General features: G+C 72.6%; 35 protein-coding genes. 10 read left to right on the top strand and 25 right to left on the bottom strand.

All coding sequences use genetic code 11. The annotated features are described in order from the left end of the window. The first annotated feature begins 71 nt into the window (after positions 1–71). Positions 72–1,115: an endonuclease/exonuclease/phosphatase family protein gene (locus BCD48_RS21480; RefSeq protein WP_198543333.1), complete on the top strand. Its 1,044-nt coding sequence runs from the start codon at positions 72–74 to the stop codon at positions 1,113–1,115. 87 nt (positions 1,116–1,202) lie between these two features. Here BCD48_RS21480 and BCD48_RS21475 read toward each other — a convergent pair whose 3' ends face one another. Then, on the bottom strand, positions 1,203–2,174 hold the full coding sequence (locus BCD48_RS21475) for a pirin family protein (RefSeq protein WP_241841903.1): 972 nt from the start codon (positions 2,172–2,174) through the stop codon (positions 1,203–1,205). Positions 2,175–2,511: 337 nt separating this feature from the next. After that, a complete protein-coding gene (locus BCD48_RS21470; RefSeq protein WP_071050192.1) occupies positions 2,512–3,288 on the bottom strand; it encodes an enoyl-CoA hydratase/isomerase family protein in 777 nt (258 codons plus the stop codon). 266 nt (positions 3,289–3,554) lie between these two features. Here BCD48_RS21470 and glgX point away from each other — a divergent pair, with 266 nt between their 5' ends. Continuing rightward, on the top strand, positions 3,555–6,062 hold the full coding sequence (gene glgX / locus BCD48_RS21465) for a glycogen debranching protein GlgX (RefSeq protein WP_116271608.1): 2,508 nt from the start codon (positions 3,555–3,557) through the stop codon (positions 6,060–6,062). A 131-nt stretch (positions 6,063–6,193) separates the two neighbouring features. On the opposite strand, the gene glgP is transcribed toward glgX, so the two are convergent. From glgP to BCD48_RS21400, 13 genes are all read right to left on the bottom strand, one after another. Continuing rightward, the gene (gene glgP, locus BCD48_RS21460) at positions 6,194–8,749 is read right to left on the bottom strand and encodes an alpha-glucan family phosphorylase (RefSeq protein WP_071050190.1); all 2,556 of its coding nucleotides are present in this window, start codon (positions 8,747–8,749) and stop codon (positions 6,194–6,196) included. A gap of 290 nt (positions 8,750–9,039) precedes the next feature. Next, a complete protein-coding gene (gene acs, locus BCD48_RS21455) occupies positions 9,040–11,061 on the bottom strand; it encodes an acetate--CoA ligase (RefSeq protein ID WP_071050189.1) in 2,022 nt (673 codons plus the stop codon). A 551-nt stretch (positions 11,062–11,612) separates the two neighbouring features. Then, entirely contained in the window at positions 11,613–12,458 is an 846-nt protein-coding gene (locus BCD48_RS21450; protein ID WP_071050188.1) for an HAD family hydrolase, read from the bottom strand. Then, positions 12,455–13,600: a cysteine protease StiP family protein gene (locus BCD48_RS21445; protein WP_071050204.1), complete on the bottom strand. Its 1,146-nt coding sequence runs from the start codon at positions 13,598–13,600 to the stop codon at positions 12,455–12,457. The genes BCD48_RS21450 and BCD48_RS21445 overlap by 4 nt, the downstream gene beginning before the upstream one ends. Before the next feature lie 80 nt (positions 13,601–13,680). Further along, on the bottom strand, positions 13,681–15,198 hold the full coding sequence (locus BCD48_RS21440) for a phosphoribosyltransferase family protein (protein ID WP_083418996.1): 1,518 nt from the start codon (positions 15,196–15,198) through the stop codon (positions 13,681–13,683). Positions 15,199–15,329: 131 nt separating this feature from the next. Beyond that, positions 15,330–16,523 carry an HpcH/HpaI aldolase/citrate lyase family protein gene (locus tag BCD48_RS21435; RefSeq protein ID WP_071050187.1) on the bottom strand — a complete coding sequence of 398 codons (1,194 nt, stop codon included), beginning with the start codon at positions 16,521–16,523 and terminating at the stop codon, positions 15,330–15,332. Positions 16,524–16,885: 362 nt separating this feature from the next. Continuing rightward, on the bottom strand, positions 16,886–18,325 hold the full coding sequence (locus BCD48_RS21430) for a glycoside hydrolase family 26 protein (protein ID WP_241841902.1): 1,440 nt from the start codon (positions 18,323–18,325) through the stop codon (positions 16,886–16,888). Positions 18,326–18,875: 550 nt separating this feature from the next. Continuing rightward, a complete protein-coding gene (locus BCD48_RS21425; RefSeq protein WP_071050185.1) occupies positions 18,876–23,387 on the bottom strand; it encodes a zinc ribbon domain-containing protein in 4,512 nt (1,503 codons plus the stop codon). A 906-nt stretch (positions 23,388–24,293) separates the two neighbouring features. Continuing rightward, positions 24,294–25,985 carry an Hsp70 family protein gene (locus tag BCD48_RS21420; RefSeq protein WP_071050184.1) on the bottom strand — a complete coding sequence of 564 codons (1,692 nt, stop codon included), beginning with the start codon at positions 25,983–25,985 and terminating at the stop codon, positions 24,294–24,296. 283 nt (positions 25,986–26,268) lie between these two features. Then, on the bottom strand, positions 26,269–27,018 hold the full coding sequence (locus BCD48_RS21415; RefSeq protein ID WP_241841901.1) for a hypothetical protein: 750 nt from the start codon (positions 27,016–27,018) through the stop codon (positions 26,269–26,271). A 167-nt stretch (positions 27,019–27,185) separates the two neighbouring features. Then, complete coding sequence (locus BCD48_RS21410; protein ID WP_071050182.1) at positions 27,186–27,857, bottom strand: TerD family protein; 672 nt, start codon at positions 27,855–27,857, stop codon at positions 27,186–27,188. A gap of 285 nt (positions 27,858–28,142) precedes the next feature. Further along, positions 28,143–29,282, bottom strand: a complete 1,140-nt coding sequence (locus tag BCD48_RS21405) for a DUF475 domain-containing protein (RefSeq protein WP_071050203.1) — start codon at positions 29,280–29,282, stop codon at positions 28,143–28,145. A gap of 441 nt (positions 29,283–29,723) precedes the next feature. Further along, a complete protein-coding gene (locus BCD48_RS21400) occupies positions 29,724–30,299 on the bottom strand; it encodes a TerD family protein (protein ID WP_071050181.1) in 576 nt (191 codons plus the stop codon). Positions 30,300–31,825: 1,526 nt separating this feature from the next. Here BCD48_RS21400 and BCD48_RS21395 point away from each other — a divergent pair. The 4 genes from BCD48_RS21395 to glgB all read left to right on the top strand — a co-directional run bounded on the left by BCD48_RS21395 (position 31,826) and on the right by glgB (position 40,284). Beyond that, positions 31,826–33,811: an alpha-1,4-glucan--maltose-1-phosphate maltosyltransferase gene (locus tag BCD48_RS21395; RefSeq protein ID WP_198543332.1), complete on the top strand. Its 1,986-nt coding sequence runs from the start codon at positions 31,826–31,828 to the stop codon at positions 33,809–33,811. After that, positions 33,808–35,511 carry a maltose alpha-D-glucosyltransferase gene (gene treS / locus BCD48_RS21390; protein WP_071050180.1) on the top strand — a complete coding sequence of 568 codons (1,704 nt, stop codon included), beginning with the start codon at positions 33,808–33,810 and terminating at the stop codon, positions 35,509–35,511. Before BCD48_RS21395 ends, treS begins: the two co-directional genes overlap by 4 nt. Before the next feature lie 716 nt (positions 35,512–36,227). Beyond that, positions 36,228–37,703, top strand: a complete 1,476-nt coding sequence (locus BCD48_RS21385; RefSeq protein WP_198543331.1) for a maltokinase N-terminal cap-like domain-containing protein — start codon at positions 36,228–36,230, stop codon at positions 37,701–37,703. Between the two features lie 148 nt (positions 37,704–37,851). Then, positions 37,852–40,284, top strand: a complete 2,433-nt coding sequence (glgB, locus tag BCD48_RS21380; protein ID WP_083418990.1) for a 1,4-alpha-glucan branching protein GlgB — start codon at positions 37,852–37,854, stop codon at positions 40,282–40,284. 698 nt (positions 40,285–40,982) lie between these two features. Here glgB and BCD48_RS21375 read toward each other — a convergent pair. Together BCD48_RS21375 and BCD48_RS21370 are read right to left on the bottom strand one after the other, a co-directional pair. Beyond that, positions 40,983–42,017: a tetratricopeptide repeat protein gene (locus BCD48_RS21375; RefSeq protein WP_083418995.1), complete on the bottom strand. Its 1,035-nt coding sequence runs from the start codon at positions 42,015–42,017 to the stop codon at positions 40,983–40,985. Between the two features lie 182 nt (positions 42,018–42,199). Further along, complete coding sequence (locus BCD48_RS21370; protein ID WP_071050177.1) at positions 42,200–42,493, bottom strand: MTH1187 family thiamine-binding protein; 294 nt, start codon at positions 42,491–42,493, stop codon at positions 42,200–42,202. Positions 42,494–43,096: 603 nt separating this feature from the next. Between BCD48_RS21370 and BCD48_RS21365 the strand changes: the two genes are divergently transcribed. Then, complete coding sequence (locus BCD48_RS21365; protein WP_083418989.1) at positions 43,097–44,638, top strand: ATP-binding response regulator; 1,542 nt, start codon at positions 43,097–43,099, stop codon at positions 44,636–44,638. 287 nt (positions 44,639–44,925) lie between these two features. Here the strand turns inward: BCD48_RS21365 and BCD48_RS21360 are convergent, their stop codons facing one another. From BCD48_RS21360 to BCD48_RS21340, 5 genes are all read right to left on the bottom strand, one after another. Beyond that, entirely contained in the window at positions 44,926–45,375 is a 450-nt protein-coding gene (locus BCD48_RS21360; protein WP_071050176.1) for a cupin domain-containing protein, read from the bottom strand. Beyond that, entirely contained in the window at positions 45,372–46,436 is a 1,065-nt protein-coding gene (meaB, locus tag BCD48_RS21355; RefSeq protein WP_083418988.1) for a methylmalonyl Co-A mutase-associated GTPase MeaB, read from the bottom strand. Before meaB ends, BCD48_RS21360 begins: the two co-directional genes overlap by 4 nt. 17 nt (positions 46,437–46,453) lie before the next feature. Beyond that, positions 46,454–47,644, bottom strand: a complete 1,191-nt coding sequence (locus BCD48_RS21350; RefSeq protein ID WP_071050174.1) for an acetyl-CoA C-acetyltransferase — start codon at positions 47,642–47,644, stop codon at positions 46,454–46,456. A gap of 396 nt (positions 47,645–48,040) precedes the next feature. Beyond that, entirely contained in the window at positions 48,041–49,033 is a 993-nt protein-coding gene (locus tag BCD48_RS21345; protein ID WP_071050173.1) for an FG-GAP repeat domain-containing protein, read from the bottom strand. Next, complete coding sequence (locus BCD48_RS21340; RefSeq protein WP_071050172.1) at positions 49,030–49,587, bottom strand: SigE family RNA polymerase sigma factor; 558 nt, start codon at positions 49,585–49,587, stop codon at positions 49,030–49,032. Before BCD48_RS21340 ends, BCD48_RS21345 begins: the two co-directional genes overlap by 4 nt. A gap of 402 nt (positions 49,588–49,989) precedes the next feature. Here BCD48_RS21340 and ccrA point away from each other — a divergent pair, with 402 nt between their 5' ends. Further along, entirely contained in the window at positions 49,990–51,339 is a 1,350-nt protein-coding gene (ccrA, locus tag BCD48_RS21335) for a crotonyl-CoA carboxylase/reductase (RefSeq protein ID WP_071050171.1), read from the top strand. A gap of 740 nt (positions 51,340–52,079) precedes the next feature. Then, entirely contained in the window at positions 52,080–52,769 is a 690-nt protein-coding gene (locus BCD48_RS21330; RefSeq protein WP_071050170.1) for an ATP synthase subunit B family protein, read from the top strand. 152 nt (positions 52,770–52,921) lie between these two features. Here the strand turns inward: BCD48_RS21330 and BCD48_RS21325 are convergent, their stop codons facing one another. Together BCD48_RS21325 and BCD48_RS21320 are read right to left on the bottom strand one after the other, a co-directional pair. Further along, entirely contained in the window at positions 52,922–53,242 is a 321-nt protein-coding gene (locus BCD48_RS21325; protein ID WP_071050169.1) for an Rv1322 family protein, read from the bottom strand. A gap of 45 nt (positions 53,243–53,287) precedes the next feature. Next, complete coding sequence (locus BCD48_RS21320) at positions 53,288–53,833, bottom strand: YkvA family protein (RefSeq protein WP_071050168.1); 546 nt, start codon at positions 53,831–53,833, stop codon at positions 53,288–53,290. Between the two features lie 508 nt (positions 53,834–54,341). Here BCD48_RS21320 and BCD48_RS21315 point away from each other — a divergent pair. Then, on the top strand, positions 54,342–56,114 hold the full coding sequence (locus BCD48_RS21315; protein WP_071050167.1) for a 3-hydroxyacyl-CoA dehydrogenase family protein: 1,773 nt from the start codon (positions 54,342–54,344) through the stop codon (positions 56,112–56,114). 640 nt (positions 56,115–56,754) lie between these two features. Here BCD48_RS21315 and nucS read toward each other — a convergent pair. Next, positions 56,755–57,417, bottom strand: a complete 663-nt coding sequence (nucS, locus tag BCD48_RS21310; protein ID WP_071050166.1) for an endonuclease NucS — start codon at positions 57,415–57,417, stop codon at positions 56,755–56,757. Between the last annotated feature and the right edge of the window lie 254 nt (positions 57,418–57,671).

Raw genomic sequence — 57,671 nt, 5'->3', positions numbered from 1 at the left:
TGAGCAGGTCGGGGGAAGGTGCCGTAGCCGGCCCGCCAAGCGCCGATGACGGCCTCGGCGCGAAACGGGCCATGACCGGGGCGGGCATCGAGACCGAGAAACCGCGGTGGTACCCGACCGACGTCGGGCGCACGCTGCTCGCGGCCGCGGCCTGGCTGGTCGTCGGCGCGCTGAGCGTGGTGGCGCTGGGTCGGCTGGTCTATCTGGACGACGTGCTGAGCTGGCCGTACGCCGCGCTGAACGCGCTCACACCGCTGCTGTACCTGCCGGTCTACGCCTCGCTGGTCGTCGGCTTCGGGCTGAGGCGCAACGCGCTGATGCTGGCGACGGTGCCCTTGATCGGGCTGCACCTGTTCTGGACGGTGCCGGAGATCTGGCCCGGCGGAGCGGAGAAGGCACCGGACGGCGCCCAGCCAGTCCGGGTGCTCTCGGCGAACCTGCTTTACCACAACGCGTCCGCCGGGCGGCTGGGCAGCCAGATCGAGGCAGCGCACCCCGACATCGTCGTGCTCGTGGAGGCCTCGCCGCTCACTCTCGGCGCGGTGCAGAAATCGGGGGCGCTCGCGCACTACCCCTACCGGGTGGACAAGCCGGCCGCGGGGGCGTTCGGCTACGCCGTCTACTCGCGTTACCCGCTGTCCGACCTGTCCGCGCCCGTGGTCGGCGGGCAGCCGCTGGCCCGGATGACCGTCGCCCTCGACGGCGGCCGGCGCTTCGTGCTCTACCCGGTTCACACGATCGCTCCGACGAGCGCCGAGAACACCCGGGAGTGGCGCGCCCAGCTCAGCCAGCTGGCCACCGAGGTGCACGGCTCCCGGCTGCCGGTCGTGCTGGCCGGCGACTTCAACGCGACCCACGACCACCGCCCGTTCCGGCGGCTGCTGAGCTCAGGTGTCCGGGACACGCACGACGCCACCGGCACAAGCTGGAGCCCGACCTGGCCGGCGAACGGCCTCCTGCCGCCCGTGCTGCGCATCGACCATGTGCTCGCCTCGCCGGCGTTCGCGGTGACCGGCTACCAGCGGGGCGGCCACTACGGCAGCGACCACCTCCCGGTCATCGCCGACCTGGCGCTGCGGAGCCCCGATTCCGCCGATCAGCCAGACGAGGGCTAGGCGCCGGCCGGAGCCGGACTGCACGGAAGGCCGCGCGGAGGGCGGAGTGCCCCCGGTCAGAGTGCCCCGGGGTCAGAGTGCCCCGGGTCAGCGCCAGGGCGGGGGTGGTGCCGGGATGCGACGGAGGTGGGAGGCCACCGGGCCGAAGCGGCCAGCGCCGTCACGGTCCTCCCACTGCTCGAACGCGGCGGTCAGCTCGGCGCGGGAGCGCCCGACGAAGTTCCACCACATGACGATCGGCTCCTCGAACGGCGCGCCGCCGAGCAGAAGCACCCTGGCCGGCTCGGTGGCGTCCAGCGCCAGCTCGTCGCGGCCCGCGCCGAGGTAGGCGAGCTGGCCGGTCCGCGCCACCGCCTGGATGCCGGCCGCGGGTGCCGAGCCGTTCCCCACCCGCACCGCGCCCTCGGTGACGACCAGCGCGTACTCGAAGCCGGGGCGCAGCGGCAGCACCGCCCGGCCGGGCCGCAGCGCCAGGTCCGCGCCCACCATCTCGGTGTCGCGGCGGGCTGGCGAGGCCGCACCGGCGAGCTCGCCGACCAGCACCGTCGCGACGGCGTCGCCGATCTCGACGCGCGGCAGCTCGGCGTGGTGCTCGAAAGCGGCGGGGCCGTGGCGGGTCGCCTCCGGCTGCGCCACCCACAGCTGGACGCCGTGCAGCGCGCCGCGGTAGTCGGTTCCCTCCTCCGCGTGGACGACGCCGTGGCCCGCGGTCATCAGGTTCAGCTGCCCGGGCCGCACCACCTGCTCGGAGCCGAGGCTGTCGAGATGGCGTACCTCGCCCGCGAGCAGCCAGGTGACGGTGTGCAGGCTGGTATGCGGATGCGGGCCGATGTCGATGCCGCGCGTGCCGGCGGCCCCCGTGGCCGGCGCGACCGCCAACGGCCCCATGTGGTCGACGAAGCACCAGGCGCCCACGGTCCGCCGGGCACGGATCGGCAGCGCTCGGCGCACCGGGACCGCCCCGACCGTCTGCGGCCTGCTCTCGGTGATCTCCACGGCCCACCCATCGGCCCGAGCTCCCGGGATCCCCTCTACGGGGACGACATCCTCACTGGTCACCGGTCCGCTCATCGCCGACAGCCCCCTCCATGATCCACACGACCAAGGTAGTTTCCCACGCAACAATATGGCGGGGGCTGTTAGTTCCTGGCTGACCTGCTTCTGGGCTGTCAGGGCTGTCGTCGTCTCGCAAGGTTCAAACGTGTCGCCACCGAGCTGGGCGCGGAGGCGCACCTCCGCGGAGGCCCGGCCCACGAGCGAAGCGATGTGGGTTGGGCCGCAGCGGAGGTCGCCGTAGCGCCCGTGAGCGCAGGAGGACACGGCGCGGAGGTCCCTTCCCGAAGCGAAGCGAGGGAAGGGACCGGAGCGCCGTGCCCGCACGGAGCGAACCAGAGACTCAGCGGCCCGTGAACTTGGCCTTGCCGGGGCCGTTCTGCTGGAACGACTCCATGCCGTTCTTCTGGTCCTCGGTGCCGAACAGGCCGACGAACAGGCCGGTCTCCAGCCGCAACGCCTCCGACAGCCCTGTCTCCAGACCGTCGTCGATGGCGCGCTTGGCCGCCGCCAGCGCGAGCGCCGGGCCGTCGACGTACTGCTTGGCCCGCCGTACCGCCTCGGCGTAGACCTCGGCCGCCGGGACGACGGCATCGGCGAGCCCGATCGCCAGCGCCTCCTCGGCGCCGACCTGGCGGCCGGAGAAGACCAGCTCCTTGGCCCTGGCCGGGCCGACCAGCCGAGGCAGCCGCTGGGTGCCGCCGGCACCCGGGATCACGCCGAGCAGGATCTCCGGCTGACCGACCTTGGCGTTGTCCGCGAGGATCCGGAAGTCGGCGCACAGCGCCAGCTCAAGACCGCCGCCGAGCGCGTAGCCGGTCACGGCGGCGAACACCGGCTTGGGAATGCGGGCGACAAGCTCGAACGTGCTGGTCAGCTCGGTGGCCCAGCTCGAGATACCCGCCAGGTCCTTCGCCGCCATCTCCTTGATGTCGGCACCGGCCGCGAACACCCGCTCGCCGCCGTAGATCACGACGGCGCGGATGTCGGCGCGCCGGGATGCCTCCAGCGCCACCTCCCGCAACTCGGCCGTGAGCTCGGCATTGAGGGCGTTCACCTTCGGCCGGTCCAGCCGGATGGTCCCCACCCCGTCCGCAACCTCTAGTCGTACGACCGCCACTGGCCGACCTCCTCGTCCGCTGTCCCTGAGCCGGGCGCCCACCCCGCACGCCGGCCGTCGCCCCAGCCTCGCGGGGCCAGGCCGCGCACTTCCCGTGCCGACGACCATCGCACCGCGCGGCGGCCCGCGCCTACCCGGTGGCGGTGACGCATCTCACGCGACGTCCCGAGACGGGTACCGGCGCGCGCCGGCTGGGAGAACGTCCGCGGGATCGGCCGACAGGGCGCCGTTGGTCCACAGGCGCCCCGTTCACCCGGACGTGATCAGTGCGTTCCGTTAGCGTCACCGATGTGTCGTACACGTTCGAACCAGGTCTCACGCGCCAGGACCCCGCGCGCCTGCGCGCGCTCCCCGGCGCGCCGTACCCGCTCGGCGTGCTGCCCGACGCCGGCGGGGTCAACATCGCCGTGCTCGCGCCGGGCGCGGATGCCGTCGAGTTCTGCCTGCTCGACTCCGACTCGTCGTCGGGCGGGAGCGGGCCTGGGCGCGGCGAGACCCGGTACCGGCTGCCCGAGCGGTGCGGCGGCGTCTGGCACGGCTATATCCCCGGTGTGCGCCCTGGGCAGCGCTACGGCCTGCGCGCGCACGGGCCGTACGACCCGGCCCGCGGCCTGCGCTACAACCCGGCGAAGCTGCTGCTCGACCCGTATGCCCGGCGGGTGGAGGGCACGCTGACGCCAGGACCGGCGATCTTCGGCTACGCCGACGGGGACCCCTACAGCTACACGGCCGACGGCCAGGACTCGGCGCCCTTCGTCCCGGTCGGGGTCGTCACCGCGCTCCCGAGCGCCGCCGCCGGGCGTGCCCCCGTGCCCGGCCGGCGCGGCGGCGGACCCGCGGCGGCGGACCCGGCCGGCAACCGGCCCGGCACGCCGTGGCGGGACACCGTGATCTACGAGCTGCACGTCCGGGGCTTCACCAGGCTGCACCCGGCGCTGCCCCCCGCGCTGCGTGGCACCTACGCCGGCCTTGCCCACCCCGCCGTCCTCGATCACCTGACCGGCCTCGGGATCACCGCCGTCGAGCTGCTCCCGGTACACGCCCACGTCTCGGAACCGATACTGGCCGAACGCGGGCTGACCAACTTCTGGGGCTACAACACCATCGGCTTCTTCGCCCCGCACCCGGGCTACGCGGCCACCGACGACCCGGTGACCGAGTTCCGCGCGATGGTGGCCGCACTGCATGAGGCTGGCATCGAGGTGCTGCTGGACGTCGTCTACAACCACACCGCGGAGCAGGACGAGCGCGGCCCGACGCTGTCGATGCGCGGCCTCGACAACACCGTGTACTACCGGCTGGAGCCGACCGACCCGCGTCGCTACCGCGACGTCACCGGCTGCGGCAACACGCTGAACGTCACCTCGCCGCATGTGGTCCGGCTGGTCTGCGACTCCCTGCGTTACTGGCTGACCGAGATGGGCGTCGACGGCTTCCGCTTCGACCTCGCGGCGGCGCTGGCCCGCAATCCCGACGGCTTCGACCCGGACGCGCCGCTGCTGACCGCGATCGGGCAGGACCCCGTGCTCGCCCAGGCGAAGCTGATCGCCGAGCCGTGGGACGTGGGCTGGGGCGGCTACCAGGTCGGCGCGTTCCCGGCGCCCTGGGCGGAGTGGAACGACCGGTTCCGCGCGACCGTACGCGAGACGTGGAGCGGGCGGGCGACGAGCGCCGCCGACCTCGGCTACCGCATCACCGCGTCGTCCGATCTGTTCGAGCATGGTGGGCGCCCGCCGTGCTCCTCGGTCAACTTCGTCACCGCCCACGACGGCTTCACCCTGGCCGACCTGGTCTCCTACGAGCACAAGCACAACGAGGCGAACCTGGAGGACAACCGGGACGGCGACAACAACAACCGGTCCCGCAACCATGGGGCGGAGGGGCCGACCGACGACCCGGTCGTGCTGGAGCGCCGCCGAAGGGTGCGCCGGGGGATGCTCGCGACGCTGCTGCTGTCCGCCGGGGTGCCGATGCTGGTCGCGGGCGACGAGTTCGGCCGCTCGCAGGGCGGCAACAACAACGCCTACTGCCAGGACAACCCGGTCTCCTGGCTCGCCTGGCCGACGACGCGGGCCGACGGGCGCTCCGTTCGCTCCGGCGGCGGCTGGTGGCCGCGCCGCTCGGAACGCGTCACCGGCACGGACGTCACCGGCACGGACGACGGGAACGGCGAGGCGGACGGGGCGGACAGCCGGAGGGACCACAGGAGTGACGGTGCCGCCCCGAGAAGCGACGGAACCGGCCCCCTGCCGCCCAAGACGCCGGAAGTGCCGGCGCCCGACCCGGCCGGCGAGGACCAGGGCCTGTCCGAGCTGGCCTCCTGCCTGCTGACGCTGCGCCGGGCGTCACCCGCGCTGTGCCGAGGGCAGTTCTTCCACGGCGGCCAGTCCAGCGAGACGCACCGCGCCGACATGACCTGGTTCCTCGCCGACGGCACCCAGATGTCCGACGCCGACTGGAACGCGCCCAATCCAGCCACCGTCGTCGCGTTCATCGCCGGCGACAGCCTCACCTGGCTCGGCCCGGACGGCACACCGGCAACCGGCGACAGCCTGCTGCTCGTCCTGCATCCCGGCGAGGAGGACGTCGACGTCCACCTTCCCGGCGCCCCCTGGGCGTCCCGCTACGACCTCGTCCTCGACACCGCCGCCACCGACCTCTCCGGCCTGCGCGCCGCCGTCGAAGACCCCCGCAAGCCCCTCGCCACCTATCCCGCCGGCGAAACCCTGCGCGCCAGCTGGTCCTCCGTCGTCGTCCTGCGTGCCCACCGCTGACGGCCCACGGCGCCGGGCACTCCTCGGAGTACCCGGCACCGAGGCGCGGTGGTCAACTCGTGGTCGGGAACGCGCCGGGCCCGGGCCGACGTGGTGGTCGGCCCGGGCCCGGCGCGTGGCGCATGACGCGGCTACGGGGTGGTGATCAGGCCGACCTCGGCGGAGCTGGCGAGGAGGACATGGGCGGGCAGGACGTTGACGGTGTAGCCGAACGGGCCGGTGCGCGAGAGTGGGATGGTGCCCTCGAAGCGGTGGCCGCCGCCCTCGGCGTCGCCGGCGGGGTGCAGGTCGAGCGTCGCCGGGGCGAGCAGCCGGTCGGTCTCGTCGACCCGGCCATAGGAAGCCCGCACGACGACGTCGGACGTGGCCAGGTCACCGAGCTCGACCGTCGCGCGGACGACGAGCTCCTGACCGACCTGCGGGGTGTCACCAAGGCCGGTCGAGTCCACGTTGACGACCCGCACGCCCGACCAGGACGAGCGCACCTTCGCCTTCCAGCCCGAGAGGTCCCTGGCGCCGCCGAAGCCGTCAGCCGCCGCCGCCCGCGCGGAGACCCCGGCGGGGACGTAGTACTTCTCGACGTATTCCTGGACCATCCGGGTCGCGAGCACCTTCGGCCCAAGGGTGGACAGGGTGTGGCGCACCATCGCGGTCCAGCGGCGCGGCATGCCGTCCGCACGGTCGTAGAACCGGGCGGCGACGGCGTTCTCCAGCAGGTCGTACAGCGCGGCCGACTCGATGCTGTCGCGCCGGTCCGGGTCCTCGACGCCGTCGGCGGTCGGGATCGCCCAGCCGTTCTGGCCGTCGAACATCTCGTCCCACCAGCCGTCCCGGATGGACAGGTTCAGGCCGCCGTTGAGCGCCGACTTCATCCCGGACGTGCCGCAGGCCTCCAGCGGGCGCAGCGGGTTGTTCAGCCACACGTCACAGCCGGAGTAGAGGTAGCGGGCCATGCCGATGTCGTAGTCCGGCAGGAAGGCGATCCGGCGACGCACGGCCGGGTCGTCGGCGAACTGGACGATCTGCTGGACCAGCTGCTTGCCGCCGTCGTCGGCCGGGTGGGCCTTGCCCGCGATGACCATCTGGATCGGCCGCTCGGCGTGCAGCAGCAGCCGGGTGAGCCGGTCGCGGTCGTGCAGCATGAGCGTGAGCCGCTTGTACGACGGCACCCTGCGGGCGAAGCCGATGGTCAGGACGTCCGGGTCGAAGACGCTGTCCACCCAGTCGAGCTCGCCGGCGGCGGCGCCGCGGGCGAGCCACGAGGCGCGCAGCCGGCGGCGCACCTCCGCGACGAGGCCCTCGCGCAGCTCCCGGCGCGTCGCCCACAGCACCTCGTCGGAGATCTTGTCGATCTTCGCGAAGCCCTGGCCGTCGGGAGAGAGCAGCGGCGGCTCCGACTCGCGGTCGGCCAGCTCGATGAGCGTCCGCGAGACCCAGGTCGGCGCGTGCACGCCGTTGGTGACCGAGCCGATCGGCACGGCGGCCGGGTCGAACCCGGGCCACAGGCCGTTGAACATCTCCCGGCTTACGATGCCGTGCAGCGCGCTCACGCCGTTGGAGCGCTGCGCGAGGCGCAGGCCCATGTGCGCCATGTTGAACATGTTCGGGTCGGATTCGGTGCCCAGCGCGAGCACCCGCTCGACGGGCACGCCGTCCCAGGCGTTGTCACCGCCGAAGTGCCGGGCGACCATGTCCTTCGGGAACCGGTCGATGCCGGCGGGGACCGGCGTGTGGGTTGTGAACAGGGTGCCCGCGCGGGTGGCCTCCAGCGCCTCGTCGAAGCTCAGCCCACCGGCGGCCAGCTCGCGGATCCGCTCCAGTCCCAGGAAGCCGGCGTGGCCCTCGTTGGTGTGGTACACGTCGGGCGCCGGGGCGCCGGTGACCTCGGAGTACACCCGCAGCGCCCGGACGCCGCCGATGCCGAGCAGCATCTCCTGCAGCAGCCGGTGGTCGGTGCCCCCGCCGTAGAGCCGGTCGGTGACGCCCCGCTCGGCGGGCTGGTTGTCCTCGACGTCCGAGTCGAGGAGCAGCAGCGGGACGCGGCCGACCTGCGCCTTCCAGATCTGGGCGTGCAGGGTACGGCCCTCGGGCAGCCCGACGGCCACCTTCTGCGGGACGCCGTCGGCGTCGGTGAGCTGGGTGAGCGGCAGGCCATGCGGGTCGATGCCCGGGTAGCGCTCCTGCTGCCAGCCGTCCCGCGACAGCGACTGGACGAAGTAGCCGGCGCGGTAGAGCAGCCCGACGCCGATGATGGGCACGCCGAGGTCGCTCGCGGTCTTGAGATGGTCGCCGGCCAGGATGCCCAGGCCGCCGGAGTACTGCGGCAGCACCTCGGTGATGCCGAACTCCGGCGAGAAGTAGCCGATCGCCGACGGCGCGCCGGACAGATTCCGCTCCTGGTACCACAGACGGGCGTTCAGATACTCCTGAAGCTCGTCGAACGCGTCGGTGAGCCTACGCAGGAAGCGGCGGTCACCGGCGAGCGCGACCAACCGGCCGTGGTCGACCTCGCCGAGCAGGCGGACCGGGTCACCCTTGGTCGCCCGCCACAGCTCGGGATCCACGGACTCGAAGAGGTCAAGCGTCTCCGGGTGCCACGACCAGCGGAGGTTCATGACCAGGTCGGCGAGCGGAGCAAGCTGCTCGGGAAGCTGCGCGCGGACGGTGAACCGTCGGAGTGCTCTCACGAAGACGTCAGCCTAGACAGGCCACGTGAACTGGCCGCACCCGGGTCTCACCCCAGGGTTACCAACAGGAAAACCCTTCGATGTCACAGGCGGAACAGGCGGAATGGGGCGCCGATGCTCCGATAGCACCCCATTCCGGACTGTGTTGACGTCTACACCTTCGGGTCATCTCACGGCCCGTACGGTCACCCACGTCAGCGTCGGCACTCGGCGACGGCATGAGGCGACAACGCCTGGCGGCCAGGAGCCGGGGTCGAGACGCGGGAGCGTCTCGACCCCGGCTCCCGGTCTTACTTGTCCTCTGAGTCGCCCTCGGCGACCTTCGTCGCGAGGGCCGCCATCACGGCGGGGTCACGCAGCGTCGTCACGTCGCCGAGAGCACGCCCCTCCGCGACGTCCCGCAGCAGCCGGCGCATGATCTTGCCGGACCGGGTCTTGGGCAGGTCGTCGGCCCAGATGATCCGCTTCGGCCGGGCCAGCTTGCCGATCCGCGCGGCGACGTGGTCACGCAGCTCGGCGACCATGGCGTCGTCGCCGACCCGGCCGCCGGCGAGCGTCACGAACGCGACGATCGCCTGGCCCGTCTGCTCATCGGCCTGGGCGACGACCGCGGACTCCGCGACCGCCTCGTGCGCGACGATCGCCGACTCGACCTCGGCGGTGGACAGACGGTGCCCGGAGACGTTGATGACGTCGTCGATCCGGCCGATGATCCAGAAGTAGCCGTCGGCATCGAGGCGGGCGGCGTCCCCGACCAGGTAGGTCGCCGGGCCGAACCGGGAGAAGTACGTCTCGACGAACCGGTCGTCGTCCTTGTACAGAGTGCGCAGCATCGACGGCCACGGCTGGGTGATCACAAGGACGCCGACGCCCTCGCTGAGCGGCTGGCCCTGCTCGGTCAGCAGCGCCGGGCTGTAACCGGGGAGCGGCTTCGTCGCCGAGCCGGGCTTCGTCGGCGTGACGCCGGGGACCGGGGAGATCATGATGGCGCCGGTCTCGGTCTGCCACCACGTGTCGACGACCGGGCAGCGCCCACCGCCGATCACCTTGTGGTACCAGAGCCATGCCTTCGGGTTGATCGGCTCGCCGACGCTCCCGAGCAGGCGCAGCGAGCTCAGGTCGTGCCGGTCCGGGTACTCGGCGCCCCACTTCATGCAGGAGCGAATCGCGGTCGGCGCCGTGTAGAAGACGGTGACCTTGTACTCGTCGATCAGCTTCCACCAGGCGTCGAAGTCCGGGTAGTCCGGGGCGCCCTCGTACATCACGCTGGTCGCGCCGTTCGACAGCGGGCCGTAGACGATGTAGGAGTGCCCGGTGATCCAGCCGACGTCGGCGGAGCACCAGTAGATGTCGGACGCCGGGTCGATGTCGAAGACCGTGCGGTAGGTGTAGGTCGCGCCGAGCAGGTAGCCGGCCGTCGTGTGCAGGATGCCCTTCGGCTTCGCCGTGGAGCCCGAGCTGTAGAGGATGAACAGCGGCGCCTCCGCCGACATCGGCTCCGGCGGGCATACCGGGTCCGCCGCGGCGACGAGCTCCTCGTACCAGACGTCCCGGCCGGGCGTCATCGGCGCGCGCTCGCCACCGAGGCCGGCGGCGCCGACCGCCTCCACCACGATGATGTGCTCGAGGCCCTTCAGGTCGCCCATCTCCGTGTCGACGGCGGCCTTCACCGGCGCGGTGCGGCCCTTGCGGCGCGCGCCGTCGACGGTGATGAGCACCTTCGCGTCGGAGACCTCCATCCGCTCCCTCACGGCGGACGGGGCGAACCCCCCGAAGACGACGTTGTGCACGGCGCCGATCCGCGCGCAGGCGAGCATCGCCGCGGCGACCTGCGGGATCATCGGCAGGAAGATGCCGACGACGTCGCCCTTGCCGACGCCGAGCGAGCGCAGCCCGTTCGCGAGCCGCTGCGTCTCGTCGAGCAGGTCGGCGTAGGTGACGGCGCGCCGCTCGCCCTCCTCGCCGGCCCAGTAGAACGCGACCCGGTCACCCCGGCCGGCGGCGACATGCCTGTCCAGGCAGTTCGCGGAGAGGTTGAGCTCCCCGTCCTCGAACCACTTGTAGAACGGCGGGTTCGCATCGTTGAGAACGGTGGTGAACGGCCGGTCCCAGTTCAGCAGCTCGCGGGCCTTGTCGGCCCAGAAGGCGACCGGGTCGGCCGCGGCGGCGGCCACGTCGGCCTCGACCGCGTGGCGGCGGGTGAACCCGGCTGGCGGGCCGAAGCTCTCCACCGCGAGCAGCCGCGCAAGCTCCGCCTCGAGCGTTCCGGCCGGGGCCGCCTGGCTGGTGTCGGTCTCGTCGGTGGTGCTCACGCGTCCTCCTACGTCGTCGAGGGAGTCTGGCCACCCACTCCAGTCCCGGGCCCCGCCCGCCGGCCGGCGCCCTGGTCGTGGGCTCGGCCGCTGGGCCGACTGGCACCGGCCGGGTCAGGACCGGGCGCCTCGACGGCCAGCGCGGGGTCCCGGCGAGGGCCGGGACTGGTCCGTCTCTACCACGAACGCGAACGGAGCGTCGATTGCCGGCACGCCGGGCGGTACGGCCCAAGCGCCCAGTGGCCGGCCCCGGCCAGATGTCAGCGGCCCGGGAAGGGCTCCGTATCGTTCTCGGCCCCCCGGCGCGGGGCCGCCCCAGGCGGGCGCGAGGCGCCGCGCCTCCCTCCGGAATTCGCGAACTCCACCCGCGGCGACGACCTGTCCCAGATCATCTAGAGGGCCAAAGGGTGTGCGAAAATGATCTTCCTTCGCACGCCCGGCGGCCGTTGTCCCCAGGATCACTCAAGGGTGGTCGGCGGCGGTCCGCGCCCACGACCGGTCCGTGCCCACGGCCCTGCTCCGCAAGACCAGATCAACGATCCAGGGCGCGGTCATGCCTGTGAAACGGGCAGCGCGGGGGCGCAGACAAGGCCGTTGAGGTGGGCGAGGAGCTCCTCGCCGGCGAGGAGGCCGGGGGCCGCCGTGACGCGCAGGTTGGGGGCGGCCCAGGCGCGGTCGTGGAGCTCGCCGTGGGCGGGGCGGACGGCGGCGTCGGCCGCGAGCAGCATCGGGGCGTCGAGCAGCGAGTCGCCGGCGGCGGCGACCCGGTCGGCGCCGGCGCGGCGGGCCACCTCCGCGAGCGCGGCCTGCTTGGTGAGCGCGGCCGGGACGAGGTAGACCTTGCGGCCCTGCACGGAGACGGTCCAGCCGGCGGCCTCGACCTCGGCGGTCACCTCGGCGAGGTCCGGGATGCCGTCACGGTCGTAGGCGACCAGGTAGACGAACACGTCGTCGGCGACCCGGGTCAGCCGGCACCAGCCGCCGGTGGCGAGCCGCGCGGCGACGTCGAGCATGGCGGCGAGCGGCGCCCCGGCGCGCAGCCGCTCGGCGACGGTGGCGGCCCAGGCCGGGTCGGGCTCGCCGTCGACGAGCAGATGGCCGCCGTTCGCCGCGACGGCGTAGGCCGGCGCGACCCCGAGGTCGACACGGCGGTACTGGCCGAGCGTGCGGGTCGTCACCGGCACCAGCACGGCGCGGCCGGCGAGCTCGGCGACGCTGGCGAACGCCGTCTCGGTCATGAACGCCGCCGGCTCGCCGTCGAGGTGCTCGACGGTGACCAGCGGCGGCTCGGCGGCGCCCTCGGGCAGCCGGAACGAGCGCCGCGAGAAGATCAGCGTCTGGTCGAGGTCGCACGCGACCAGCCACCGCGCGCCCGGCGCGGCCTCCGGGAGCGTCACTGCCCGGCTTCGGTGACCGGGCGGTACCGGGACTGCGCCGTGTGGAACTCCGGGGCCTCCCCGTCGGCGCGCACCGGGCGGACGAGGCCGACGCACGAGAACGGCAGGCCGGGCATCTCCTCGACCGGCACGCCGCGCGCCTCGGCCAGGGCGAGCACGTGCGCGAGCTCGCCGGCCGCGCCCGGGGCGATCAGCACCCGCCACGGCACCCGGCGCAGCAGCACCCGGGTCGCCTCGCCGACGCCCGGCTTCACCATCGCCACGTCGGGGATGTCGTACCGCTCGGCGATCCGCTCGACGGCGGCCCAGCCCTCCCAGGTCGGGGTCCGGTCGCCGGCCCACAGCCGGGGCCAGGTCTCGGCCACCTCGTCGGCGACGTCGGCGAACCGGGCGACGACCGTCTCGACGAAGTGGCGGGACAGGTCGTGCGGCTCCAGGTCGCGGTAGTACTTCGCGCCGTGGAAGTCGCCCGGGCCGATGTGCTCGGCGTTCAGCACCGTCCGGCTGACGAGCCCGCTGACCGTGGAGTTCAGGCAGGCGCTCGGGATGAGGAAGTCGTCGCGGGTGCCGTACAGCGGCACGCACCGGGCGGGGTCCGCGAGCACCGCCAGGGTGTCGTCGAGACCGAGCGGGACGACCGTCTCGGTGAGCACCCGGGTCATCACGCCCTTGCCCGTCCAGCCGTCGACGAACTGCAGCGCGGCCGGGTCGTGGCGGGCGGTGAGGTGGCGGACCGCGTTGAGGTCGACACCCCTGTCCTTGATCACCGAGATCGCGTAGTGCGGCACGTCGAGGCCGTAGCGGAAGGCGTACCAGCGGCGCATCAGGATGCCGACTGGCGTGCCGGCCCGCGCGATCGACACCAGCACCGGCGCGGGCTTGGCGACGCGCACCAGCTCGGAGACGACGCCCGCGGCCAGCGCCACTCTGGTCGCCGAGCGCTCCAGGGCCTGGTGGTACAGCTCCAGGTAGCCGTCGTCCGGCTGGTACTCGACCGGCAGGTCCTCGGAGTAGTGCCGGCCGCGCTGCATGTCCTCCTCGCGGTCCTCGGTGGACCGCTCGAGGGCGACGGCGGAGAGGTCCTTGAGCAGGAACGTGACGTCCGCCGGGTCGTAGGAGCCGGAGCCGATCGTGCCAGGCAGGCCCGCGCCGGGCGGCGCGTCCGGTGGGACCGGGCCGGACGCGGGCCGGCCGGCGGCCGGTGTCGCCGCGGTGGTCGCGGTCACCGGGCGCCCGCCGGGACGAACGACGGCAACGTGACGACGGTGACCGGCGCGCAGTGGCGCAGCACCTCCACCAGGCCCGCGGGCCATGCCGCCGTCGACGCCCTCCGCGGCTGGCCATGGGCCAGCCTGCCAGCCGCTTCGGGCCACGCCGCCTTCGATGCCCTCCGCGGCCGGCCATGGGCCAGCCTGCCAGCCGCTTCGGGCGGCGGGCCGTCGCCGGCGGCCGGCGCCGTGGCGTCCGTGCCGTCGTCGACGACCACAACGATGTCGTCGTAGCGGCCTGGCGCGACGTTGTAGACCTGGCTGACACGGCCGGGGTCGTCCGGCGCCGGGAACTCCAGCGCGCACCGGATCGCGTAGCCGGGCACGTCGAGCGGGTGCACCGGCGACCGGGTGGTCGACTGGTAGCGCACGTCGCCGCCGGTTGCCCGGCCGAGCGCCGCGGCAAGCCGCATCGGGGTGTACATGAGCTCCTCCGTCCCCAGCACGAGCGTCCGCCCGCCCGGCTCGACCAGCCGGTCCGCGATGGCGGCGGCCACGTTCCCCACCGTCTCGTCGAGCAGCCCGCGGTGGCGCGGCGCCCAGCCGTGCCGCCCCCCATCGGGCAGCTCGGCCGGCCACGGCGGGCGCAGCCACGTCACCGACCTCGGCGGGCCCAGCCCGGTCATCGCCGAGCCGTCGGGTGCGCCACCCACGCCGTCGTTCGCGCGGGCGGCGCCGCCCGCCGCCGCGCCGTGGCGTTCGCGCAGCGCCCGGGCACGGTCGGCCACGTCGGGCGGCACCGCGACGGTCGCGGACACCAGCGAGACGACGTCGACGGGCACGCCCAGCTCGGCCGCCACCTCGTCGAAGCGCGCCCGCGAGGCCGCCGGCCGCGCGTCCAGCAGCGTCGCCACCGTGTAGGCGGGGCGCGGGGCGAGCGCGTGCAGCGCCCGGATCGTGCCGAGCGCCGTGTTGCCGGTGGACAGCTCGTCGTCGACGAGCAGCAGCGGGCGGGGGTCGGTCAGCAGCCGCGGATCGGCGGGCAGCAGCCAGTGGTGCACGGCGTGTGAGTGCGTCTCGGCGAGCTCCAGCTCGGAGCGCATCCCGGCGACCGCGCGGCGGGTGGTGTGCAGGTAGTCGGCGTCGGCGAAGCCGTCGGCCACCGCGTGCCCGAGGGCGGTCGCCGTCTCGCAGTAGCCGAGGACGAACGGCGCGCCGCCGGCGCGGCCGACAGCGGAGACGTCGCGCGCCCTGGCGGCGAGCGCGGCGGCCGCGCCGAGCGCGACCTCGGGCCGGACCGGCAGGTGCTTGCCAAGCACCCGGCTGACCAGCAGGTGGGCACGGCGCGGGTTGCGCCGCAGCGCCAGGCCCACAATGCCGCCCAGCCCGGCGCCGGTGACGTCCTCGGTCACCTCGGCCGCGAGTCCCAGTGCCACCCACAGCCAGCCGTCGTCGTCCCCGCCGTCCCCGGCCGGCGGCCACGGGCTCGCGGGAGACCGGTCCGCCCGGCCGGCGAGCGGGGAGCTGTCCAACACTGGTCCACCATCCGCGAATCGGCCGGCCGTGGAACCGCCTGGGGCCGAGATGCCCACCACAGCGCGGCCGGCACCCGCGGCCGCGGGTGCCGAGCCGCCAGTCGCCGAGCCGCCGGGTGCCGGCGGTTTCAAGCGGCCACCACCTGGCTGGCCGCGAGCACGTCGACGAAGGTGTGGCCCTCGCGGAGCACCCCGAAGGCGGCGGCGCGCCTGGTCACGGTCTGCGCCCAGATCCGGTGCGGGCGCAGCTCGTTCATCTTGTTCGCGTAGCGGCTGGGCTGGACGCCACCCGACTCGCCGGCGAGCACCGTCTGCGCGTCCTCGTACTCCTCGTGGGTCACGACGTAGAGGGCATGGACGGCGGCGACGTGGCTGGGATGGATGACGGTCTTGCCGATCAGGCCGTTCGCCTTGTCCAGCACGACTTCCTTGATCAACCGGTCGAGGTCGGCGGAGACGAGGTCCTGGCGCAGCGCGGGGCCCTGGACGTCCGGGTTCGCGAGATCCGCCGTGGCGAACGGGGTGACCCGCAGCGTGCTGAGGAACAGTCGCTCGGGCTGAGCGAAGTACTCCCAGACCGGCCCGGTGACGACGTGGTCACCGCCGCGGGCGCAGACGTTGACGATGTCGGCGATGCAGTCCCGCACCACGGCGATGTCGTAGATGGTCAGATCGCGGTCGCGGCGCAGCCCGTAGAGCCCGGACAGGTCGGTGGCGCCCAGCCGCACCGCCAGCACATGGTCGGCGTGCTTGTCGACGAGACGGCGCACCCCGCGCAGCGTGTCCAGCCGAGTCTCCCGGTAGATGACCTCCGGGCTTTCCAGCACGGGCATGGCCCACAGGGGGCGGCCGATCGTGTCGCTGGCCCGCAGCACCGCCTCGAGCGCCGGCTCGCCGCTGTCCTCGACGAACTTCGGCAGCACAAAGCCGGTGAGCACGTCCGCCGCCGCGGCCGAGAGCCCGGCGATGAGGGCGGGGATCTGCTCGGCCGCGCGCACCCGCACGAACAGCATGCCGGAGTCGTCGCCGACGCGTGGCGGCTCGTCGCCCAGCTGGTTGAGGGCGCGCACCACGTTCGCCTGCGCCGCCGCCACCTCGTGGTCGGCGACCGCGTCCTCGAGGCACAGCACCATCGACGCGACGCCGGCGGCCGACTGACGGCGCACGTCGTCCGCGAGCCGCGGCCGGGTCCCCGGCGCGTACAGCGTCGCGCCGAGTGCCGTCGCGACCATCCGCCGGTCGTCGTCGCGGGTGATCTCGACCGGCGGCAGGTGGAACAACGCGTCACTGGCCGCCGAGTCGAGGAAGGCGAAGTGTCGCACCGCAGCGGCTCCTTCTAGCTCGACGGGCCTCGCCCCTGGGCGCGCGGCTCGGCGAATTCCCGCCGGGGTGCGCTCACGCGCCGCCGGACCTGCGAGAACGTCCGACGCGTCGGACCGTACCCTCCAGAAGGGGCGGGACGCTGGGAAACGTCCCACTGACGCCTTTCCGACATTTGTCCGTAATGCCGCCGTTCCATACCAAGCCGGTTCAACCGGTTACGGATCCGATCAGCATCCACCCGGTCGCCATCCGCCACAACGCGACGATCATCGGATGGCTACTTTCCGCGACGGCGCGGCCTCGCCATTGCCCTGTGAGCCGGCCCGCCGCGGGCGGGCCGGCTCACAGGGCGGCACGACGGTTAGACCCCGCCGTCCCAGAGCTTCTTGTACTCGGCGGCCGAGTTGGGGTTCACCCCGCCATTCAAGATCGTGGAACAGACGTTGTTCGGCATCGGGTCGTCGTAGTACGACTCGTAGCCCATGACGTCCTTGTTGGCGACGAACGTCTCCCACATCTTCCGGATGTAGAGCGGGTTGTCGCCACCAGGGTCACCGGAGCAGGACGTGACGCCCCACTCACCGACGGAGAGCTTCTTGCCGTGCTCCCGGGCCATCTTGGCGGCGTAGCAGAGGCCGTTCGGGTCGTTGCACTGCCGGTCGAAGGTGGCCTCGTCGGGTGACGGCGGGAACATGTCGTACGGGTCGATCCCGATGTAGTCGACGTACTCGTCACCCGGGTAGGCGGGCCAGGGCGAGCCCCCGTCGGGGACCGGCGAGTTGTGGGCGTTGAAGGTCCAGTCGATCTTTATGTCCGGGTCGGTGGACCGGATCGCGGTCGCGACGTTCTGGAAGCACTTCACCCAGTTGGTGGGGTCGGCGTCGACGTGCCAGTACATGAACCAGCCGTTGAACTCCCAGCCGATCCGCACGATCGTGTCGGCGCGGTTGTGGTTCACCAGGAAGGTGCCGAACCGCTTCCACTGGTCGTTGTACGCGCCGTTCGCGCAGTCGGCGTTGTTGCCGACCCCTTCCGGGTACAGCGGCTGGCTGATTACCAGCTTGCCGGGGAAGCTGGCGAAGTCCTCCACCGGCCAGGTCGGCTCGACGATCGGGTCCCAGCCCTGCTCGCGGACCGTGAACACGTGGGCAAGGTCGACCTGCCGGCCCCGCCACGTGCCGAAGTCCAGGTAGGGCTGCATCTCGTTCGCCGGATGGACGCCGGACATCCACGGAAGCCCGGAGTTCTTGCCGGCGGTGTCCAGCTTGCTCGTCGTCTCAGGCGCGCCCGCGGGCACGGTCGGCGTGATCGTCGGCGCCGGCGCCGGGCCACCCACGGCCAGCTCGCCGGAGGCCTTCCGCTCGCCCTGGGTGGCGGTCACCGACACCTTCCCGGCGAAGCTGGCCGGCAGCTGGAAGCCGAGCAGGAAACGACCCTCGCCGCCTGCCTTCATGGAGGCCGAGCCGCCGAGCTGCTCGGTGGCCGCCTCGATCTTCACGTCCTGGCCGGGGAGGAAGCCGCGGCCGCCGACGAGCACGATGTCGCTGTCGAACAGCACGATCGCCAGGGCCGGCACGGCGGCCACCCCGCTGGTCTGCCCGCTCTGGTCGAGTGGTGGCGTGGTGGCCGGCGGTGTGGTGGCCGGCGGTGTGGTGGCCGCTGAGGCGGCCGTCACGCCGGGCACCGTGAGTGTCAGCAGCGCGACGGCGAAGACGCTCGCCAGCGCGGCGAACTGACGCCGGCGGGAGTGGCGCCGGCGGGAACGGCGCCAGGTGGGTCCGCCCGCCGCTACGGCGGGCATGGAATGGACGGCTCGCTGAACCGGACGGCTCGCCGGAGGGGACAGGCGACCGTTGTCTGCCAAGGCCATGCGAACGCGCTGCCTTTCGGTCGTGGCGGGCGAGGCGGCGACCGCGTGGCGCCGGCTCGTCCTTCCGCCGTGGGTGTGGAGCACCCGGAGGTGTCGGCGCACGTCACGAGCGGCGGCGCGTGGCCCCGTCCCCTCCGGAGCGGCCGTAACGGCCCTCCCAAACGGCGCCCGCCACCGTGGCCCTGGACGACGTGCCGAATACCGGCGCACCCTCGGATACACGGCAATACTTGATCACAAGCATGGTAATCGCCGTGCCGGCACCCGCGGCAGCGCCCATGGGAAAACACTTCCGGACATTTCGGGACGGCTGTCCGCATGTGCGCCGCGATTCCGGCAAAAGGGCGTCAACCGCCCCCGCAAACCAACCAAGAAGCTACGGAAGATCTACGTCAGGTCAACCATCTGGGCCACGTCAGTGCCCCGCCCTCGGCCCCTGGCCGCGCGTCACCCTCGCGACCCCCTCGCGCCCCAGTCCCATCTAGCGAACTACGAGTGCGTCATCCGACGGGTGCTCGACCGTGACCGGCTCGTCCGCGCCGTCGGCCACGGGCAGCACCCTGATCCCCCAGGGCAGCAGGGCGCCGTCGAGACGGACCTCCATGGTCCGGGTGACGCGCTGCGCGGACGGCGCGAGCCGGGCGAGCGCCTGCCCCTCGGCGAGCTCCGCCGGCGGCAGTGTCCCGGGACGGGCGACGAGCACCAGCTCGGGCACGGTGCCCCCGCTGCGGACCCGGACCCGCAGGACGCGCCGCCGCCAGCCGGCGCGCGCCACCGAGTAGGCCACCCAGGGCTCCCCCGAGCCGCCCTCCGGCGGCTCGTCGGCCAGGTCGTCGTCCGCGTCCTCGTCGGACGCCGCGGTCACTCCGGCACCGTCGTCGAACCTGCCGCCGGGACTGCCCGCCGGCGGCGGGACGGTGGCGTGGCCGGTGAACTCGTCCGGTGGCGAGAGGGTCAGCTGGTCCTGGTACCCGACGTGCTCCGGCGTCCCGGCGCCGTCATCGAACTGGCCGCCCGGACCGGCCGGGGCGAACAGGCCGCCCTGCATCGCCGGCAACGTCCAGCCAGGCCGCGGGCCCGCCGCCGGGCCGTTCGCGGGCGCGGGCCAGGCGGGCGCGCCGAGCGCCGGAAGGTGCCCATCCCAGCCAGCCGTGCCACCCGTCGGAGTGGCGGGGATCCACGGCGGCAGCGCGGCCAGTCCCGCTGGGCCCTGAGGCGGGGCCGGCGGGCTCGCCCAACCCGCCGGGCCTGGCCACGCGGCCGCCTCGGACACGGGCGACGGCGGCGCTGGCTGGTGCGACGGCGCGGGCTGGTGCGACGGCGCGGGCTGGTGCGACGGCGCGGGCGGAGTGGACGGCATGGGCGCGGGGGGCGGCTCCTGGCCGGGCTGGGCCGGCGCCCCTGGCCTGGGCATGACAGGCAGTCCAGAGCCCGACGTCGGCGGGTTCACCATCGGCGGCAACGGCCCGGCGGGTGCGGCCTGGCCCCGCGGGCCCGGCGGCACCCCCGGCCCGGCCACCGGGGCGGGGGGCGAGGGGAGAAGCGGCACCGAGGCCTGCCCCTGGCCCAAGGGCGGCATGGGCGGCACCGCTCCGGGCGGTGGGGCTCCTGGCATCCCCGCCGATGGCATCCCGGCAGGCGACGGTACGGGCGGAACGGCCGCCGGGGGCGGCACATGCGGCATCACGGCGGGTGGCGGCACCGGCGGCGCCGCGCCCGGAGAGGACACGGGCGGCCCCGCGGGCGCGGGCGCCCTGCCCAGACCGACCGGCATCCCGGCGGTGCCCGGCCCGGCGGCCGGCGCCGGGCCGGGCAGCGGCACGGCACCAGGTGGCTGCGCGTGACCGCGCGCCGGTGCCATGGGCATCGCCGACGTCGCCGACGGGAGGAGCAGCGCGGCGCTGGCGGGAGACGGCACCGGCATGGCCCCGGTGGGGACAGGCAACGCGCCGGTCGGCGGGCCGGGCGGCAGTGGCGTGAGATAGGACGCCTCCGGCCCGGCCGGAGCTCCCGGCAGGGCCATCGGCCCGGTGCCGCTTCCGGCGGCCGGAAGCGGCACGGCGGGCGCCCGGGCGAGCAGCTCGGCGCCGGCCGACGCGGCGCGCGGCTGGCCGTTCACCCGGAACACCGGGAAGCAGGACACGTAGTACGGCCAGCCATCGCGCGGCGCGGCGAGCCGCCAGCCACCACCGCGCAGGGCGAGACCCGCGATGGTCACCGTCGCGGCCGAGGCCACGGGATCGTCCGGGCCGGTCGGCATCCGGTCACGCCGCCAGAGCACCCTGGCCTCGGTCAGCCCAGCCGCGAGACGGAAGAACAGCACCAGCTCGTCGCCCCGGTCCTCGACGCGCAGCTCCGTGACCCCGCCGGGGGCCACGTGCTGGACCGGCCGGCCGACGACACCCCTGCCGCCGAGAACGCTGACCGGGGTGTAGATCACCGGGCCGACCGCGGCCGAGTCCAGCAGCCGGCCGCGCCGGCTCGCGCCGACGAGGCGGGCCGGCCCCGTGGCGGCGCCCAGCGGCAGGTCGGTGTTCTCTGGTCCGAACGGCCCAGCCGGGGCGGATGGCTGCGTCGGGTACCGGCCCGCTGCCGGCGCCGCCGTGTCCGGCAACACGCCCGACGTGGCGTAGATCCGCACGTCCGAACCGGGAAGCGCCGTCCAGCGCAGCATGGTCTCGCCACCCGCGAACGCGACGGACAGGTCGAGGACCGGCCGCGGCCGCAGCGCCACCGCGACCGAGGTCTCCACGCCCGGCGTGCGGGCGGGCGAGCCGTCGCCCTCGACATACTCCACCGAGAGCCGGTAACGGTAGGTGACACCCGGTTGCACGTCCGGATCGGTCAGCACCCCGCCGCTGACCCGGGTATGCCGGACCGAACGGTCCACGTCCCGAGGCTCCCCGTCGCCCACCGCGAGCCCCCCGGTGGGCGGGCCGGCGCTCCCGTCGTCGAGCGCCTCCATCGGTTCGAGCACCTCGACCGCCTCGACCGCCCGCTCGACGGTCACCAGCTGGACCGGGCCCTCCAGGCGCCAGGTCAGCCGGACACCGTCCGCGGTCTGCTGGGCCCGGAGCCCCTCGACGTCCCGGCTGAGGACCAGCGACTCGGTCCGCGCGACCGGCGAGTGGCGGCTGCCGGAGACCGCCGTCACCTCGTAATACACCGGCGTCCACGCGGGCGCGCCGGCATCGGTCAGCTCCATGGCCGTGGTGGTACCGAGGGCGAAGCGGGCCGGCGGGGCGCCGAGCGTCCCGGCGACCACCCGGTCCACCCGGAACGACAACGGCGTCGCGGTGTCGGCGGCCCGCCAGCGCAGCAGCACCGCCCCGGCGGCACCCGAGGAGGCGCCCCCGGCCGGCATCGCGGCCAGGTCGACCACCGGCGCGAGCGGGAGAGCGGCCAGCGCCGCGAGGGCCTCCGGGCTGTCCGAGGCGCTGGCCAGCACGGCGACGAGCGCGGCCTCCCGCGCCGCCGGCGGCAACGCGAGCGCCGCGTCCACCCGCCGCCGGATCATCGCCTGGGCCATGGTCAGCTCTTCGAGAACCTCGGCGGCGCCTCGGCCGTCCGGGCCGGGCACGTCGGCCGCCTGCGCGACCAGCCAGCGCGCCCGCTCCAGCGCGGCCTCGGCCCGGCCCGCGCCACGGTCGTCCGCGAGCGCCCGCCACCCCGCGTCGGCGGCGGCGAGGGCGGCCGCCACGCGCGCGGCGAGCTCGTCACCGGCGGCGATGGCGGGGGCGCCCACGGCGGCGAGCGCCGGCCGCGCCCGGCCGATCAGCTCGACCGCCTCGGCCGGCCTGCCGTCGTCGAGCGCGCGGCGGATCGCGGTGAGCGCCTCCGTCGCGTCCCTGGACTGGCGGACGCTCTGCCCGCACTGCCGGCAGACGGCGGCCGCCGCCTCGGTCAGCCGCCCGCAGGTGGGGCAGACGATGTAGAGATCGGTGTCGCAGTACCGGCAGACCCGGACCTCGCCGACCGGTTCCGGGCGCCCGCAGCCAGGGCAGACGACGAAGTCGACCGTCGCGCCGGTGCTCACCGGGACGCCCAGGTCGCGGGCCAGGCCCAGCACGACCGATCTGACCTGGGCCGCCGACAGGCCACGGCCGGCGCCCAGCGTCCGGCGCATCAGGCCTTCGAAGGCGACCGCGGTGATCTCGCCGTCCAGGAGGACGTGCTCCTCCACCGCGGCACGCAGCTCGTCGGCCGCGTCGGCGAGCAGGCCGGCGGTGTAGGCGGCCGGGTCGCCCTCCAGCAGGCGGGTGCGGACCAGCGCGAGCAGGTCCGCGGTCACCGTCTTCTCCCGGTCGTGCGGCCGGCGGGCGTTCACCGCCGCGACCGCCTCGTACGCGGCCACGAGCCGGGCCGGCGGCCCGTCGGGCCCCACTCCGAGGAAGGCCCACAGCGAGGCGGTCGAGGCGTGGTCGCCGCGGCGCAGGGCCCGCAGCTCGTCGAGCCGCTCCCGGATCTGGCCGCGCGCGTCGGCCGGCAGCGGCGCGACGCCCACCCCGGCCGCGTCGTCGATGAGCCGTTCCCTGGCTAGCCGTGTGTCGAAGCGCTCGCCGACCACCCCGGCCTGGGCGGCGAGGCGGCGCAGGCCCTCGACCCGGGAGATCGGGATGCCGCCGAACCGCTCGCGCACGGTGGCCAGGTAGCCGTCGACCTTGGCGAGCCGCTCGGTGTCGCCGTCCCGGCGAGCCTCGACGACCCGCTGGCGGGTCCGCTCCCGCGCCTCGGCGTCACGCAGCGGCGCCTCCCACTCCGCCCGGCGGCGGACGAGCTCCGCGGCGAGCGTCGCGTACTTCGCCGAGCTGCGCTCCCGCTGCAGGAACGCGAGCACCCGAGCGAGCCTCGCCTGCACCTCGGCGTCGGTGTCCCCGCCCTCGGGATCCAGATCGGCGACGAAGAACGGGTCGTCGAGCCGCAGCGGAGAGCGCGCGCGCAGCACCGCCAGCACCCGCTGGCGGTATCCGCTGCCATCAAACGCCGCGCTCACGCCTCACCTCATGTAACGCCGTGCCGAGCGAGCGGGCGCCAGCCGCCCCGTACATCCGCCACCGTCAGAGCCGAACGGGCAGCCGCCCGGATACCGAGCCTCGCGATCGCGCCGCCACCGTCAACCGGGCGACGTCACTCGACGGCAACAGACCGGCGCCCCCGGCGGCCGGATCCATACGCCACCCAGGTTACGGACCGCCCTGAGGCGCCGATACAACGGGTTTCCAGGCGTCGGGGCCGAAGTCGGGCCGGGTTGGGCGGGAAGGTTGACATGGTTCGCTCCGTGCGGGCACGGCCCTCCGGCAGCCCGCTCGCCTGGCGGCTCGCGGGCTACCTCCGGGCCGTGTCCTCCTCCGCTCACGGGCGCTCCGGCGACCTCGCGGAGGCCCGGCCCCGTTCGCTTCGCTCCGGGGCCGGGCCTCCGCGAGGTGCGCCTTCGCGCCAGCTCGGTTGCGTGCCGCTGTACGTCGCCAACCCGAAGCCACAGCGCTCGTCTGGGTACGTCGCTTCGCTCGTGCGGTCTTCGCGTCTCCACGAGCGAAGCGACGTGGCCTACGGATGGGCCTGCCGCGGATAGGTGACGTTCAGCGGCGGGTGACCGTGCTGGGCGCGGAGGCGCACCTCCGCGGAGGCCCGGCCCACGAGCGAAGCGACGTGGACCCCGCGCACGCGTCTTGTGGTCTCGTGACGTACAGCGGCAAGCAACCGCGCTGGGCGCGGAGGCGCACCTCGCGGAGGCCCTCCTACGAGCGAAGCGACGTAGGCGGGCCGCAGCGAGGTCGCCGGAGCGCCCGTGAGCGGAGGAGGACGGCGCGCGGAGGTCCCTTGGGAGCGAAGCGAGTAAGGGGCCGGAGCGCGCCGCCCGGACGGAGCGAACCAGAAATACAGCGAACCAGCAATACAGCTACTCGCGGCGCTCGACGAGTTTGCCGACCTTCTCGGCCTCGGCGGTGCGCAGTGCCTCGCTGCCCACGCCGGCGGTGACCCGCAGCACCAGCGGCTCCGGGGTACCCGGATGGGTGGCGCGCACCTCGATCGTCTGGTCGCGGCCCATCACGAAGCTCACCTCGACGGGCGTGCCCCTGGGATGGCCGGACGGGATGCCGCGCAGCGCGTCGGCGACGATGACCTTGTTGTCCTCGATGACGGGCGACGCGACCGCGGTGCCCTGCTCGAAGACACGGATGTCGACCTCGGTCTGGTCGTCGGTGACGGTGTAGAAGGTCCTGGTCACCGAGATCGGCAACGGGTCGTTCTGGTGGGCGAGGAAGGCCGCCACCGGCCGGCCCCGGTCCTCGGCGAAGATCCCGAAGCCGCGCGACGTGACGTTGGTGACGGTGGTGCGCACCAGGCCGGCGACCGCCGCGGCCGGGAGGCCCACCTCCCCCGCCCGCTCGGCCGCCGCCGCGGCGATGTCGGCGTCCGAGGCCGCGGTGAGATCGTCGTCGGCCCCGATCCGCCCCGCCTTGACCAGGTCGTCGTGGACGGCGCGCTCCAGGGCCTTCTTCTGGCCGTAGACCGCGGCGCCCTTGGCAACGGCGAGATCCGGGTCGACCAGCTTGCAGACCAGGCCGAACTCCTCCGCGAGCCGCCGGGCGACCGCCGGCGACTTGCTCATGCCGCCCACGAGCAGGCAGGTGTCGATCTTCTCGACACCCTTCTCCCTGGCCCGGTCCAGCACCGAGCGGGTGAGCTCGATGGTGCGGTCGAGCAGCGGCTTGGTGAGCTCCTCGAAGGCCGTCCTGGTCACCTGCACGCTGGTGCGCCGGCCGCCGTGCACCACGAGGACGTCGACGCTCTCCCGGCCCGACAGCGCGAGCTTCGTGTCCTCCGCGGACGTGAGCAGCTCCTGCTCGTCGTAGACGTCGTCGAGCGGGTCGCCGGCGTCGGGCTGCGCCTCGACGAACCGGCGGGCGAGGTGGCGGACCAGCTCCAGGTCCCAGTCGGCGCCGCCGAGCTCGTGGTCGCCGTCCGTGGCGACGACCGTGATGCCGCCTTCGCGCAGCCGGATCACCGTCGTGTCGAAGGTGCCGCCGCCGAGGTCGTAGACGAGGACGGTCGACTCCGCCTTGCCATCCTGGGCGAACCCGTACGCGAACGCGGCGGCCGTGGGCTCGTTGATGATGTCGACGACGTTGAGCCCGGCGAGCTCGCCCGCGAGCTTGGTCGCCTTGCGCTCCTCGTCGCCGAAGTAGGCGGGCACGGTGATGACGACGTCGGTCACCGGACCGCCGGTGGCCCGCTCGGCGTCCGAGACCAGCGCCTTGAGGACGAGGCTGGAGACGGCGGCCGCCGTGTACTCGACGCCGTGCGCGACGAACCGCCAGTCGGACGTGCCCATGTGCCGCTTGACCAGGCTCGCCACGTCGTCCGGCCGGATGCGCAGCTGCCGTTTGGCCTGGGTGCCGACGACGAACGAGACCTGACTGTCGGCACCCTCGTCGAACAGCACCACCGACGGAGTGGTCGGCTGCGACTCGATGTTGCGGATCACGTCAGGCCGGCCGTACTCGTCCAGCCGCGCGATACACGAGTACGTCGTGCCCAGGTCGATCCCGAAGACCTTGGCGCCCCGGGCGCCGTCGCCCTCCGCCACGCCGCCACCGTCCCTTCCGACGCGCCCTGCCCGTCACGCGCCTGACTACATGTCTCTATGTGTTGTACCTACCGCAACCATCCCCCTCGCCACCGCCCCCATCCAGCCCGCTGCGCCGAGTCCTCCCCCCGTTTTCACATGGACCTTGCATCCACGCCTACCCGGGCGCCGTGCGGTCACCGGTAGCAGTGGCCAGGGGTCCCCGCCGATCTGACACACCGACCCCCGACCAGCGCCGGACCATCGGAAAAGGAGCGACCCGGCAGATCGGTGGGGGAGGCTCTTACCGGTGGCGGTAGACCTCGGCCTCGGCGGGGCGCAGCACGGTCGAGGTGCCACGCACGAAGCCGGGCCGGACGCCGCGGGCGACCGTGCGGTCGCGCGCGGGCTCATCGGTCCCGATGCCGCGCAGCGCGAGGTGGCGCGTCGGATCGAACTGGCTGCCTGGCACGGCGATGTATGGCCGCACGTCGGCGGCGATATCGAGTACCTGCAGAAGCTGCTTGCGCAGGATCCCGGCGACGCTCTGCGGATCGTCCGCGCCGAGGCTGGACATCTGGTCGTGCAGCCTGATCAGGCCGCGCAGCAGAGGCGCCATCGCCTCCGTCAGCTCGCCCTGGCGCAGCCGGGTGTTCTCCTCGTGCAGCCGGTCGACCATCTCGACGTCGTGCCGGCGCAGCCGCGCGAGCTCGTCCACCCGGCGGGCGAGTGTGGCCAGCTGCTCGACCAGGTCACCGGCGGCCCCGCCCGGCGGCGTCGGCGGGCCCACAGCGAGCCCGGCCGGCATTCCGCCGGCCACGCGCTCGCCGCCCGGGGGCGTGAGGGGCCGCTGGGCCGGCGCGCCCCAGTCCGGGCCACCGTTCGTTGGTTCGTCGACCGGGTCGTAGCTGTCGTAAGGGCCACCGTCGAAGGACGGCCGGCCGTCGAGCGCCCCACCGGGCCTGCCCGACATACCTCGCGGGTTCGAGATCGGGGAGATGTCGACGGCGTTCGCGGCCGAGGGCTTGCCGCGCGCCCCGTCGGACACCGACATGATCGGCAGCGTCGTCGGGGCACCGCCGGGGCCCCCCATTCCGGGGAGCCCCGCCGCGTCGCCGTCGTCCGGGCCAGCGCCCTGGCCCTGTCCGGACGGCCCGAGAGGGTCCGGCCCGGGAAACCAGCGGCCGGACCGCTCTCGGCGGCGACGGGAGTGCGGCTCGGTCACTTGCGGCCCGGAGTCCAGTTCAGACCCCAGTTGTACGCCTTGTCGAGATCACGGTGACCGCCGACGTAGCGGACCTCCCGGCTGACCGTGAAGTCGCCGGCGCCGTTGTTCGTGAGCAGTGCGATCGCGCACATCCGGGAGCCGCCGGCCTTCTCGTCGAGGCGAACCTCGATCGGCGCGCCCTGCGCCGGGGTCAGCGTCACGACCGCGTCGGCCTGGTCGAAGGACGCGACGCCCTCGTAGATGAACGCGAAGATCAGGATTCGGCGGATGTGGGCCGCCTGCGCGAGGTTGACGTAGAGATTCTCACCGCCGACCGCCGCCCCCGTCCGGTCGTCGGCATCCAGGTTGACGAACGGCGGGGCGTCGAAGGACCCGAAGCTGTTGCCCAGGGCCTGGACCACGCCGGACTGTCCGTTGGACAGCTCGAACATGGCGGCGAGGTCGAGGTCGATCCCGCCATTCGCGCCGAGCACGCGCTTGAGGAAGCCGCCCTTCTGGGGGGCGGCGCCCGTGTTCCAGTTGAGGTTGACGTGCAGCCGCCCGCCGCCGCCCTGCTTGGAGAGCGACACGGAGGGGGCGGACTTAGTGAGGGTGACCTTGCTCAGGGACACGCCGGGCGCCGCGCCAGGCGTGTCACTCGGACGCTTCGAGTAGTCGATTGCCATGTCCGCTCCTTTGCGGTGTCGTCCGCGGCGGCCCGTCGGATCGGGGAGACCGGGGGCGTCCCCGGGGCAGACCTCCCGGCCGTCACCGGCCCGACGACCCCGCCAACCATTCTGCACGGCGGTAGAAGTGGTGGAGTATCGCCGTCACGGCCCTGCCCCGGGAGGGGCTTCCACCCGGCTGGCCGCCCGGCCCGTGAACAGGCACGGGACGGGCGGCCGATGTGAAGGCCGCGTTTTGCCTGACCGTTGCCCGTCTTCTCCCGCGGCCGCGCGGTCAGCACGCGGTCAGGACTTGGCGCCGACTGGTTCCGGCACCTCCTGCTCGCCAGCCTCGTCGCCCTCGTCACGGTTCGCGTCGCGGTGTCGCATCGACGACAGCAGGGCGAGACCGATGAAGGCGACGCCGATCAGCCCGGTGACGATCTCGGGAACCTCGGTCTCGATCGACACGGCGAGAATGATGGCGAGCGCGCCGATCGCGTAGTGAGCACCGTGCTCCAGGAACACGTACTCCGACAGCGTTCCCCGCCGCACCAGGTAGACCGTGAGCGACCGGATGTACATCGCGCCGATGCCCAGGCCGGCGGCGATGACGAAGATGTCCTGCGAGATGGCGAACGCGCCGACGACGCCGTCGAACGAGAACGACGCGTCGAGGACCTCGAGGTAGAGGAAGAGGAAGAACGCGGCCTTCCCCGTCGCCTGGACCACGCCGCCGCGCTTGGCGACGGCGCCCGGCTCCGCCTCGGCGTCGCCGTCCTCCTCGTCGGCGCCGATCCCCTGTGCCTCGAAGAACTCGCCGAGACCGCGCACGCCCAGATAGGTCGCGAGGCCCGCGAGCCCGGCGACGAGGACCTGCTCGGTGTGGCCGTCGGAGAACGCCTCGCCGACCACGAGCAGCGCGACCAGCCCGAGCACCACGGGAATGACGTCGAGCTGGCCAGCCTTGCGCAGCGGCTCCTCGATCCAGCGCAGCCACTGGACCTCACGCTCGGGGTCGAACATGAAGTCCAGGAAGATCATGAAGAGGAAAATGCCGCCGAAGGCCGCGATCGCCGGGTGGGCGTTGTGCAGATGGCCGGCATAGGTGAACCCGTCGCTCACCTTGTCCGAGTTGACCGCCAGGTCGATGACCTGTACCGGGCCAAGGTGCGCGGTAAGCGCGACAACAACGATCGGGAAGATCAACCGCATCCCGAAGACGGCGATGAGCACACCCACGGTGAGGAACAGCCGCTGCCAGACCGGGCTCATCCGACCCAGGATGGTCGCGTTGATCACCGCGTTGTCGAACGACAGGCTGATCTCCAGGACCGCCAGGATCGTCACGATCGCGGCGGCGTGCCAGCCGCCTAGCACGCCGGCGCCCGCGATGACCACGGCGGTTATCGCGAAGGACCAACCAAAGATCCGCAAGATGTGCACCAGTACCAGCACCTCCGCGGACCGGTCGAGGGATGTGACCGGCGGGCGCCCTGGCACTACGGCTCCGGTCCGCCGGAGTCCGCCGCACCGCCGTCATCGGCGCCGCCGTCTGTCGCGCCGGCCCGAGCACCCGGCCGTCCACCCGCGCCTGGCGGCGCCGTGTGGCTCCGGTGATCTGGGCCACCGGACGAACGACCTTCGACACGCTCGTGGTACTTGCGCGGCTCTCGGCATCGTAGCCAGCACCACCACGGACAAAAGTGACAAGCGGGCGACACGATGCCAACAATCACCGTCCCGACCTGAACGGCCACCCTCCGCCGGCCGCCTCGCACCGGGCGTCACCCGTCGGACCGATGGTTCCGCCGGGTCGGCGAACACGACCCGGCAGAACCCGCTGCCCGGCGGCCGGGCGCTGCGCGCCCGGGCCGCGGGAGCGCCTCAGACGTTGACGCCGTAGTCCTGCGCGATGCCGCGCAGGCCGGTCGCGTAGCCCTGGCCGACCGCGCGGAACTTCCAGTCGCTGCCGTGCCGGTAGACCTCACCGAAGATCATGGCGGTCTCGGTCGACGCGTCCTCGGACAGGTCGTACCGAGCGATCTCGGCGCCACCGAGGTCGTTGACGATCCGGATGAAGGCGTTGCGCACCTGGCCGAAGCTCTGCTGACGCGCCTCGGCATCGTAGATCGACACCGGGAACACGATCTTGTCGATCTCCGACGGCAGGCTGCCGAGGTTTATCTTCACCTGCTCGTCGTCACCCTCACCCTCACCGGTGAGGTTGTCGCCCTGGTGCTCGATCGCGCCGTCCGGGCTGCGCAGGTTGTTGAAGAAGATGAAGTACTGGTCGGAGAGCACCCGGCCGTCGGCGCGGCAGGCGATCGCGCTCGCGTCCAGGTCGAAGTCGCTCCCGGTCGTCGTCCGAGCGTCCCAGCCGAGGCCGACGATCATGCTCGTGAGACCGGGCGCCTCCTTCGACAACGAGACGTTGCCACCCTTGCTGAGGCTGACTCCCACTGTGTTCCTCCCGCTGTCCGTGCGGACGGGGCTTCGGCGCCCCGAGCACCCTCGCCCCGGCTCGCTGCCAATGTGATCGGCAGCCTATGCCCATAGGTGGGCAGACCGGACGCTCGCCCGCCTGGGCGGCATCCGCCGGGACTTCTACGAGCCATACGAATGATGGCGGGCCGGAAGTTCCCAACGCGGGCGGCGCGCCGTGTTTATGGTTCGCTCCGTCCGGGCGGCGCGCTCCGGCCCCGTACTCGCTTCGCTCCCACGGGACCTCCGCGCGCCGTCCTCCTCCGCTCACGGGCGCTACGGCGACCTCCGCTGCGGCCCGACCACGTCGCTTCGCTCGTGGCCGGGCCTCCGCGGAGGCACGCCTCCGCGCCAGCTCAGTGACGACACGCCGTACGTCGCCAACCCGAAGCCACCGTCTCGGGGGGCCACTTCGCTTCGCTCGTGGCCGGGCCTCCGCGGAGGCGCGCCTCCGCGCCAGCTCAGTTGCGTCACGCTGTACGTCGCCAACCCGAAGCCACCGTCTCGGGAGGCCACTTCGCTTCGCTCGTGGCCGGGCCCACCGCGGAGGCACGCCTCCGCGCCCAGCACGGTCGCCTCTCGCTTGAGCGGCACCAATCCAAGACCGGCCCCGATCCACATTCAGACCCTGCGGAGCCACCTCGCTTCGCTCGTGGAACGTCCGGACTGGGACTGGTACTGGTTGCGGATTCCGTGCCGACCAGCCGCGAAGGCCACCCACGAGCGAAGCGAAGTGCCCCCCACGCAGAAGCTGGCCAACGTTGATCCGTTCAAGCGGCACGCAACCGAGCTGGCGCGGAGGCTCCCCCACGAGCAAAGCGAAGCGGCCCGGGCGGGGCGCGGTCTCGGGTTGGTGACGTACGACGAAACACAACCGAGCTGGCGCGGAGGAGGACGGCGCGCGGAGGTCCCGTGGGAGCGAAGCGAGTACGGGACCTCCGCGCGCCGTCCGCACGGAGCGCGGTCTCGGTTTGGTGACGTACGACGAAACACAACCGAGCTGGCGCGGAGGCGCGCCTCCGCGGAGGCCCTCCTACGAGCGAAGCGACGTAGGGGGGGGCCGCAGCGGAGGTCGCCGCAGCGCACGTTCGCGGAGGAGGACGGCGCGCGGAGGTCCCGTGGGAGCGAAGCGAGTACGGGGCCGGAGCGCGCCGCCCGCACGGAGCGAACCAATGTCACAGCCCGAACGTGCCATGGAAACGGGCGATTTCGCGTCCGTCGGTCCACCACGGTCGGTCGGCGGGACACCGCGGTGGACGGCGTCGGCACGGCCGGTGCCCGAGCCGGTGCGCATCTGGCGGCGGATTACGTGGTTTCGTCGGCCCAACCTGGGAACATCGACCACGGGCCGACCGACCCCTTGGCGCGGACGCACCCAGGGTACGCCCTCCCGGCCCACAACTTGGGGCATCCGGTGGTCTCACTGAGTTCACGTTGGGGTGTCGCCATTTGCCATCTGGGAGGCGGATCATTGGGGCGTGGTTCGCCTGGATAAGGTCGATGTGATGATCGGACGTTCAGTAGGCCGGGTCGTCATCTCCGACGTCACCCCGGCCGTCTCGTGTGGCCGTTGGCCCTCGCGCGCGGTGATCGGCGAAACCATCACCGTGGGCGCTACCGTGTTTCGGGAAGGTCACGACCTCATCGGGGTGAACGCGGTGCTGTCAGGCCCAGACGGGCTTGGCGCACCGTTCACCCGGATGCGGCTGGTCGCGGCCGGAACCGATCGTTATGAAGCCGATCTCACAGTAACCGCGCAGGGCCTGTGGGGCTTCCGGATCGAGGCGTGGGCGGATCCCCTCGCGACCTGGGTGCACGGCATCGAGCTGAAGGTGGGCGCGGGACAGACCACCGACGAGCTTGCCGTCGACTTCGAGGACGGCGCGCGCCTGCTGTTGCGCGCGCTGCCCGGGGTGCCCGAGAGCGAGCGGGCGGCGGTGGCGCGCGCCGCCGCCGCGCTGCGCGACGACTCCGTCGACGATCCCTTCGCGCGCATCACCCCCGCGTGCGACCCGGAGCTCACCGACCTGCTGGCCCGCTACCCGATGCGGGAGCTGGTGACCCGCTCACCGCTGCAGCGGGTCTGGGTCGACCGCGAGCGCGCGCTCTACGGGAGCTGGTACGAGCTCTTCCCCCGGTCCGAGGGCGCGTCCCTGGACCCGCCCCGCTCGGGCACCTTCCTCACCGCGGCGGAACGGCTGCCCGCGATCGCCGAGCTGGGCTTCGACGTCGTCTACCTGCCGCCGATCCACCCGATCGGCGAGGTGAACCGCAAGGGCCCGAACAACACCCTCGTCCCCAGCCCCGATGACCCGGGCTCGCCCTGGGCGATTGGCAGCGAGCACGGCGGCCACGACGCCGTGCACCCCGACCTGGGAACACTCGAGGACTTCGACCAGTTCGTCGCGCGGGCCCGCTCGCTGGGCATGGAGGTCGCGCTGGACCTGGCACTCCAGTGCGCTCCCGACCACCCGTGGGCCAAGCGGCACCCAGAATGGTTCACGGTGCGTTCCGACGGTTCGATCGCGTACGCCGAGAACCCGCCGAAGAAGTACCAGGACATATATCCGCTGAACTTCGACACGGACCCCGCGGGCATCTACCGGGAGGTCCTGCGAGTGGTCCGCCACTGGACCGCGCACGGTGTTCGCATATTCCGGGTGGACAACCCGCACACGAAGCCGGTGGAGTTCTGGGAGTGGCTCATCCGCGAGGTGAAGGCGACGGAGCCGGACGTGCTCTTCCTCGCGGAGGCTTTCACCCGGCCGGCCATGATGCACACGCTGGCGAAGGTGGGATTCACCCAGTCGTACACCTATTTCACCTGGCGCAATGCGAAGTGGGAGCTCGAGGAGTATGCTCGCGAGCTCGTCGAGGGCGCGCACTACATGCGGCCCAACTTCTTCGTGAACACCCCGGACATCCTGAGCGAGTACCTGCAGCACGGCGGCCAGGCGGCGTTCCGGATCCGCGCGGCGCTGGCGGCGACGCTCTCCCCGACCTGGGGCGTGTACGCGGGGTACGAGCTCTACGAGCGCGTGCCGGTACGCCCGGGCAGCGAGGAGTACCTCGACTCGGAGAAGTACCAGTACCGCCCGCGCGACTGGGCCGCGGCCGAACGTAGCGGGGCGTCGCTCGCGCCCTACCTGCGCAGGCTCAACGCCGTCCGGCGCGCCCACCCGGCACTGCACTGGCTGAGCAACCTGCACCTCCACCATGCGGATGGCGACGAGATCATCGCGTACTCGAAGCGGTCCGGAACCGGACCGGACGCCGACGTCGTCCTCGTCATCGTCAACCTTGACCCGCATGCGGCCCGGGAGACAACAGTGCGACTTGACATGCCCGCCCTCGGTCTCGAGTGGTGGGACACCTTCGACGTCCGGGACGAGATCACTGGCGCCACCTACACGTGGGGCAAGGAGAACTACGTCCGGCTCGACCCGTTCGTCGAGCCAGCGCATGTGCTGACGTTGGCGCGGCGCTCGTGACTGGCGACGGGGGGCCGGAGACCGGAGCCGAGCCGCTGCTCGGCGACCGGCTTTCCAGCGACCCGCTCTGGTACAAGCGGGCGGTCTTCTACGAGGTGCTGATCCGGGGCTTCGCCGACTCCAACGGCGACGGCACCGGCGACATCCGCGGACTGATCAGCAAGCTGGACTACCTGCAGTGGCTCGGCGTCGACTGCCTGTGGCTGCTGCCCATCTACGAGTCGCCCCTGAAGGACGGCGGCTACGACATCTCCGACTACTTCCAGATCCTGCCCGAGTTCGGGGACCTGGGGGACTTCGTCGAGCTGGTCGACCAGGCACACAGGCGGGGTATCCGGATCATCGCCGACCTGGTGCTGAACCACACGTCCGACCAGCACCCCTGGTTCCAGGCGTCGCGGTCGGACCCGGCGGGCCCGTACGGCGACTTCTATGTCTGGTCGGACACGGACGACCGCTACCCGGACGCCCGGATCATCTTCGTCGACACGGAGAAGTCCAACTGGACGTGGGACCCGGTGCGCGGCCAGTACTACTGGCACCGGTTCTTCTCCCACCAGCCGGACCTGAACTTCGACAACCCCGACGTCCAGGACGCCATGCTGGAGGTCCTGCGCTTCTGGCTGGATCTCGGGATCGACGGGTTCCGCCTCGACGCGGTGCCCTACCTCTACGTCCAGGACGGCAGCAACGGCGAGAACCTGCCGGAGACCCACGAGTACCTGCGGCGGGTCCGCAAGGAGATCGACGCCAAGTACGCCGACCGGGTCATGCTCGCCGAGGCGAACCAGTGGCCGTCGGACGTCGTGCAGTACTTCGGCAACGACGACGAGTGCCACATGGCGTTCCACTTCCCGCTGATGCCGCGCATCTTCATGGCGGTGCGCCGGGAGTCGCGCTACCCGATCTCCGAGATCCTCGCGCAGACGCCGGCTATCCCGCCGAACTGCCAGTGGGGCATCTTCCTGCGCAACCACGACGAGCTCACCCTTGAGATGGTGACCGACGAGGAGCGCGACTACATGTACACCGAGTACGCAAAAGACCCGCGCATGAAGGCGAACATCGGCATTCGCCGCCGGCTCGCCCCGCTGCTGGACAACAGCCGCGACCAGATGGAGCTGTTCACCTCGCTGCTGCTGTCGCTACCCGGCTCCCCGGTGATCTACTACGGCGACGAGATCGGCATGGGCGACAACATCTACCTGGGTGACCGGGACGGTGTGCGCACCCCGATGCAGTGGTCGCCGGACCGCAACGGCGGCTTCTCCACCGCCGACCCGGCACGGCTCTACCTGCCGCCGATCATGGACCCGGTCTACGGCTACCAGGGCCTGAACGTCGAGGCGGGGACGCGGCTGTCGACGTCATTCCTGTCCTGGACGAAGCGGATGATCGAGGTGCGCAAACGGCACCAGGTCTTCGGCCTCGGCGCTTTCGAGGAACTGGCCGCGTCGAACCCGTCCGTGTTCGCCTATGTGCGTACCCTCGGCGACGACCGGGTGCTGTGCGTCGCGAACCTCTCCCGGTTCGCCCAGCCGGTGGAGCTGGACCTGCGGCGATTCGAGGGAATGGTTCCGGTGGAGTTGCTCGGCCGGGTGCATTTCCCCCCGATCGGCGAGCTGCCCTACCTGCTCACCCTGCCCGGCCACGGCCACTACTGGTTCGCCCTCACGACGGCCGGGGAATTCACCCCCTGAACGAGGGGTACGAAGCACCCTGTCCGCCGGGCACCGCGCGTCCGATGGTTCCAGCAGAGGGCTGTCGTCGTGGGAAGCGCCTGGGTCTGGTTGAGTCAGCGCCAGGTTCGCGCGGCGACTGCCTACGGTTGGGCACCGTTTGCCATCCCCGCGAAAATCAGTTGAACAAGTGCTGTCTCCCGGGCGGCATGTCCGTTAGGTTGACAGACAGGCAGTACGCCCGTTCCGGTGCGGCCCACCGCGGCCGCTGGCGAAGGCCGGCTTCATGGTGGGCGCCGCATATGTTCGCCGAAGGCGATCCCGTCCGCCCAGGGCGGCTGCCGGCCACTGACGTCAAGCTCGAACTTCAGCCGGACCGCTGGGGGCAGCCGGAGCGGCCGCCGCAAGGTCGCCGGTCTTGGTCGGCCTCTCGGGGGAACCACTGAACTGAACAGTGCTTACATCCGATGCACGCGGGGAGTACCTCCTCCGTCGATCCGCCCACTCTGACCCCGGTTCGCTCGGGTTCACCCGGTCGGTGGGGGATCACGGACCCGCGGGACCGGCGAAGCCGATCCCGCGGGAACCCGGCCCGCGGCTCCGGGGACGACGGCTCTCCGGCTGTGCGACCAACCTGCCACTGGGTCGCACCGCTCCTGGACCTGTGACATCGCGTAGGCCTCCGGCAGTGCGGCGAAAACATGATCGCATTGCCTCCGGCCAAAGGGAGGTCGACCGTGCGAGACCACTCCGAGCTCGGGTCTCTGCTGACAGACTGGCTACCCAAACAGCGCTGGTTCGCGGGCAAGGGCCGCCCCGGCGCGCGACTGGAGATCCGCCAGGACGTCGGGGTCTCCGACCTGCTACGCCATCTGGTCGTCGAGGTCCGTTATGACGACGGCGGGCCGGCCGACAACTACCAGGTCCCGCTGGTGATCCGGCCCGACGCGCCGCACGGGCACTCCGGCTTCCTGCTGGGTGAGGCATCGAGCGGGCTGGTCTACGACGGGCTGCACGACCCGGACGGCAGTGCCGCCCTGCTCGACTTCCTCGCCGCCCAGCGCAGCCGGGACGGGCTGGCCGCGCATGCCGTGACGCCGCTGGCCGAGCTGCCGGCGCACTCCGTCGGCGCCGAGCAGTCCAACACGTCGATCATCTATGGCGAGGCGTACATCCTGAAGGTGTTCCGCCGGCTCTGGCCTGGTGTGAACCCCGACCTCGAGGTGACCAGGGCGCTGGCCGACGCGGGCAGCCCGCACGTCGCCCGCCCGCTCGCCTGGCTCGACGGGCGCCTCTCCGGACCCGCCTCCGCAACCTCGGCGACCTCGGCGACCGAGGACGACGCGGTCGCCGCCGAGGCGGCGGCCGCGGGCATCGAGACCGCCGGCGGCGACCCGGACGGGCCGACCACGTTCGCGTTCATGCAGGAGTACCTGCGAAGCGGCACCGAGGGCTGGAAGCTCGCGCAGACGAGCGTGCGGGACCTCTACGCCGAGGGCGACCTACACGCCGACGAGGTGGGCGGTGACTTCGCCGGCGAGTCCGAGCGGCTGGGCCATGCCACCGCGGAGGTACACACGCTGCTCGCCCGCTGCTTCCCCACCGTCCCCGTCGACCGCGCGACGCTGCGCGCGACAGCCAGCCAACTGCATTCCCGGCTCGACGTGGCGCTGGCCGGCGTTCCGCGGCTCGCCCCTTACGAGGCCGGCGCCCGCGCCGCCTTCGAGGCGCTGGCCACCGAGACCTCGGCGCCACCGTTCCAGCGGGTCCACGGCGACCTGCACCTGGGCCAGGCGCTGCGCACCGACAGCGGCTGGGTGCTGTTCGACTTCGAGGGTGAGCCCGCCCGGCCGGTGCCGGAACGGCGCCGGCTGGCCTCACCGCTACGCGACATCGCGGGCATGCTCCGCTCGTTCGACTACGCGGCCCAGTCAATGCTGCTGGAGCGCCAGGGCGAGGAGGGGCTCGGCTATCGCGCCCGCGAGTGGGCCGACCGCAACCAGGGAGCCTTCCTCGCCGGCTACCAGGCCGGCAGCGGTCTCGACCTGGCGGCGTTCGAGGTCGCGCTGCGCGCCTTCGAACTCGACAAGGCCGTCTACGAGGTGCTGTACGAGGCGCGGCACCGGCCGGCCTGGATAGAGATCCCACTCGGGGCGGTGCGCCGCCTCACCTCGCTGCGCCCGCCGCTGGCGACGGGATCGGCCGCGGTATGAGGCCCGCGCGGCCTCGCGTGGCGACCCCGTTCCGGGGGCATACCACGTGAAACCGCCAGGGGACGGGGCCGGCAGGCCCGGTCGCGCGGCCCTCGGCCGCCGCGGCGAGAAATTTGGTGACGCAAGCCGGACAAGCTTGGGAGAAGCAGTGATCGACACCGACGACGGTCGCCCCAGGCCATCGGCCGCCGGCCCGGCCCGCGAGATGGTGGGCGCCACGGCCGGGCAGCCCGCGAGCTCAGACGGAGCGGCCGGACGGTCGCCGGCCGCCGAGGGCCGCCCGCCGGCCTCCGCCGCGCCGGCTGTCCTCGCCCCGCTGCCCGATGTTGACCTGCCCCGCGCCGACCTCGACCGGCTGGTCAACGGGCGCCACCATGACCCGCACGGGGTCCTGGGCGCCCACCAGGCCGGTGACTGGACCATCGTGCGGGCCCTGCGCCCGGACGCGGTGGGCGTCGCCGTGGTCGTTGGCGAGGAGCGGTACGAGGCGACCCGGCTGCACAGCGGCGGTGTCTTCGCCGTCGCCGTCCCCTGGGGCCAGGTGCCGAACTACCGGCTGGAGGTCGGCTACCCCGACGGGCGCTACCTCGTCGACGATCCCTACCGGTACCTGCCGACGGTCGGCGAGATCGACCTGCATCTGATCGCCGAAGGCCGCCATGAGCGGCTGTGGACCGTCCTGGGCGCGCACGTGCGCCGCTACGCCGCCGAGGACGGCCGGGTGGTCAGCGGGATCAGCTTCGCTGTCTGGGCGCCCAACGCGCGCGGCGTGCGGGTGGTCGGCGACTTCGACTTCTGGGATGGCCGAGCCTTCCCGATGCGCTCGCTGGGCCACACCGGCATCTGGGAGCTGTTCGTGCCCGGCATCGACACCGGCACCCGCTACAAGTACGAGATCCTCGGTTTCGACGGGGTCTGGCGGCAGAAGGCCGACCCGATGGCCATGCACACCGAGACCCCGCCGGCGACCGCCAGCGTGGTGTACGAATCCGACTACTCCTGGTCGGACGAGGCGTGGATGGCCGAACGCGCCGGCACGCTCTGGCACGCGGCGCCTGTGTCCGTCTACGAGGTGCATCTGGGCTCGTGGCGCCGTGGTCTGTCCTACCGCCAGCTGGCCACCGAGCTGGTCGACTACATCAAGGAAACCGGGTTCACCCACGTCCAGTTCCTGCCGGTCGCCGAGCACCCGTTCGGCGGCTCCTGGGGCTACCAGGTCTCCGCGTACTACGCGCCGACCTCCCGGTTCGGCAGCCCCGACGACTTCCGCTACCTGGTGGACGCGCTACACCAGGCCGGCATCGGGGTGCTCGTCGACTGGGTGCCCGCGCACTTCCCGCGGGACAACTGGGCCCTCGGCCGGTTCGACGGCACGCCGCTGTACGAGCACGGCGACCCGCGCCGCGGCGAGCACCCGGACTGGGGCACCTTCGTCTTCGACTTCGGCCGCTCCGAGGTACGCAACTTCCTGGTCGCGAACGCCCTGTACTGGTTCGAGGAGTTCCACATCGACGGCCTGCGGGTGGATGCCGTCGCCTCGATGCTCTACCTCGACTACTCCCGCCCAGAGGGCCAATGGGTGCCGAACATCCACGGCGGCCGGGAGAACCTGGACGCGGTGGCATTCCTGCAGGAGGTCAACGCGACGGTCTACCGCAAGGCGCCCGGCGCGATGATGATCGCCGAGGAGTCCACGTCCTGGCCCGGCGTGACCCGCCCGACCCACCTCGGCGGCCTCGGCTTCGGGTTCAAATGGAACATGGGCTGGATGCACGACACGCTCGACTACATGACCAAGGCGCCCATCTACCGGATGTACCACCACAACCAGGTCACGTTCTCGATGGTCTACGCCTACTCCGAGAACTACATGCTGCCGTTCAGTCATGACGAGGTCGTGCACGGCAAGGGCTCGCTGCTCGGCAAGATGCCCGGCGACCGCTGGCAGCAGCTGGCGAACCTGCGCGCGCTCTATGCCTACATGTGGGCACATCCCGGCAAGCAGCTGCTGTTCATGGGCAGCGAGTTCGCCCAGGAGCGGGAATGGGACGAGTCGACAACGCTCGACTGGTACCGCCTCGACGACCCGGGCCACCGCGGCGTCTCCCGCCTGGTCACCGACCTCAACCGCGCCTACCGCGCCACGCCGGCGCTGTGGACCCGCGACAACGAGCCGAGCGGCTTCGGCTGGATCGACGCCAACGACGCCGAGAACAACGTCCTGTCGTTCCTTCGCCTCGGCGACCAGCCCGTGACCGGCCACCCGAACTCCCATGGGGCACCCCCGCGCCCCGAGGCCGCCGCGACCGAGCCCGCGGCCGCCGGCCACGGGCCGACGATGCTCGCCTGCGTCACGAACTTCTCCGGTGCACCGCACTACGGCTACCGGCTCGGCCTGCCCCGCGCCGGGCGCTGGCGGGAGGTCCTGAACACCGACGCCAGCGGCTACGGCGGCGCCGGCCAGGGCAACCTCGGCGCGGTGTATGCCTCCGACGAGCCTCACCACGGCCAGCCCGCCTCGGCCCCACTCACCCTCCCGGCTCTGGCGACCATCTGGTTCGCATACGAGGGTGAGGAGTAGGGGTATTTCTGGTCCGCTCCGGAACAAGCCTCGGGCCGGTCGGGAAGGTTGTTGCTGGTTCGCTCCGTCCGGGCACGGCCCTCCGGCAGCCCGCTCGCCTGGCGGCTCGCGGGCTACCTCCGGGCCGTGTCCTCCTGCGCTCACGGGCGCTCCGGCGACCTCGCTGCGGCCCAACCACGTTCGCTTCGCTCCGTGGCCGGGCCTCCGCGAGGCGCGCCTCCGCGCCCAGCACGGTCACCCGCCGCTGAACGTCACCCGTCCGAAGCAGACCCATCCGTAGGGCCACTTCGCTTCGCTCGTGGGGACGTCCCCGGAGGCGCGACCACGAGCGCAGCGAAATGGTCCCGCCCGGCGTGCGGCTTCGGCTTCGTGACGTGCGACAGAACGCAACCGCGCTGGGCGCGGAGGCGCGCCTCGCGGAGGCCCTCCTACGAGCGAAGCGACGTAGGGGGGCCGCAGCGAGGTCGCCGCAGCGCCCGTGAGCGCAGGAGGACGGCGCGCGGAGGTCCCGTGGGAGCGAAGCGAGTACGGGACCGGAGCGCTCCGTCCGGACGGAGCGAACCAAAAACAACCTTCCCGCCCAACCCCGCCCAACTACGACTACAACCCCAGCAACAACCTTCCCGTCCAACCCCGGCCGACCCCAACCCCGACCCACGTCCGCCAACCATCCCGGCTGGGGCGGAGCCGCGAACCAGCTAGAACAAAGCCGCTGCCAGGGCTCGCCTGGCCGGGGCCACTGCCGGGTCCGCGTCGCCGAGGGCCTGGAACAGGCCGACGAGGTGAGCACGAGCCTTCTCGCGCTCATCGCCCGAGGCGCGCCGGACGAACGCGACCAGCTGGCCGAACGCCTCCTCGACCTGCCCCTGCGCGATCCTCAGGTCGGCGGCGGCGAGAGCCGCGTCGACATCGTCGGGGTTGGCGGCGACCCGGCGCAGCACGTCCGCGGGGTCCAGCCCGCCGACCCGCTCAAGCAGGGTCACCCGGGCGAGACCGAGGGTCGCCTCCGGGTCGGCCGGCGCCTCGGCGAGGCGGGCGCGAAACGCCGCGGCCGCCGCCGGCAGGTCGCCGCGCTCAAGTGCCTCGTCGGCGGCGGCCAGATTCGGGTCGCCCGCGGGGCCCGCGGCACCCGGCTCGCCGCCGAGCGCCTCCGCGACGAGGGCCAGCAGCTGGTCCAGCCAGCCGCGTACCTCCCGCTCCGGCAGCGCCCCGGTGAACTCACCGATGATGCGGCCGCCGACGACGGCCTTCACCGCCGGGATGCCCTGGACGCCGGCGGCCTGCGCGAGGCCGGGGTTGGCGTCCACGTCGATCCTGGCGAGCACCCACCGCCCGCCGTCCGCCTCGGCCAGGCGCTCCAGCACCGGGCTGAGCTGCTTGCACGGGCCGCACCACGACGCCCAGAAGTCCAGCACCACCGGCACCTGCATCGACCGGTTGACGACCTCCTGGGCGAAGGTCGCCTCGGTGACGTCGATGACCATCGGCCCGCCGGGCGCCCCACCCCCCGGGGCACCGGGAGGAGGCGCGCCGGCCGCGGCCTGGCGGGCCGCCGCCGGTGGTGGCGATGGTGGCGATGCCGGCTTCGGGTCGAGCGGCACCGCGCCAGCCAGCCGCAGCCCACCGAGCCGGTCCGGGAGCGGGCCGGCCTGGGCACGCGAGGGCTGGGCACGCGAGGGCTGTGCGCCTGGCGGGCGTCCGGGGACAGGAGGCCTACGTTGCATACCTACCATCGTGACATCTCCCACGGCACGTTGGCCGCGGCGCCCGCGAGAGTTTTCTCCGCGTCCAGCCGGCCATCGCCCGCTGGCCAGGCCCGCGCCGTCGCCCACGGCGGCCGGGCGCCGCACAAAATGATCACTAACCCGGCCCCCGGGAACGAACTCACCCGCGCCGCGACGACGCCGGGCCGCGGTCAGGGCTCCAGATAGTGCTCGACGGTTGCCACCTTGGCATGAAGCGCGTCGACGGTGCCAGGGCGGATGTCCGCCTTGAGGACAAGGCTCACCCGCCCGGCGCGGGCGGCGACCGCCGCCGTCGCCCTGCGCACGACGTCCATGACCTCGTCCCACTCCCCCTCGATCGTCGTGAACATCGAGGTGGTCTCGTTCGGCAGGCCACTGGCCCGCACCACCCGGACGGCCTCGGCCACCAAGGCGCCGACATCCTCGCCCGCACCGATCGGGGTCACGCTGAACGCCACAAGCATGGTCTCGGCTTACCACGTCCGCGTCGCGGCCGATCCCGCTCCCGCCGGTTCCGCCCTGTCCGGCCCGCCGGTCCGGCGGCCGCCTCGGCTCCGCGAGGTCTCCAGGAGGCCGGCCGGGAGTTCGGCGATCAGAGAAGTCCGCCGCGAGGTCGGAGACCGGCTACCTGGCGGGCGCCCAACGTTTCGGCTCGCGCCGAGGCTCCGACCAGCCAGTCGGCGGGGGCGGAGGGCCGACCACATAGCGGGAACTACGATACGTACCCACAACCGGCCGCCTCGCCGTCATCGGGCACGCTTCGAACACGCGTGGCGGCGGACACGATCCAGCACGTGACGTAAGCGCCAAGCCCGGCCGGCAGCGGTAACGAATGGTCGCGCTGCGGTCCACGATGAAGCTACGGCCGGCCTTGCTACGCAAACCCGCCACAACGCCGGATGACGGCACGCCCTACTATTGGCCGCCGTGGGACGGACACAGGCAGCGCTGACCCGCCGAGGGGTCTCGGCGGGCACTGCCGTGTCCCTCCGTCCAGCCACACCACACCGTCGCGGTCGGTCCGAAGGGATCTCGCGCCACGGGCAGCCCAACGGGATGTGGTCCAGGTGAGCACCCGCACGTTGTTGGACGCGTTGAACGACCTCGTGGTTGTAGTCGGCACCGACGGCCGGCTCCTCGATGTCGGCGCGGCCGCACGCGCCTTCCTCGGCGACCGGCTGGCCGGGGTCACCTGCCTACGCGAGCTCGCCGGCGTCGTCGAGCCCTCAGCCGAGGCGGCCCCCGACGCGGTGCTGGACACGCTGACGCACACGGGCGAGTGGCGCGGCTCGGCCAACCTGCTCGACATGGCCGGCAACCCGGCACCGTTCGACGTCACGATCCGGGCCGACCGGGCCGGCTGGGTGGTCTTCGTGGCCAGGGAAACCACCGACCGACAGGCTCGGGCCGCGGCCGAGCGGGACTCCCGGGCCAAGGACGAGTTCATGGCCCGGCTGGGACACGAGCTGCGCACCCCGCTGAACGCCATGCTCGGTTTCGCCCAGCTGCTCGAGCTCGAGCAGCTGCCCGACGGCGTGCTCGACGACGTCCAGCGGATCATCACTGGCGGCCGGCACATGCAGGCGATCATCGACGACGTGCTGGACCTCGCCCGGCTGCGCGCCGGCCGCGGCGACATCACCAAGGCGCCGGTCAACGTCCTCGACATCGTCGAGGGCGTCGTCGAGCTGGTCGAGCCGCTCGCCCAGCGGCGCGGCATCCGCCGGGTCATCGACCCCGCCGAGCCGCTGGTCGCCGACGCCGACCGGCGCCGCCTCTGGCAGGTGCTGCTCAACCTGCTCGGCAACGCGATCAAGTACGGGCGCGACGGCGGCACGGTCCGGGTCGGCATCGTCCCGGTCACCGGCGGCCGGCTGCGCATCGAGGTCGAGGACGACGGGCAGGGCCTCCCCCAGGAGGCGATGAGCCGGCTCTTCCGCCCCTTCGAGCGGCTCGGCGCCGAGCACTCTCGGATCGAGGGCAGCGGGCTCGGGCTCGCCCTCTCGCACGCACTGGTCACGGCGATGGGCGGCGTGCTGACCGCCGCCAGCCGCCACGGCGTCGGCAGCGTCTTCGCCGTGGTGCTCGACGCCGTCGACGTCCGCTACCCGCACCCGGACCCCGACCTGGACATGTTCCCGCCGGGCATCGGCGGCCGGGTCCCCACCGACGCCGGCATGCGCGTGGTCCACATAAGCGGCGACCCGGCGATGCGCGCCCAGGTGAGCCAGACGCTCACCCGCACCTTCGCGGCGGACACCGTCAGCGTGCCGCGCGGCGTGCTGGCGCTCGACGCCGTCCACCGCGCGCGGCCCGACCTCATCATGATCGACCAGCAGCTCCCCGACACCACCGCCGCCGAGCTGCTCGCCCATCTCGCGGTCGACCCGACGGCCGGCGCGATCCCGACCGTCGTGCTGTCGGCCGCCGACGACCCGGTCGAGGTCCTGCGGCTGCGCCAGGCCGGCGCCCGCGACGTCGTTCCCTCCCCGATGGACACCGGCGCCCTCGTCATCGCGGTCAAGGGCGCCGCGGGCACCGCCACGGTTCCGGCGCTGGGGCACCAACCGGTCGCCCCCCACCACCCGGCCGCCCGGCGCCCCGCCTGAGGCCGTCCCGTGCCGGGCGCTCCGCGCCCGGCACCGGGCGCGGCCGTCGGGCGCGGAGCCCGACCTCCCAGCAGACCTCCCAGATCGCTCCGCGATCCGGCAGGGACCCCGGCTTCGCGATCCGGCAGGAACCCTGCTCCCTACGTGGTTTCGGGCCGGCGTGTATGGCGGTGGTCGGGCTTGTTCGAGGGCTGACGAGATGGCTGAGTCAGCACAGCGCTGATGCGCCGTCACCGGTCGAGTCGGTCGCTCCCCGAGGCCCGGCCGCCGATCTCCGTGCTTGCCACTCAGGCTGGTTGTGGCCCTCTGTGGAGCTCGAAGTCGGCGAAGTCGAACCCGGGGGCCACGACACAGCCGACGAGGACGGCCTCCCCGGCCACGGGCTGGGCCGTCTGCCAGTGGCCGGCCGGAACGACCGCCTGGAGGGCGTCACCGGCGGCCGGATCGGGGCCCAGGACGACCCGTTCCGCGGGGACGGGATCGGGGCCCGAGCCGCCAAGGGTGAGGACAAGACGGCCGCCGCCCTGCCAGAGCCAGATCTCCGCGGAGGCGACCCGGTGCCAGGCGGACACCTCGCCCGGCTGGAGCAGGAACAGGATCGAGGTGGCGACCGCGCGGGTACCGCCATGCGCGGGGATCTCGTCGGGGCTCGCCCAGGTGCGCCGGTACCAGCCGCCTTCCGGGTGCGGAGCCAGCCCCAGCGTGTCGATCAGTGGATGACGGCCGATCGCGCTCACCGCTCCGTTCCGCCCGTGAGAGTGGCAAGGAGGTGGTCGGCGGCGGTCCAGGGGTCCAGGCGGCCGGCGACGACCTCCTGGGCGAGGGTGCCCAGGTCCCGCGTGCCGCGGGGATCACCGAAGCGGGCGCGCAGCGCCCCCAGAGCGATCTGCTCGATCTCGTCCGCCGCGCGCCGCTCGCGCCGACGGGTCAGCTCGCCGGTGGCCGCGAGCCAGCCGCGGTGGGCGGTGATGGCCTCGACCACCTCGGGAACGCCGCTCCCGTCGGCGGCGACGGTGCGCACCACCCGCGGGACCCAGTGGCCCGCGTCCCGCGCGGGCACGGGCGCGGCACCGCGGTCACGGCCACCGTTCCCGGCGGCCCGGGAAAGCGCGACCATGTTCTTCAGGTCGCGGTAGGTGTCGTCGGCACCGGGACGGTCGGCCTTGTTGACGACCAGGACGTCGGCGATCTCCAGAATGCCGGCCTTGGCCGCCTGGATGCCGTCGCCCATCCCGGGCGCCAGCAGGACCAGCGTGGTGTCGGCCAGCGAGGCGATGTCAACCTCGGCCTGGCCGACACCCACCGTCTCGATGAGCACGACGTCGTAGCCGGCCGCGTCGAGCACCCGCAGTACCTGCGGCGTCGCCCAGGACAGGCCGCCGAGATGACCGCGGGAGGCGAGCGAGCGGATGTAGACGCCCGGGTCGGTCGTGTGCGCCGTCATCCGCACCCGGTCGCCGAGCAGCGCGCCACCGGTGAACGGCGACGACGGGTCGACGGCCAACACCCCGACCCGCCGGCCGGCCCCCCGGAAGGCGGCCACCAGCGCCGACGTGGACGTCGACTTGCCGACCCCGGGCGAGCCTGTGATGCCGACGACCTCGGCACGCGCCGTCCGCGGCGCTAGCAGCCGCGAGATCTCCCGCAGCCACGGCGAGCTGTCCTCGACCAGCGAGATCAGCCGGGCGACCGCGCGCGGCGACCGGTCCTCGACCGCCGCGGCGACCAGCTCTGCCGGGCTCCCGTACGGCGCCGGCCTACCGGCGGCCGGCCCGGGCGTGTCCAACCTGGACGTCACCTGGGAACGAGGCCGGGTCAGGAAGCCGCCGGCACCCGCAGGATCAGCGCGTCGCCCTGGCCACCGCCGCCGCACAGCCCGGCCGCGCCGATGCCCCCGCCGCGGCGACGAAGCTCCAGCGCCAGCGTCAGGGCGATGCGTGCGCCGGACATGCCGACCGGGTGGCCGAGCGCGATCGCGCCACCGTTGACGTTGGTGACCTCGGAGGTGATGCCCAGCTCACGCATCGACTGGATGCCGACCGAGGCGAACGCCTCGTTGATCTCATACAGGTCGACGTCGGCCGGGGTGAGGCCCTCCTTCGCGAGCGCCGTCCTGATGGCGTTCGCCGGCTGCGACTGCAGAGAGGTGTCCGGGCCGGCGACGAAACCGTGGTGACCGATCTCGGCGAGGATGGGCAGGCCCAGCTCCTCGGCCTTCGCCCTGCTCATCACGACGACGGCGCAGGAACCGTCGGAGATCTGCGAGGACGAACCGGCGGTGATCGTGCCGTTCTTGTCGAACGCCGGGCGCAGCTTCGCGAGCGTCTCGGCGGTGGTGTCGCCACGCACGCCCTCGTCGTCCTTGACGATGATCGGGTCGCCCCTGCGCTGCGGCACCTCGACCGGGACGATCTCCTCGTCGAACAGGCCGTTCTTGGCGGCGGCCGCGGCGCGCTGGTGCGACAGCGCGGAGAACTCGTCCTGCTCGGCGCGGCTGATGTTCAGCGGCACGTTGTAGCGCTCGGTGGACACACCCATGCCGACCTGGTCGAGGGCGCAGGTCAGCGCGTCGTGCTCGGTGGCGTCGACCAGCGGCGCGGTGCCGTAACGGATCCCGGCGCGGCCGTTCAGCAGCATGTGCGGGGTGTTCGTCATCGACTCCATGCCGCCGGCGACGACGACGTCGTACTCGCCGCTGGAGACGTAGGTGTCGGCGAGCGCGATCGCGTCCAGGCCGGACAGGCACACCTTGTTGATCGTGATCGACGGCACGCTCAGCGGTATACCGGCCTTGGCCGCCGCCTGGCGCGCGGTCATCTGGCCGGAGCCGGCCTGGATGACCTGACCGAAGATGACGTACTGGACGGCGTCGCCCGCGATACCGGCCCGTTCGAGCGCGCCCTTGATCGCGATCCCGCCCAGCTCGGTCGCGGAGAAGCCCTTGAGCGCCCCGGAGAGCTTGCCGACCGGGGTCCGCGCTCCGGCCACGATGACCGAACCAGGCATGGCTGCCTCCTGGAGAGAACGATGGGAGGGAGGGAAAACTTTGTTCGCTGTGCTTGAAACCATAACGTGATCTTGGCCGACGTGCCGGCGGAGCGTGGCCAGCGACACCCTCGCCGGTCCCGACACCACCGCCTGCCCGGCCCGGCCGTGCGGGCCGCCACCGGTCCCAGCGCAACGTGCCCGTCCTAGCGTCAACGACCTGAGCGCTCCGCGCCATCCCGTTCCTGCTATCGCGCTGCCCGACGGGCGGGTTACCGGGTTACCGAAACGCCCGTCGCCAACCGGCCACCTCGCCAGCCAGGAACAAGCACCAGCCACGGGCATATACGTCAACGCCGGGCTCAGGCGGGCCGGGCGCGCCGGCGTCCGACGGTGGCGGCGCTCAGCGCCCCCACCTCAGCTGGACCAGCTACCGCAGCGGGCGGCGAAGGACGGGGTCGCGGAGGCGGCGGGCAGGGTGCTCCTCAACGGCGTACCCACCTTGGTCAGCCCGTCCATCGTCGCGGCGATGGTGGTCGTCGTGACGTCGTAGTTCGCGCCGCCGTCCGTCGACGTGCCGACGACCAGCTGGATGCCGCTGGCCGAGCAGCTGAACCCGGTGCCCGTGGTCGTGGACCCGGTCGAGATGGTGCCGGTGGTGACCGGCTGCGCCGCGGTGTCGTCCAGCTCGGAGATCTGGTCGAGCGCCATGAAACGCAGCACCGCGAACTGGTTGACGCCGCCCGAGGACCCGGTCTGCACGACCAGTTCGGAGAAGCCGTCTCCGTCGAGGTCAAAGCCGGCCCACTTGGTGGCCGTCGCCCCGTCCCGCAGGGTCACCGTCGCGGTCTCGCCACGGCTCAGGGCCACCTCGACGGTGGCGCCGGCCAGCCGGACCGTGTCGGCCTTGCCGTCGCCGTCGACATCACCGGCGATGGCCGGGCGGCCGCCGGTCAGGGGCGGCCGGGTCGGGCTGTTTTCGTCGGGCCCGGTGCTGCTGGGGGTCGTCGGGCGCGTCGACATCGGGTTGACGGGCGGAGTGAGGACCGGCAGCGTCGCGGACTGGCTTGGGTCGGGCGTGGACGAGCCGCGGGGGGTGGTGCCCGTGCCGCTCGTCCCGACGCTGGGGTCGGACTGCGCGGCGGTCCCCGGCGTCAGGCTCAGGCGAGACGCAGGTTCCACGACCTGGGACGAGGGCGACGGCCGCATCAGGAGCACGGTCAGCACGACCAGCCCGGCGAGCACGGCGCCACCGGCCGCAAGTAGCGGTATCCGAAAGCGTCCTCGCCGCTCGACGCCGGCCCGGATCCGCTGATAGGCCTCCGGCGACGGCCGGACCGGGTCGACGGCGGCATGCAGCAGCCTGCTCAGTTCCTCGGGGCTGAGCTGGGACTGCTCCGAGCCGTTCACCGTAGGTCCGCCAGCTTGGTCGACAGGGCGGCCAGCCCCCGGGACGTGTAGGCCTTGACCGAGCCCACGCTGCACCCCATCACGGCGGCGGCGGCGGCCTCGGACATGTCCGCGTAGTAACGCAGGACGACGGCCTCCCGTTGCCGGCGGGGCAGCTCCCGCAGCGCCTGTATGACCGCGGCCCGTTCGACCAGAGAGTAGGCCCCCTCCTCCGCGCTGGCGGCGTCGGGCATCGGCTTGGGTGCGTGCTTCAGCGCGACGAGGCGGCGCCGCAGCGTCGACCGGGCGAGGTTGACGACGGTCTGGCGAAGGTAGGCGAGCGCCTTGTCCTTGTCCTGGAGGCGTCCCCAGGCGGCATGGACGCGGATGTAGGCGTCCTGGACGACCTCCTCGCAGAGGCCGATGTCGTCGAGCAGCAGGGCGGCGAGGCGGACGAGGGAACGGTAGTGCTCCGAGTACAGGGCGGTGAGAGCTTGGTCGGCGTCCCTGGCGACGGCGCTACGGGCGGCGTCGCTCCGCGCAGGCACGGGTCGCCACCCTTCCACCAAGGTCATGGGCGCGGTCACGACATCTCTGACGCTGACCGTGCCGTATGGGTTGTCTCCACCGTTCTACCGCTTTGCGCCCAAGGGAGACAGGCTTCTCCAGGAAGCCGTGCTTGTCGGCCGTTGGACCCTGCCCGGTCGGTGCTTCCAGGCGGCCCGAGAGTGGGTCCGCGCGCCCTGGTCCCCAGTAGTGGCGGCCGGTCTCCACCGTTCGACGCCTCCGGCTCCGACCAGGTCGAACGCGCGGACCAGCACCGGGTCGGTGCCGATGGCGGGGGCCGCGGGCCGGCGTGGGCGACCGGGTGTCGCCGGCCACAGCCGCACGCGGACGTCGCCCTTCCGCGCGACCGAGCGGGCTCAATCGATGACACTTGCGATGTCGCTCGCTCGCCCGACTGCCGGAGGTAGACCGTGAAGGACATCCTCGACGCCATCCTCGCCGAGGCAGCCCCAGCCGAGACCCGGGAGAAGGAGTTCAGCGCGCTGCCCGTTCCCGAGTCGTACCGGGGCATGGTCGTCCGCAAGGACGAGACGGGCATGTTCGAGGGCATGGCGTCCCGCGACAAGGACCCCCGCCGGTCGCTGCACCTCGACGAGGTGGCCACGCCCGAGCTCGGGCCAGGCGAGGCGCTGGTGGCGGTAATGGCGTCGTCGATCAACTACAACACGGTGTGGACGTCGATCTTCGAGCCGCTGTCGACGTTCGGCTTCCTGGAGCGCTACGGCCGCACGTCGCCACTGGCGAAGCGGCACGACCAGCCCTACCACGTGGTCGGCTCGGACCTGGCCGGCGTGGTCCTGCGCACCGGCGCTGGGGTGCACGCCTGGAAGCCGGGCGACGAGGTCGTCGCGCACTGCCTGTCGGTCGAGTTGGAGCGGCCCGAGGGGCACGACGACACCATGCTCGACCCGGAGCAGCGGATCTGGGGGTTCGAGACGAACTTCGGCGGCCTCGCCGAGCTCGCGCTGGTGAAGGCCAACCAGCTGATGCCGAAGCCCGACCATCTGACCTGGGAGGAGGCGGCGAGCCCCGGGCTGGTGAACTCGACGGCCTACCGCCAGCTCGTATCCCGCAACGGGGCGGCGATGAAGCAGGGCGACGTCGTTCTGATCTGGGGCGCCTCTGGCGGGCTGGGCTCGTATGCCACTCAGATGGCGTTGAACGGCGGCGCGATCCCGGTCTGCGTCGTGTCGTCGCCCAAGAAGGCCGACATCTGCCGCTCACTCGGCGCGGAGCTGGTCATCGACCGTGCCGCCGAGGGCTACCGATTCTGGCGCGACGAGCAGACGCAGGACCCGAAGGAGTGGCAGCGTTTCGGTAAGCGGATCCGTGAGCTCACCGGCGGCGAGGATCCCGACATCGTGTTGGAGCACCCGGGCCGCGAGACGTTCGGCGCCTCGGTCTACGTCACCCGGCGAGGTGGCCAGATCGTCACGTGCGCCTCGACCAGCGGATTCATGCACAGCTATGACAACCGTTACCTGTGGATGAACCTCAAGCGCATAATCGGCTCACATTTTGCGAACTACCGGGAGGCCTGGGAGGCAAACCGGCTCATCGCGCGCGGACTGATCCACCCCACCTTGTCTCGGGTCTACCCGCTGGCGCAGACGGGGCAGGCGGCGTACGACGTGCACCGCAATGCCCACCAGGGCAAGGTCGGCGTGCTCTGCCTGTCCCCCCGCGAGGGCCTCGGCGTCCGCGACCAGGCCGTGCGCGACCGTCACCTGACCGCAATCAACCGCTTCCGCGGCGTCTGAGGCGTCCGGGCGCTGAACGCGCCGGCCTGCCTTTCGGACGCTGAGCGTCCTCCCTGCGTGGTGTTGGGCACAGGCGTATAGCCGTGGCTGGCGTGGTGCTGGGTTGAGGACGTGGCTGAGTTGGTGCTGCGCTGAAGGCGCCGTCACCGGCGGTGGCTAGGCCGTTTGGACAAGCGACCGGAACAGGGCACACCCGCCAAGCCGCTTGACGATCAGATCCGTGGATGCCCGAGCGTCTGAACAGCTTCCGCGACCAGCACCGAACGTGATGGCCGACCCGACCGCGGCCGGACGCTGAAGTTGCGGACAGACATCGAACTGGTGGGAAGGTCCGACCCGCTGGTCTGGCTACCGGGCTCCGGCCGGGCGTCAGATGCGCCGACAGATCGCGCAAGCAGGCATATATAGGTACAAACGGCATCTAACCGGCATACCGGGTGCGGAGGATCAGCCCGTCGGCGGCGTTAGGGAGTGGCCCCTCGAGCCGGCGCGATCCGAACACGACGTGTAACAGGCAGACATCTCAGCGGATGCGCGGGCCGGCGCCGACTGGCGGGAATGTCTGCCCGCCGCGTCACGACCAGCACCGAAAGCAGACGCGGAAGGTGCCGCCGGAGCGACGGAAAGCGCGCTTCCGGCGGGTCCCGGCGAAGGGGTAGGGGCCATGCGCGCGGTGGAAGGGGGGGCGGTAAGGTGGCGGCTGTGACTAGCCACGCCACCGTCTGGAATGCAGGTCTCGTATGACCGAGCACTCCGATCTCATCCCGATGGCCGGCGAGGGCGAGGGCTCCCCCGGCTTCGACCTGGTTCGCCGCGGCTACGACCCGCACCAGGTCAACTCCCACGTCGCCTGGCTGATGGAGCAGCTTCGGGAGGCAGAGGCCCACCGGGCTGCCGCCGAAGCGGCCGCGTCCGAGGCCGCCGCCGAAGCAGCGCGCATCCGCGACGACCTGGCCTCGGGCCGGCCCGCCTGGGACGACTTCGGGGGTCGTATCACCCAGATCCTCATGCTCGCTGAGGAAGAGGCCGCCACCGTACGGTCCGAGCGGACCAGGGACGCCGAGTCTCAGCTCGATGAGGCCCGGCGGATCGTCTCCGACGCCGAGCACACCCGCGACCGCACCCTGCGCGAGGCGGATGAGCAGGCGGCCGGGATCGTGTCGACCGCGCGCGGCGAGGCCGAACACATCATCGAGACCTCCCGGAGCAAGGCGCACAAGCTCGAGGGCGAGTCGCAGCAGCGGCTGAGCGAGCTGGAGCGCCAGCGCGACCAGGTCACCTCGCAGCTGGGCGCGCTGCGCGACCAGGTCACCTCGCAGCTGTCCGCGCTGCGCAACCAGCTGGCCGCCGCCACCGCCGCGATCGAGCTCCCCGGCGTGGACGAGGCCAAGGCGGTCGGCTCCACGCCCAAGGCCGGCTCCCGCATCTGACCGTCGGGACCTGACCGCCGAGACCAGGCCCTCGGGCCCACCCGGCGTGCCTGGCCCGGGCGGAGCCATCCGCGGCCAGGAGTACTGGCCGACCCGCGCGGCACCGATCGGCGCCTGATACCGGACACCGGCCCGCGCCATGCACGGGTCGGTCAGTACGGCGCTCGGTAGGGCCTGGCGCCAGCGCGGCGCCGGTTCCAGCACGGCGTGTGCCAGTGACGACGGTGCTCCATCCGACCGCTCGGCCAGGCCACCACGTGCGGGACGCCCGGCGGGATCTCATGGTCGCAGCCCGGGCATCGGTATGCCTTCGTGCTGGCCGCCCCGGTCACCGGGCGGACCGCCCAGTCCTCGCCGTCGACCACCACGGCGTCGACCAGCCAGGAGGGCCGCCGCTTGTTGTCGTCCGCGCTGTCGCCTGTCTGCCCGGAACGCGGAGCACGGCGCTCGGGCCGCGTGCGTCGCGGGCTCACTGCCGCCACCTGGTCATCGGGCGCCCGGCCGTCCAGTGCCCGCGCCTACTTGCGGAGACGATCGCCGCTGGCGCCCTTGCCCGGCGCCGGGCCGCCCGGCGCGGCCTCGTCCACGCGACCGATCACCTCGCCGTCGACGACACGGTCGGAACCGCCGCCGAACTTCCCCCAGCTACCGACGCCGCCCACGCGACCGAACGCGGCGGTGGCGATCGTGGTCGCGACCTTCGCCCGGCGCAGCACTCCGGCGGGGCTGGCAAGCGCGGATGACGCCCCGATGAGCGCGTGGAAGGCCCGGTCGCTTCCCCGCCAGTGCTCGCGCAGGATCGGCTCCCCTGCCCCGACGACCAGCCGGCGGAACGCGAACGCGACCACCGCGACGTCGTCGAGCTGCCCGATGAGGGGAACCATGTTAGTGATCTTGTTCTTGGGTGACACGAGGTAGGCGAGCGCGGCCCCCGCCTCGAGCTTGGCCTGCTGCGGCACGCGCGGATCGACTACCACTCCGCGAAGCATGAACACCAGGTCCGGCAGGAACGTCGCGACCTCTCGGCCGAAGGTGCGCAACGCGTCCTTGTCCAGCGAGACCATCGGCCGACCTTCCTCCCCGTCCAGCTTGCCGTGCCGTCGCGCGCGAGCCCCGGCCACCGTGACGCAACGGCGAGAGCAAGCCACCGACACACGGCCGGGCCGGTACCGGCCCGGCGCCATCTGGCAACCCATCCTAGAACGGGCGTACGACGACACAGCCGCCCGACGAGCACCCGCTCCCGCCAGTCCCCGGCCGGACGGCGCGCGGCGGGGGCAACGCCCCGCGCGTCCAGAGTGCCTCCTCACCAATGGCCGGTCGGCGCAGGAGTCGGGCGCCCGGTTGGCGCGCGACCGGACTCCGTGGGGACACTCCCGTCGACCGCGCGGCCGCGACGACGAACGAGCCCGCACCGAGACGCGTGCGGTGAGCGACGGAAGGCGGTCCATAGAAGGCACTCTGCTTCGCGATCACAAGCTTGTCCGTCACCAATCTGGGAGGATCCGGTCAGCGGCAGACTCTTCTGGCGCGGGCCTGGGACGCGGACGCAACTCGACACAGGGGGCTGGCATGGGTCTCGAGCTGACGACGGTCGCGGTGGTCGGCCTCGGCACGATGGGCGCCGGCATCGCCGAGGTGCTCGCCAGGGCCGGCATCGAGGTGATCGGCGTCGAGAAGGACGACGCCGGGCTCCGGCGCGGGCTCGGTCACCTGGCGCACTCGACCGACCGGGCGGTGCGCGACGGGAAGTTGACCGGGCAGGAGCGCGACGTGCTGCTCGGCCGGATCCGGACGGGCACCGACCTGAGCGCCGTCGCCCCGGCGCGGCTGGTCATCGAGGCGATCGACGAGGATCTCGACGAGAAGAAGGCCCTGTTCGCGCGGCTGGACGAGCTCTGCTCCGCCGAGGCCATCTTCGCCACCAACACCAGCTCGCTGTCGGTCACCGAGCTCGCGGCCGCGACCGGCCGGCCGGGCCGGGTGGTGGGCACGCACTGGTTCAACCCCGCCCCGGTGATGGGCCTCGTCGAGATCATCAGCACGGTCGTCACCGACCCGGTGGTACTGACCGACGTCACCACCCTCGTCGAGCGGGTCGGCAAGAGCGCGGTGACCGCCGGCGACCGGGCCGGGTTCATCGTCGACGCGCTGCTGTTCGGCTACCTCAACAACGCGGTACGGATGCTGGAGGCCCGCTACGCCAGCCGCGAGGACGTCGACGCGGCGATGCGCTTCGGCTGCGGCCACCCGATGGGCCCGCTGGCGCTGCTCGACCTCATCGGCCTGGACACCGCCTACGCGATCCTCGACTCGATCTACCACACGTCACGCGACCACCTGCACGCACCGGCGCCGCTGCTCAAGCAGCTGATCACGGCGGGGATGCTGGGCCGCAAGACCGGCCGCGGCTTCTACACCTACGCCGCGCCGGACTCACCCGAGGTCGTCGACCCGGCGCCGCCAACCACCGTCGCCGGCGCGGACGCCCGCGCGGTGCGCACCGTCGGCGTCGTCGGCACCGGGACGATGGCGGCCGGGATCGTCGAGGTGCTCGCCCGGTCCGGCTACGACGTCATCGTCCGGGCGCGCGGCGAGGAGAAGGTGGCGGCGGTGCGCAAGCGGGTCGAGTCGTCGCTGGAGAAGTCCGTCGCCAAGGGCCGGATGTCCTCGGACCACCGGGATGTCACGCTCTCCCGGCTACAGGGCACCACCGACCTCGCCGACCTCACCGAGGCCGACCTGATCATCGAGGCGGTCGTCGAGGACCTCGACGTCAAACGGGAGTTGTTCACGCAGCTGGACAAGGTCGCGAAGCCAGGGGCGGTGCTCGCCACGACCACCTCGTCGCTGCCCGTCGTCGAGTGCGCGGCGGTGACCTCCCGGCCGGCCGACGTCATCGGCATGCACTGGTTCAACCCGGCGCCGGCGATGAAGCTGGTCGAGGTGGTGCCGACGGTGCTCACCGCGCCCGACGTCGTCGCGACCGTGCTCGCCGTCGCCAGAGCCGCGCGCAAGCACCCGGTGACCTGCGCCGACCGCGCCGGTTTCATCGTCAACGCGCTTTTGTTCCCATACCTCAACGACGCGGTGCGGATGCTGGAGGCGCACTACGCGACGGTCGAGGACATCGACACCGCGATGAAGGTCGGCTGCGGGCATCCGATGGGCCCGTTCGAGCTGGCCGACGTCGTCGGGCTGGACGTGACGCTGGCGATCCAGCGCACCCTCTACCTGGAGTTCCGCGAGCCGGGCTACGCGCCCGCGCCGCTGCTCGAGCACCTCGTGCGGGCCGGCTACCTGGGCCGCAAGACCGGTAGAGGTTTCCACAACCACAACGGTTGATTTTTGGTGCGCTCCGTCCGGGCGGCGCGCTCCGGGACCAGTTCAGGTGCGACAGACGCCGGACAAGAGCGAGGGTCGGGCTGGAAGGTTGTCTCTGGTTCGCTCCGTCCGGGCGGCGCGCTCCGGCCCCGTACTCGCTTCGCTCCCACGGGACCTCCGCGCGCCGTCCTCCTCCGCTCACGGGCGCTACGGCGACCTCGCTGCGGCCCAACCCACGTCGCTTCGCTCGTGGGCCGGGCCTCCGCGAGGCGCGCCTCCGCACCCGCACGGTCACCCGCCGCTGAACGTCACCCATCCACAGCAGGCCCATCCGTAGGCCACGTCGCATCGCTCGTGGAGACGCGAAGACCGCACGAGCGAAGCGAATTACCCAGACGAGCGCTGTGGCTTCGGGTTGGCGACGTACAGCGGCACGCAACCGAGCTGGCGCGGAGGCGCGCCTCGCGGAGGCTTCCCTACGAGCGAAGCGAAGTAGGGAGGCCGCAGCGAGGTCGCCGCAGCGCACGTTCGCGCAGGAGGACACGGCCCGGAGGTAGCCCGCGAGCCGCCAGGCGAGCGGGCTGCCGGAGGGCCGTGCCCGGACGGAGCGAACCAATGTCACAGCGCCGTGCCCGCACGGAGCGAACCAGAAATACAGCGGTCAGAACAGGGTCGGGATGGAGGGTTCCAGGCCGCGTAGGGCGTCGTAGTTCACGGTGACGGTGGCCAGGCCGCGGTCGGTGGCCAGCAGGCGGGCCTGGGGCGTGATCGACTGGGCAACCAGGATGCCGTGGACCGGGTGCGGCAACCCAGGGTCCTCGACCATCCTGGCGACGTAGCGGGTCAGCTGCTCCACCCCGTCGATCTCGCCGCGGCGCTTGATCTCGACGGCCACGCTCGCGCCGTCGCCGGCCCGGCAGAGCAGGTCAACCGGCCCGATCCCGGTCTCGTACTCGCGGCGCACCAGCGTGAGGTCCTCGCGGATCGCATCCGGCCGGTCGGCCAGCAGCACCTGCAGGTGTGCCTCGACGCCGTCCTTCCGCAGGCCCGGGTCCACGCCGAGCTCATGGGTGGAGTCGTGCATCACCTCTTCGATGGTGATCAACAGAGACTCGTCGGCCTTGTTGGTGATGCGCCAGAGTCCCTCCCCCTCGGTGAGGACGCATGGCGGGCTCATCCAGTTGAGGGGCTTGTATGCACGGCCATCGGCGTGAATCGATACGGACCCGTCGGCTTTGACCAGTAGCAGCCGCACCGCGCTGGGCAGGTGGGCGTTGAGCCGACCGACGTAGTCCACGCTGCACCGAGCGATCACGAGGCGCATTGGGCCACGTTATCGCGAAGTCCCCCGCCTGCCCGGCTTGGGTGATGGCAAGGCCACGTCACCGGCTGGAACCAGCCAAGCCCCGCCGAGACAGCCGGAGCAGCCGGAGCGCTCCAGAACGTGCAAGCGCCCGACGGCGGGCGCCGACATCCCATGGGCTCGGATGTCCAGCCAGAGCTGGTGACGGCGCATTGGCGCAATACCAACCCAGCCACCTCGTCAGCCCGGTCCCAGCTCCACCACCGCCATCTGCC

It is taken from the genome of Pseudofrankia coriaricola (genome assembly GCF_001854805.1).
Classification (GTDB): Bacteria; Actinomycetota; Actinomycetes; order Frankiales; family Frankiaceae; genus Pseudofrankia.
This window is presented reverse-complemented; position numbering and strand designations above follow the sequence as displayed.

Bases quoted from the DNA above. Each gene is read 5' to 3' on its own strand.
- BCD48_RS21480 (WP_198543333.1), top strand. From the start codon at position 72: ATGACCGGGGCGGGCATCGAGACCGAGAAACCGCGGTGGTACCCGACC.
- BCD48_RS21430 (WP_241841902.1), bottom strand. From the start codon at position 18,325: ATGCCCGCCGTAGCGGCGGGCGGACCCACCTGGCGCCGTTCCCGCCGG.
- BCD48_RS21415 (WP_241841901.1), bottom strand. From the start codon at position 27,018: ATGTCGGTGTCCGACGGGGCGCGCGGCAAGCCCTCGGCCGCGAACGCC.
- BCD48_RS21410 (WP_071050182.1), bottom strand. From the start codon at position 27,857: ATGGCAATCGACTACTCGAAGCGTCCGAGTGACACGCCTGGCGCGGCG.
- BCD48_RS21395 (WP_198543332.1), top strand. From the start codon at position 31,826: ATGATCGGACGTTCAGTAGGCCGGGTCGTCATCTCCGACGTCACCCCG.
- BCD48_RS21375 (WP_083418995.1), bottom strand. From the start codon at position 42,017: ATGGTAGGTATGCAACGTAGGCCTCCTGTCCCCGGACGCCCGCCAGGC.
- BCD48_RS21370 (WP_071050177.1), bottom strand. From the start codon at position 42,493: ATGCTTGTGGCGTTCAGCGTGACCCCGATCGGTGCGGGCGAGGATGTC.
- BCD48_RS21350 (WP_071050174.1), bottom strand. From the start codon at position 47,644: ATGCCTGGTTCGGTCATCGTGGCCGGAGCGCGGACCCCGGTCGGCAAG.
- BCD48_RS21340 (WP_071050172.1), bottom strand. From the start codon at position 49,587: ATGACCTTGGTGGAAGGGTGGCGACCCGTGCCTGCGCGGAGCGACGCC.
- BCD48_RS21330 (WP_071050170.1), top strand. From the start codon at position 52,080: ATGACCGAGCACTCCGATCTCATCCCGATGGCCGGCGAGGGCGAGGGC.
- BCD48_RS21320 (WP_071050168.1), bottom strand. From the start codon at position 53,833: ATGGTCTCGCTGGACAAGGACGCGTTGCGCACCTTCGGCCGAGAGGTC.
- BCD48_RS21315 (WP_071050167.1), top strand. From the start codon at position 54,342: ATGGGTCTCGAGCTGACGACGGTCGCGGTGGTCGGCCTCGGCACGATG.
- nucS (WP_071050166.1), bottom strand. From the start codon at position 57,417: ATGCGCCTCGTGATCGCTCGGTGCAGCGTGGACTACGTCGGTCGGCTC.